Origin of the sequence: Micromonospora sp. NPDC048868 (genome assembly GCF_043198195.1) — a bacterium.
Classification (GTDB): domain Bacteria; phylum Actinomycetota; class Actinomycetes; order Mycobacteriales; family Micromonosporaceae; genus Micromonospora; species Micromonospora reichwaldensis.
Genome location: NZ_JBICUN010000012.1, coordinates 1 through 55,805, shown reverse-complemented (window position 1 = coordinate 55,805; position 55,805 = coordinate 1). Strand labels below are relative to the sequence as shown.

53 protein-coding genes and 2 pseudogenes (1 of these 55 running past the window's edge) are annotated in these 55,805 nt (G+C 72.7%); 37 read left to right on the top strand and 18 right to left on the bottom strand.

Annotated features, from left to right (window positions below; translation table 11 throughout):
* Positions 1-664: the 5' portion of a hypothetical protein gene (locus ACGFNF_RS19645; RefSeq protein WP_357577139.1), read on the bottom strand. The gene continues 50 nt to the left of window position 1, outside the view; 664 of the gene's 714 nt are visible here — the first part of the coding sequence; it begins with the start codon at positions 662-664; its stop codon lies beyond the left edge, outside the window.
* Positions 665-860: 196 nt separating this feature from the next.
* Here ACGFNF_RS19645 and ACGFNF_RS19640 point away from each other — a divergent pair, with 196 nt between their 5' ends.
* The gene (locus ACGFNF_RS19640) at positions 861-1,754 is read left to right on the top strand and encodes an SGNH/GDSL hydrolase family protein (RefSeq protein WP_393169596.1); all 894 of its coding nucleotides are present in this window, start codon (positions 861-863) and stop codon (positions 1,752-1,754) included.
* A gap of 180 nt (positions 1,755-1,934) precedes the next feature.
* Here the strand turns inward: ACGFNF_RS19640 and ACGFNF_RS19635 are convergent, their stop codons facing one another.
* The 3 genes from ACGFNF_RS19635 to ACGFNF_RS19625 form a co-directional block, all read right to left on the bottom strand.
* Complete coding sequence (locus ACGFNF_RS19635; protein ID WP_357577137.1) at positions 1,935-2,393, bottom strand: hypothetical protein; 459 nt, start codon at positions 2,391-2,393, stop codon at positions 1,935-1,937.
* Between the two features lie 3 nt (positions 2,394-2,396).
* Positions 2,397-4,832, bottom strand: coding sequence for a molybdopterin oxidoreductase family protein (locus tag ACGFNF_RS19630; protein WP_393169594.1), 2,436 nt, complete (start codon positions 4,830-4,832; stop codon positions 2,397-2,399).
* A 175-nt stretch (positions 4,833-5,007) separates the two neighbouring features.
* Complete coding sequence (locus tag ACGFNF_RS19625; protein WP_393169592.1) at positions 5,008-6,231, bottom strand: MFS transporter; 1,224 nt, start codon at positions 6,229-6,231, stop codon at positions 5,008-5,010.
* Between the two features lie 156 nt (positions 6,232-6,387).
* Between ACGFNF_RS19625 and ACGFNF_RS19620 the strand changes: the two genes are divergently transcribed.
* The 3 genes from ACGFNF_RS19620 to ACGFNF_RS19610 are packed head-to-tail and all read left to right on the top strand — an operon-like array spanning position 6,388 to position 8,954.
* Positions 6,388-7,104 carry a hypothetical protein gene (locus ACGFNF_RS19620; protein WP_393169590.1) on the top strand — a complete coding sequence of 239 codons (717 nt, stop codon included), beginning with the start codon at positions 6,388-6,390 and terminating at the stop codon, positions 7,102-7,104.
* Positions 7,101-7,901: a Rossmann-like domain-containing protein gene (locus tag ACGFNF_RS19615; RefSeq protein ID WP_393169588.1), complete on the top strand. Its 801-nt coding sequence runs from the start codon at positions 7,101-7,103 to the stop codon at positions 7,899-7,901. Before ACGFNF_RS19620 ends, ACGFNF_RS19615 begins: the two co-directional genes overlap by 4 nt.
* A gap of 18 nt (positions 7,902-7,919) precedes the next feature.
* The gene (locus ACGFNF_RS19610; RefSeq protein ID WP_393169586.1) at positions 7,920-8,954 is read left to right on the top strand and encodes a pyridoxal-phosphate dependent enzyme; all 1,035 of its coding nucleotides are present in this window, start codon (positions 7,920-7,922) and stop codon (positions 8,952-8,954) included.
* Positions 8,955-9,081: 127 nt separating this feature from the next.
* Here the strand turns inward: ACGFNF_RS19610 and ACGFNF_RS19605 are convergent, their stop codons facing one another.
* From ACGFNF_RS19605 to ACGFNF_RS19590, 4 genes are all read right to left on the bottom strand, one after another.
* Positions 9,082-10,086, bottom strand: coding sequence for an ABC transporter substrate-binding protein (locus tag ACGFNF_RS19605; protein ID WP_393169584.1), 1,005 nt, complete (start codon positions 10,084-10,086; stop codon positions 9,082-9,084).
* Positions 10,083-10,877 (bottom strand): ABC transporter ATP-binding protein, encoded by a 795-nt coding sequence (locus tag ACGFNF_RS19600; RefSeq protein WP_393169582.1) that lies wholly within the window; start codon positions 10,875-10,877, stop codon positions 10,083-10,085. The genes ACGFNF_RS19605 and ACGFNF_RS19600 overlap by 4 nt, the downstream gene beginning before the upstream one ends.
* Positions 10,877-11,977, bottom strand: a complete 1,101-nt coding sequence (locus tag ACGFNF_RS19595; RefSeq protein WP_393169580.1) for a FecCD family ABC transporter permease — start codon at positions 11,975-11,977, stop codon at positions 10,877-10,879. The genes ACGFNF_RS19600 and ACGFNF_RS19595 overlap by 1 nt, the downstream gene beginning before the upstream one ends.
* Before the next feature lie 125 nt (positions 11,978-12,102).
* Positions 12,103-13,404: a CobW family GTP-binding protein gene (locus tag ACGFNF_RS19590; RefSeq protein WP_393169578.1), complete on the bottom strand. Its 1,302-nt coding sequence runs from the start codon at positions 13,402-13,404 to the stop codon at positions 12,103-12,105.
* 155 nt (positions 13,405-13,559) lie between these two features.
* On the opposite strand from ACGFNF_RS19590, the gene rpmB reads away from it, so the two are divergent.
* The 4 genes from rpmB to ACGFNF_RS19570 all read left to right on the top strand — a co-directional run bounded on the left by rpmB (position 13,560) and on the right by ACGFNF_RS19570 (position 15,342).
* Positions 13,560-13,796, top strand: coding sequence for a 50S ribosomal protein L28 (rpmB, locus tag ACGFNF_RS19585; protein ID WP_311412304.1), 237 nt, complete (start codon positions 13,560-13,562; stop codon positions 13,794-13,796).
* Complete coding sequence (gene rpmG / locus ACGFNF_RS19580; protein WP_013287204.1) at positions 13,796-13,963, top strand: 50S ribosomal protein L33; 168 nt, start codon at positions 13,796-13,798, stop codon at positions 13,961-13,963. Before rpmB ends, rpmG begins: the two co-directional genes overlap by 1 nt.
* Positions 13,963-14,268, top strand: a complete 306-nt coding sequence (gene rpsN / locus ACGFNF_RS19575; RefSeq protein ID WP_357577131.1) for a 30S ribosomal protein S14 — start codon at positions 13,963-13,965, stop codon at positions 14,266-14,268. The genes rpmG and rpsN overlap by 1 nt, the downstream gene beginning before the upstream one ends.
* Before the next feature lie 150 nt (positions 14,269-14,418).
* Entirely contained in the window at positions 14,419-15,342 is a 924-nt protein-coding gene (locus ACGFNF_RS19570) for a BTAD domain-containing putative transcriptional regulator (protein ID WP_393169575.1), read from the top strand.
* Positions 15,343-15,364: 22 nt separating this feature from the next.
* Here ACGFNF_RS19570 and ACGFNF_RS19565 read toward each other — a convergent pair whose 3' ends face one another.
* The gene (locus ACGFNF_RS19565; RefSeq protein WP_393169573.1) at positions 15,365-16,156 is read right to left on the bottom strand and encodes a TioE family transcriptional regulator; all 792 of its coding nucleotides are present in this window, start codon (positions 16,154-16,156) and stop codon (positions 15,365-15,367) included.
* 58 nt (positions 16,157-16,214) lie between these two features.
* Between ACGFNF_RS19565 and ACGFNF_RS19560 the strand changes: the two genes are divergently transcribed.
* A complete protein-coding gene (locus ACGFNF_RS19560) occupies positions 16,215-17,444 on the top strand; it encodes an erythromycin esterase family protein (RefSeq protein ID WP_393169571.1) in 1,230 nt (409 codons plus the stop codon).
* 83 nt (positions 17,445-17,527) lie between these two features.
* On the opposite strand, the gene ACGFNF_RS19555 is transcribed toward ACGFNF_RS19560, so the two are convergent.
* From ACGFNF_RS19555 to ACGFNF_RS19545, 3 genes are all read right to left on the bottom strand, one after another.
* The gene (locus ACGFNF_RS19555) at positions 17,528-18,856 is read right to left on the bottom strand and encodes a PHB depolymerase family esterase (protein ID WP_393169569.1); all 1,329 of its coding nucleotides are present in this window, start codon (positions 18,854-18,856) and stop codon (positions 17,528-17,530) included.
* A gap of 149 nt (positions 18,857-19,005) precedes the next feature.
* Positions 19,006-19,902 carry a GNAT family N-acetyltransferase gene (locus tag ACGFNF_RS19550; protein ID WP_393169567.1) on the bottom strand — a complete coding sequence of 299 codons (897 nt, stop codon included), beginning with the start codon at positions 19,900-19,902 and terminating at the stop codon, positions 19,006-19,008.
* Between the two features lie 159 nt (positions 19,903-20,061).
* Positions 20,062-21,426, bottom strand: coding sequence for an endo-1,4-beta-xylanase (locus ACGFNF_RS19545; RefSeq protein WP_393169565.1), 1,365 nt, complete (start codon positions 21,424-21,426; stop codon positions 20,062-20,064).
* Positions 21,427-21,981: 555 nt separating this feature from the next.
* On the opposite strand from ACGFNF_RS19545, the gene ACGFNF_RS19540 reads away from it, so the two are divergent.
* The 6 genes from ACGFNF_RS19540 (at position 21,982) to ACGFNF_RS19515 (ending at position 26,261) form a co-directional block, all read left to right on the top strand.
* Entirely contained in the window at positions 21,982-22,188 is a 207-nt protein-coding gene (locus ACGFNF_RS19540) for a hypothetical protein (protein WP_151455249.1), read from the top strand.
* 144 nt (positions 22,189-22,332) lie between these two features.
* Positions 22,333-23,097, top strand: coding sequence for a rod shape-determining protein (locus ACGFNF_RS19535; protein WP_393169800.1), 765 nt, complete (start codon positions 22,333-22,335; stop codon positions 23,095-23,097).
* 110 nt (positions 23,098-23,207) lie between these two features.
* Positions 23,208-23,474, top strand: coding sequence for a potassium transporter TrkA (locus ACGFNF_RS19530; protein ID WP_151454595.1), 267 nt, complete (start codon positions 23,208-23,210; stop codon positions 23,472-23,474).
* 30 nt (positions 23,475-23,504) lie between these two features.
* Complete coding sequence (locus ACGFNF_RS19525) at positions 23,505-24,722, top strand: D-arabinono-1,4-lactone oxidase (protein WP_393169563.1); 1,218 nt, start codon at positions 23,505-23,507, stop codon at positions 24,720-24,722.
* Positions 24,722-25,096, top strand: a complete 375-nt coding sequence (locus ACGFNF_RS19520) for a sensory rhodopsin transducer (protein ID WP_393169561.1) — start codon at positions 24,722-24,724, stop codon at positions 25,094-25,096. Before ACGFNF_RS19525 ends, ACGFNF_RS19520 begins: the two co-directional genes overlap by 1 nt.
* Positions 25,097-25,130: 34 nt before the next feature.
* Entirely contained in the window at positions 25,131-26,261 is a 1,131-nt protein-coding gene (locus tag ACGFNF_RS19515) for an FUSC family protein (RefSeq protein WP_393169559.1), read from the top strand.
* A gap of 3 nt (positions 26,262-26,264) precedes the next feature.
* Here ACGFNF_RS19515 and ACGFNF_RS19510 read toward each other — a convergent pair whose 3' ends face one another.
* The 4 genes from ACGFNF_RS19510 to ACGFNF_RS19495 all read right to left on the bottom strand — a co-directional run bounded on the left by ACGFNF_RS19510 (position 26,265) and on the right by ACGFNF_RS19495 (position 29,881).
* Positions 26,265-26,846: a TetR/AcrR family transcriptional regulator gene (locus ACGFNF_RS19510; RefSeq protein WP_393169557.1), complete on the bottom strand. Its 582-nt coding sequence runs from the start codon at positions 26,844-26,846 to the stop codon at positions 26,265-26,267.
* Between the two features lie 14 nt (positions 26,847-26,860).
* Positions 26,861-27,538, bottom strand: a complete 678-nt coding sequence (locus ACGFNF_RS19505; protein ID WP_327028213.1) for an ABC transporter ATP-binding protein — start codon at positions 27,536-27,538, stop codon at positions 26,861-26,863.
* Positions 27,535-28,662, bottom strand: a complete 1,128-nt coding sequence (locus tag ACGFNF_RS19500) for an FtsX-like permease family protein (RefSeq protein ID WP_393169798.1) — start codon at positions 28,660-28,662, stop codon at positions 27,535-27,537. The genes ACGFNF_RS19505 and ACGFNF_RS19500 overlap by 4 nt, the downstream gene beginning before the upstream one ends.
* 103 nt (positions 28,663-28,765) lie before the next feature.
* Positions 28,766-29,881 carry a DUF4185 domain-containing protein gene (locus tag ACGFNF_RS19495; RefSeq protein ID WP_393169554.1) on the bottom strand — a complete coding sequence of 372 codons (1,116 nt, stop codon included), beginning with the start codon at positions 29,879-29,881 and terminating at the stop codon, positions 28,766-28,768.
* A gap of 319 nt (positions 29,882-30,200) precedes the next feature.
* On the opposite strand from ACGFNF_RS19495, the gene ACGFNF_RS19490 reads away from it, so the two are divergent.
* From ACGFNF_RS19490 to ACGFNF_RS19480, 3 genes are all read left to right on the top strand, one after another.
* Positions 30,201-32,192: a SpoIIE family protein phosphatase gene (locus ACGFNF_RS19490; protein ID WP_393169552.1), complete on the top strand. Its 1,992-nt coding sequence runs from the start codon at positions 30,201-30,203 to the stop codon at positions 32,190-32,192.
* Between the two features lie 124 nt (positions 32,193-32,316).
* Positions 32,317-32,667, top strand: a complete 351-nt coding sequence (locus ACGFNF_RS19485; protein WP_151454603.1) for a YciI family protein — start codon at positions 32,317-32,319, stop codon at positions 32,665-32,667.
* Between the two features lie 5 nt (positions 32,668-32,672).
* The gene (locus ACGFNF_RS19480) at positions 32,673-33,965 is read left to right on the top strand and encodes an RNA polymerase sigma factor (RefSeq protein ID WP_393169550.1); all 1,293 of its coding nucleotides are present in this window, start codon (positions 32,673-32,675) and stop codon (positions 33,963-33,965) included.
* A gap of 71 nt (positions 33,966-34,036) precedes the next feature.
* Here the strand turns inward: ACGFNF_RS19480 and ACGFNF_RS19475 are convergent, their stop codons facing one another.
* Complete coding sequence (locus ACGFNF_RS19475; protein WP_393169548.1) at positions 34,037-34,864, bottom strand: MaoC/PaaZ C-terminal domain-containing protein; 828 nt, start codon at positions 34,862-34,864, stop codon at positions 34,037-34,039.
* Positions 34,865-35,155: 291 nt separating this feature from the next.
* Between ACGFNF_RS19475 and ACGFNF_RS19470 the strand changes: the two genes are divergently transcribed.
* Genes ACGFNF_RS19470 through ACGFNF_RS19435 form a run of 8 tightly spaced genes read left to right on the top strand, consistent with a single transcriptional unit; the run spans position 35,156 to position 45,190 of the window.
* A complete protein-coding gene (locus tag ACGFNF_RS19470; RefSeq protein WP_393169546.1) occupies positions 35,156-36,112 on the top strand; it encodes an ABC transporter substrate-binding protein in 957 nt (318 codons plus the stop codon).
* Complete coding sequence (locus ACGFNF_RS19465; RefSeq protein WP_393169544.1) at positions 36,109-36,993, top strand: ABC transporter ATP-binding protein; 885 nt, start codon at positions 36,109-36,111, stop codon at positions 36,991-36,993. The genes ACGFNF_RS19470 and ACGFNF_RS19465 overlap by 4 nt, the downstream gene beginning before the upstream one ends.
* Positions 36,990-37,817: an ABC transporter permease gene (locus tag ACGFNF_RS19460; protein ID WP_311412339.1), complete on the top strand. Its 828-nt coding sequence runs from the start codon at positions 36,990-36,992 to the stop codon at positions 37,815-37,817. Before ACGFNF_RS19465 ends, ACGFNF_RS19460 begins: the two co-directional genes overlap by 4 nt.
* A gap of 50 nt (positions 37,818-37,867) precedes the next feature.
* Complete coding sequence (locus ACGFNF_RS19455; RefSeq protein WP_393169541.1) at positions 37,868-39,877, top strand: hydantoinase/oxoprolinase family protein; 2,010 nt, start codon at positions 37,868-37,870, stop codon at positions 39,875-39,877.
* Between the two features lie 3 nt (positions 39,878-39,880).
* Entirely contained in the window at positions 39,881-41,458 is a 1,578-nt protein-coding gene (locus tag ACGFNF_RS19450) for a class I adenylate-forming enzyme family protein (protein ID WP_393169539.1), read from the top strand.
* Positions 41,458-42,816, top strand: a complete 1,359-nt coding sequence (gene purB / locus ACGFNF_RS19445) for an adenylosuccinate lyase (protein ID WP_311412342.1) — start codon at positions 41,458-41,460, stop codon at positions 42,814-42,816. The genes ACGFNF_RS19450 and purB overlap by 1 nt, the downstream gene beginning before the upstream one ends.
* Entirely contained in the window at positions 42,813-43,574 is a 762-nt protein-coding gene (locus tag ACGFNF_RS19440; RefSeq protein ID WP_393169537.1) for an enoyl-CoA hydratase/isomerase family protein, read from the top strand. Before purB ends, ACGFNF_RS19440 begins: the two co-directional genes overlap by 4 nt.
* Positions 43,571-45,190: a thiamine pyrophosphate-binding protein gene (locus ACGFNF_RS19435; RefSeq protein WP_393169535.1), complete on the top strand. Its 1,620-nt coding sequence runs from the start codon at positions 43,571-43,573 to the stop codon at positions 45,188-45,190. Before ACGFNF_RS19440 ends, ACGFNF_RS19435 begins: the two co-directional genes overlap by 4 nt.
* 8 nt (positions 45,191-45,198) lie before the next feature.
* Here the strand turns inward: ACGFNF_RS19435 and ACGFNF_RS19430 are convergent, their stop codons facing one another.
* Positions 45,199-46,023: an IclR family transcriptional regulator gene (locus ACGFNF_RS19430; protein ID WP_393169533.1), complete on the bottom strand. Its 825-nt coding sequence runs from the start codon at positions 46,021-46,023 to the stop codon at positions 45,199-45,201.
* A gap of 167 nt (positions 46,024-46,190) precedes the next feature.
* On the opposite strand from ACGFNF_RS19430, the gene ACGFNF_RS19425 reads away from it, so the two are divergent.
* The 11 genes and pseudogenes from ACGFNF_RS19425 to ACGFNF_RS19375 all read left to right on the top strand — a co-directional run.
* Entirely contained in the window at positions 46,191-48,209 is a 2,019-nt protein-coding gene (locus tag ACGFNF_RS19425) for a hydantoinase B/oxoprolinase family protein (protein ID WP_393169531.1), read from the top strand.
* Complete coding sequence (locus ACGFNF_RS19420; protein WP_393169529.1) at positions 48,206-49,189, top strand: tRNA U-34 5-methylaminomethyl-2-thiouridine biosynthesis protein; 984 nt, start codon at positions 48,206-48,208, stop codon at positions 49,187-49,189. Before ACGFNF_RS19425 ends, ACGFNF_RS19420 begins: the two co-directional genes overlap by 4 nt.
* Complete coding sequence (locus ACGFNF_RS19415) at positions 49,182-50,021, top strand: 2-amino-5-chlorophenol 1,6-dioxygenase subunit alpha (RefSeq protein ID WP_151454614.1); 840 nt, start codon at positions 49,182-49,184, stop codon at positions 50,019-50,021. The genes ACGFNF_RS19420 and ACGFNF_RS19415 overlap by 8 nt, the downstream gene beginning before the upstream one ends.
* A 35-nt stretch (positions 50,022-50,056) precedes the next feature.
* Positions 50,057-50,347, top strand: coding sequence for a BMC domain-containing protein (locus ACGFNF_RS19410; protein WP_121398123.1), 291 nt, complete (start codon positions 50,057-50,059; stop codon positions 50,345-50,347).
* 23 nt (positions 50,348-50,370) lie between these two features.
* A complete protein-coding gene (locus tag ACGFNF_RS19405) occupies positions 50,371-50,709 on the top strand; it encodes a BMC domain-containing protein (protein WP_393169526.1) in 339 nt (112 codons plus the stop codon).
* Positions 50,696-50,959 carry a EutN/CcmL family microcompartment protein gene (locus tag ACGFNF_RS19400; protein ID WP_151454616.1) on the top strand — a complete coding sequence of 88 codons (264 nt, stop codon included), beginning with the start codon at positions 50,696-50,698 and terminating at the stop codon, positions 50,957-50,959. Before ACGFNF_RS19405 ends, ACGFNF_RS19400 begins: the two co-directional genes overlap by 14 nt.
* A gap of 20 nt (positions 50,960-50,979) precedes the next feature.
* On the top strand, positions 50,980-52,491 hold the full coding sequence (locus ACGFNF_RS19395; protein WP_393169524.1) for a 2-hydroxymuconic semialdehyde dehydrogenase: 1,512 nt from the start codon (positions 50,980-50,982) through the stop codon (positions 52,489-52,491).
* A 178-nt stretch (positions 52,492-52,669) separates the two neighbouring features.
* Positions 52,670-53,464, top strand: a complete 795-nt coding sequence (locus ACGFNF_RS19390) for a 2-keto-4-pentenoate hydratase (protein ID WP_393169522.1) — start codon at positions 52,670-52,672, stop codon at positions 53,462-53,464.
* Positions 53,465-53,543: 79 nt separating this feature from the next.
* Positions 53,544-54,458 (top strand): annotated as a pseudogene (locus ACGFNF_RS19385) (acetaldehyde dehydrogenase (acetylating)); the annotation flags it as partial.
* Positions 54,459-54,568: 110 nt separating this feature from the next.
* Positions 54,569-55,624 (top strand): 4-hydroxy-2-oxovalerate aldolase, encoded by a 1,056-nt coding sequence (gene dmpG, locus ACGFNF_RS19380; RefSeq protein WP_393169520.1) that lies wholly within the window; start codon positions 54,569-54,571, stop codon positions 55,622-55,624.
* Positions 55,621-55,805 (top strand): annotated as a pseudogene (locus ACGFNF_RS19375) (4-oxalocrotonate decarboxylase); the annotation flags it as partial. The gene dmpG and the pseudogene ACGFNF_RS19375, both read left to right, overlap by 4 nt.

Here is a 55,805-nt window from a genome sequence, read left to right as displayed (position 1 = left end):
CCACCCGAGGGCTGGCCGGATCGTGCACGTCCAGCGTGTTGTTGCGGCGCATGAGCTCACGCACCGGAGGTGGCAGCCGGGGCGGGTCGTCCATGGCCGCGAGGATCTGTCCGGCGCTCGTGATCAGCCTGTCGGCGAGGGCGGCGGCGTCGGTGTCCACCCGCACCCGGCCGTACTCCCAGCCGGCGGTGGTGAGGTCGAGCACCTCGAACACGCGGGTCACGAGAGGATTCGGGTCGGTCACCTGGTCGAGCCGGGCAGCCTGGCCGCCGAGCACCGCGACGGCGGCGGCCACCTGCGCGTACGGGTGGAAGCCGCTCGGTAACGCGAACAGCGGCCAGCGCAGGGCTCGGCCGGCCTCCATCCACAATGGCCGGTAGTTGCGGCGGTGCACCAGGAGCCGGCGGCCCGTTCGTCGGTGGACGTCCTGGGCCTGGGCCTGCAGGTCCACGTAGGCCTCGTCGGCGACCTGGCTCACGATCCGGGCCGCCACCACCACGCCGTCGTCGTCGTTCAGCATCCCGGCGACGGCCTGGACCTGCTCGGGGAACCGGAGCTGCGCGTGGGCGCCGTACCGGTGCTGGACGTCGCGGAGCAGAGCCTGCTGCCGTTCCGGATCGAGCTGGACCCGCCCGCCGCCCAGCAGTCGCTGGAGCCAACGCATTTCGCCTCGTTTCAGCAGAGCCGTCCCGGACTGCGGCAATGCTAGTGCGTCGGACCTTCCCGCGCGCGGAAGGGGTCGCCGAGCCGCCGCCGCGTTCCGCCCGACGGCCTGCGGCAACAATGGCCGTCGATATTGACGTGCGACGACGGCGCGGACAGAATCACGGCACCCACCATGATCCCCGCTGGGAGATGCCATGACCCGTCCCCGCCTGCCGTTCCTCCGGGCCGCCAGCCGGCTGGCCGCGTTCGCCGCGGCCACCGCCGGTGTGCTGCTCACCCTCGCCGTACCGGCCAACGCCGCCGCGCCCACCGGGCGCTACGTCGCGCTGGGTGACTCGTACACCTCCGGCCCGCTGATCCCCACCCAGATCGACCTGAACTGCCTCCGTTCCAGCCGCAACTACCCGTCGCTGGTCGCCGCCTCCGTCGGCTCGTCGACGCTCGCCGACGTGAGCTGCTCCGGCGCCACCACGGAGGACATCCTCGTCGGCGGCAGCGGCGCACTGGGCATCTCGTTGCCCCCGCAGCTCAGCGCGATCACCCCGGACACGACGCTGGTCACCGTGCAGATCGGCGGCAACGACATCGGCTTCTCCGGCATCATCACCGAATGCGCCGAGGCGAGCCTGAGCAGCCCTCTCGGGTCTCCGTGCAAGAACCGGTACACCGCCGGTGGCGTCGACCAGTTGCAGGCCAGGATCGCCGCCACGGCGCCGAAGGTGACCGCCGTGCTGCAGGCCGTCCACCGTGCCGCGCCGGGCGCCCGGGTCGTGGTGCTCGGCTACCCGGCGATCGTGCCGGACAGCGGCTACGGCTGCTGGCCGGTGGTCCCGATCGCCTACCAGGACGTGCCGTACCTGCGCAGCGTCCACAAGTCCCTGAACGGGATGCTCGCCAGCACCGCCGCCGCGAACAACGCCACCTACGCCGACGTCTACGCCCCGTCGGTCGGCCGCGACACGTGCAAGAGCAGCGGCACCCGCTGGGTCGAAGGGCTGGTCCCGCAGAACGCCGCCGCCCCCTTCCACCCCAACGCCAGGGGCGAGCAGGGCATGGCCAACGCGCTGCTGGCCAGGCTGAACAGCTGACCGACGATTCCCACCACCGGCGCGACCTGACCCGACGAGCACCGGCCACCCGCCCCGCCGCCCAACGGCGGCGTCACGGGTGGCCGGTGCCGGGCGAACACCGTCACCTGTTCGTCCATCGCCACCTACTGCCCCGCGACGGCCCCGCCGATCGGGCGCGGGGCCGCGATCTGGAGGCGGTCAGTCGGCGACGACGAGCGCCTGGGGCGCGGCGGCCTTCATCCGGGTGCGTAGCCACTTGAGCTGGATGGCCGTCTCACCCTCGCAGCGTCGTACGAGCGCGAGCAGGTCCTCGTCGCGCGCGCCGTAGGCGGCCTGGCCGACGACGGTCCAGGCGATGTCGCACTCGGCGGCCATCAGGTAGAGGTCCTGGAGGTCACGCAGCAGGCCGATGCCGCCGGTGCGGGTGCCGGTGAACAGCTGCGAGTGCAGCCGGTCGGGTTCGGTCGGGGCGTCCTCGGCGTAGCGGGCGGCGAACGGGCGTAGGCCTTCGGCGTGCGCGTCGCAGCGCTTCGCCTGTCGCTCACACAGGTGGCGGATGTCGGGTTCCTCGGCGTGCGCGTCGGCGACCTGCCGGAACGCGTCGGCGAGGTTGACCTGGGCGCGGTGCAGCAGGCCGAGGTAGTGGGCGAGGTGCACGGTTCACTCCTTCCCGCTGGTGGCCCGCGCCGCCGGTCCACCCGCGGTCGGGGGGATGCCGGCGTCCGGGGGTGGCGCGCTGCCGCCGACCGTCGGCGCCGGTGCGGGTACGCCGCCGCCGTCGGCGAGCTTCTCGACCGCGACGGCGGCCACCTTGAAGAGGGGCTGCTTGGAGACCGGATCCCAGGCGGTGACGGTCAGCTCGTTGGCGGCGCGGGGTGTGCGCTCGTGCGGGTCCTGGTCGAAGTAGCCGTAGTGGAACGGCAGGAACACCACGCCGGGGCGGATGCCGCAGAGGCGGGCGCGGGCCTGGATGCCGCCGCGCGCCGAGGCGACCCCGACCAGGTCGCCCTCGGCGATGCCGAGCCGGGCCGCGTCGGCCGGGTTGAGCTCCACCCACACGTCCGGCGTGGCCTGGTCGAGTTGTGGGGCCCGGCCGGTCTTGGTGCGGGTGTGGAACTGGTAGACGGTGCGGCCGGTGGTCAGCAGCATCGGATGGTCCTCGTCGGGTACCTCGGGGGAGGGCTGGTAGTCGATGGTGTGCAGGAACGCCCGCCCGCCCGGCTCCTTGGCGCGGTACTCCGGCTCGGTGAACTCGGCGCCCGTGGCGAGGTCGTGGCCGTACGTCTCGCAGTGGTCGGGGTCGGTGTGGAAGCGCCCGTCGGTGTAGAGGCGCTCGGTGCCGTCGGGGTGCTCGTCGGTGCAGGGCCACTGGACGCCGGAGCCGCCGCGCAGCTTGGCGTAGGTGATGCCGGTGTAGTCGCAGGGCCGCCCCCGCGAGCACTCCTTCCACGCCTCGAACACCTCCTCCGGCCCGGTCCACCGGATCAGCGGTTGCCCGTCGCGGTCCCGGAAGTCCATCCGCCGGGCGTAGTCGAGGAAGATGTCCAGGTCGGGGCGGGCCTCGCCCGGTGGGTCGACGGCCTTGTCGGAGATGTGCACGGTGCGGTCGACGCTGGTGAACGTGCCGGTCTTCTCGCCCCAGGTGGCACCGGGCAGCACCACGTCGGCCAGTTCGGCGGTCTCGGTCAGGAACAGGTCCTGCACCACCACGAACAGTTCCGGCTTCGCCAGGACGCGCCGGACGCGCGACAGGTCGGGCAGGGACACCGCCGGGTTGGTGGCGCTGATCCACAGCAGCTTGATCGAGCCCTGCTCGGCGTACCGGAAGATCTGCATGGCGTGCGTCGGGGGCGCCCAGTGCGGGATGACGTCGACGTCGACGTTCCAGAGCCGGGCCAGCTCCTCGATGTGCGCGGTGTTCTCCCAGTTGCGCAGGCCCGGCAGGTCCCCGTCGGCGCCGGTCTCCCGGGTGTTCTGCGCGGTGGGCTGGCCGTTCATCTGGTAGATCCCGGCGCCGGGCCGGCCGATCATGCCCCGGATCAGGTGCAGGTTGTTGACGCCGCAGGCGGCGGCGGTGGCCTGGTTGGACTGGTAGAAGCCCTGCAACACCGTCGACAGCAGCCGCTGGGATGCGCCGAGCAGCTCGGCGGCGCGCTCCACGTCGGCGGCCGGCACGTCGCAGATGTCGGCTACCCGCCGGGGCGGGTAGCCGTCGACGATCCGGCGCAGCTCCTCGAAGCCGAGCGTGTGCGCCTCGACGTAGTCCCGGTCGTACCAGCCGCGCCGGATGATCTCCCGGAGCAGGCCGTTCATCAGCGCCACGTTCGTGCCGCTACGCACGGCGAGATGCAGGTCGGCCTCCCGCGCCACCGGGGTGGCGCGCGGGTCGACCGCCAGCATCGCCGGCGGGTTGGGGCCAAGCCGCCGGTCCAGCATCCGCATCCAGAGCACCGTCTGGGTCTCGGCGACGTTGTGCCCCCACAGGGCCACCGCGTCGCAGTGGTCCACGTCGGTGTACGAGCCGGGCTGCCCGTCGGTGCCGAAGCTCGCCTTCAGCGCGGCGGCGGCGGTGGCGGTGCAGAGCCGGGTGTTGCCGTCCATGTGCGGGGTGCCCAGCCCGGCCTTGCCGATCACGCCCAGCGCGTAGTACTCCTCCAGGAACAGCTGGCCGGTGGTGTAGAAGCCGAAGTGTCCCCACCCGCCCGGACCGTCGAGCAGTTCCTTCGACCGGGCCACGATCCGGCCCATCGCGGTGTCCCAGTCCGTCTCGACCAGCCGGCCGCCCTCGCGCACCAGCGGCCGGGTCAGCCGGTCGGGGCTGTGGTTGGCCTGCCAGCCGTACAGGTCCTTGGGGCCGAGCCGGCCCCGGTTGATCCGGTCCACCGCCCGGCCCCGAACCCCGACGATCCGGCCGTCGGCGACCGCGATGTCCAGCGCGTCGCCGTTGGAGTGCAGCACCGACGCCGACTGCACCCACCGGTCCACGTCCGCCTCGGTCAGGTCGCCGTCGAGGAACCGGTCCACCCGCACCGGCCACTCCTGCCCCGGCCCGTACGGGGTCCGTTCACCCCACGGGTCGGCGATCCGGTCCACCACGACGCGCTCCCTCCGAATCCAGGTCGTCACACCTGTCCCCGCCGTCACCGCGGGTCGTCGACTCGACCCTCCCAGCATGTGGCGATACCCCGGACCGCCACGCCGAAGCGGACCGACAGCACCGGTTCGGGTGTCCGTACCGGCCGCCTCGGTCGGTCGTCCCCGCAGTCGGCGCTCATGGCCGCACGGTGAACCGACGCGAGGAAGGAACCAGCGCCGCGGCGGCGGGCGCGGCGAAGCACACCACGGCACACCCGGCGAGGACGCCGGCCGCGCCGAACCGATCGATCGCGGGAGCGATGAGCGCCAGACCGACAGGCGCGAGTCCGTAGGACAGGAGGAAGTCCAGCGACGACACCCGGGCGAGCTTCGTCGGCTCGACCTCGCGCTGCGTGGCGGTGAACCACGGGACGTTGAACAGCTCGATGCCGAGTCCGGCGAGCACGTAGGCGGAGACGACCAGCACAGGATTCACCGGCAGGAGCAGGCTGAGCGGTACGAGCCCGTACAGGGCGAGCCCGGCCAGGGCGGTCCAGCCCTGTGCCGGCGGGCGCCACCGCCCGATCACCACGGCGCCGGCGAGCGCGCCGAGGGTGTACGCGGTCATGGCGGCGGCAAGCACGGCCTCGGTGCCGTAGCGGTCACGGCTGACCAGTGGCAGGACCACCCCGGTGGCCGAGTATCCGGTGGCGATGACCGCGGTCAGCGCGGCCAGGCCCGCGAGGAACCAGGGATGACGGCGTGCCTCGCGCACGCCGTCGGCGAACTCGGCCAGGATTCCGGGACTGGCGACGGGCCTGTCGGGTCGGCCGGTCCCGGCGGGTGGGATCAGGGCGGCGACCAGCCACAGGCCACCGACGCCGAGCAGGAGCATCGGAACGGAGACGACCAGGGCCAGCAGCGCGGTCAGACTCGGGGCGACGAGGGTCGTGACCCGCACGGCGAGGGTGATCGCGGCGTTGGCCTGCTGCCGTTGTGGCTCGGCCACCACCTCGGCGGTCAGCGCCTGGAAGGCGGGCCGGCACGCACCCTGTCCCGCACCCATCACGGTCGCCGCCACGGCCGTCAGGGCGAGCGACCGGCCCATGCCGAACGCCATCACCGGGGCGGCGAGGGCGCCCAGCAGGCCCGACCACAGCACCACCCGCCGACGCGAGTGCCGGTCGGCGAGCACTCCGCCGATCGGGACGGCGACGAGGAAACCCACGGTCCGTACGGCCAGCAGCACCCCCAGTTCGATGGCGGTCAGCGACCGGTCGAGCACCGCCAACCCGAGGATGAACGGCAGGGCCCACGTGGCCATGCCCGAGGCCGTCGTACCCGTCCACAGCCGGACGAAGGACGTGCTCCGCAGCATCGAGTTCGGCTCCGGGCGGGTCTGCACGGTGTCGTCAAGCATGTGCATCGATTCCTCGACCTTGACCTGACAATGATTGTCATTATAGTAACGGTCGCGGTTCGTCTCGTCCCGGCGGTCGACAGCTGCCGCAGCCGACCGACGTTTCTCCAGCACGCCGCACCGACCGCAGCCCGCCCGCTGACCCGAGGGAGGACCATGAACATCAGCCTGGCCGACCTGCCACCGGTACTGCCCGCCGACCACGTCGTCGCCATCAACCAGCCCAGAGCCGACCTGCACACCCACCGCGACTACGCCTGGAACGGCATGGCCTTCGACCTGCCGCCCGGCGTGTTCCACCCCGGCGGGACCAGCCGAATGCTGCACCAGCGGCTCCTCGACGGCGACATCGAGACCCGTGGCCGCGTCTACGCCGCGATGGGCGTCGGCGTCGGCGTCGAGGCCGTAGCCGCCGGGCTACGGGGTGCGCACACCGCCTACGCGCTCGACGTGCACCCCGCCAGCGTGCGGGCCACCGCCCGGCACTACCGCACCCACGTCGGCGAACGACCCGACACCCGCTTCGTCCCGCTGGTGTCCGACCTGTTCGACGCGCTGCCCGACGGCACCCGGCTCGACGTCGTGACCTTCAACCCGCCCGCCGTCAGCCAGCCGGTCAGCGACAACCCCGACGTCGTACGCAACGTCTGCGTCGGCGCGTCCCTGGTCACCAGATTCCTCGACCAGCTCGTCGACCGCGATCTGCTGGCCGAACACGGCGAGGTGTTCCTGATCCTGTCCAACACCGCCGACCTGCACGCCATCATCGGCCATGCCATCCGGGGCGGCTTCGCCACGACGATCCACCACCGCCACGACTGGCACGACGGCGTCGTCACGTTCCTGTTCCGCCTCACCCGCGACCAGCGATGACGGCCCTGACCGGCCTGGTGACGGCGGTCCTCGACGGCCAGCACGGCCCCGACCCCGCATCCCTCGTGGCCACCAGCGTCTTCTGGGTGCACCACGGCACCCGCCTCGCCGGCGGGAACACCACCTACCGCAACCAGTACGTGCTCGCCCGCGTCGGCACCGCCATCGGCGCGTGCGCCTTCGCCGCCGGCGACGTGGACCCGACCGTGTGTCTGGAGTACTCCGGCGCGCCCGTCGCCCACCTGCTCACCGACGCACCGCCCGCGGTGCGGGTGGCGACTCTCGACGCGTACCTGGCTCACGTCCGTCCCCACCGGGACTCCGACGCCGAGCCCGTCGTGCTGCCCGCCGGCACCCCGGAGACGCGGGCGCGGGCGCGCGACGCCGCGGTCGCCGGACTCCTCGACGTCAAGCCCGGCGCGAAGGTCGCGCTGATCGGCGTGGTCAACCCGCTCGTGGCCGCCATCCGTGAACGCGGCGCCGAGTGCCTGCCCTGCGACCTCACCCTGCGGACCACCCAGTGGGGGGACCCCGTCACCCCCGACATGCGCGACGTCCTCCACGTCGCCGACGCCGTCGTCGCCACCGGTATGACCATCGGCAACGGCACCTTCGACGAGATCCTGCGCACCTGTCACGACCGGGACGTCCCGCTGATCGTCTACGCCCAGACCGCCAGCGCGGTGGCCCGACACTTCCTCGGCGCAGGCGTCACCGCCCTGTCGGCGGAGCCGTTCCCGTTCTCACAGTTCAGCGCTGATCGGACCGTGCTGTACCGGTACCACGCCCAGTCCTGACCATTCTGAGGGGAAGACGTGGACGAGCACATCAGCGAGACACTCAGCAGGCCGGCCCTGATCCGCCTGGACGACCGCACCACCTGCGTGCGCTTCGAAACCATGAAGATGGCGTCCGCCCTCGCCGCGGTACGCCATCTGCTGCACCGGGGAGTGATCACACCCGGGGACACCCTCGTCGACAGCTCCAGCGGCATCTACGCCCACGCGCTGGCGTTGGCCTGTCACCGCCACGGCCTGCGATGCCACATCGTCGCATCCACCACCGTTGACATCACGCTGCGCACCCAGCTGGAGATCCTCGGCGCCACCGTGGAACCCATGCCACCGACCGTCAACCTGAAGCTGGACCAGGACCGCCGGGTCGCGCGGGTCCAGGAGATCCTGCGTGCGAAGCCGCGCCACCACTGGATGCGCCAGTACCACGACGACATTCACTACCTGGGCTATCGCCCGATCGCCACACTGATCCGACGGGAACTCGATGAGCAGCCCTTGACGATCGTCGGTGGCGTCGGCACCGGGGCCTCGACCGGTGCCCTGGCCACCTACCTTCGCGATGCCACCCTCGACGTGTCCCTCGTCGGCGTCCAGCCGTTCGACAGCGTCACCTTCGGCAGCGACCACGTTCGCGACCCCGAGATCATCATCGCGGGCATCGGCAGCGCCATCCCCTTCGCCAACGTCCGCCACACTCTCTACGACACCCTGCACTGGATCGGCTTCGACGCCGCACTGGCCGGCAGTATCGCCCTGCTACGCGAACACGCCGTCTTCGCCGGCCTGTCGACGGGCGCTGCCTACCTGGCCGCACGCTTCGAGCGACGTGCGGACTCCCGGCGGCACGTCGTACTACTGGCCCCCGACACCGGCCACCGCTACGTCGACGCCGCCTACATCCGACACGCCCAGGCCCTCACCGCACACGACCTGCAACCCCACCAGATCACCGAACTGGCCGACATGAAGCTGCCGTGGTCGCGCATGGACTGGAACGCCGCCCCGGCGCCCACGGCCGCAGCAACCGACCCGGCCCTTCAATCGGCATCCTGAGGGGCGCACGCCACGGGACGACGATGGTGGCGTCGGGCGGTGGCCCCCGCCTGTCGGCGGGGGCCACCGCCTTTCGCCGGATCGCGAGCCGGCCCGCGTCACGTGCGCTGATCTGCGGGATCCACGGTCAGGACCGCAGGTCCCGCAGGTACGCGGCGAACTTCTCCAGCCCGTCCACGTTGCGAGGGCTGCTGATGCCCTCGTTGTAGTCGAGGATGAAGAAGCGGTCGTTGACCACCGCTGGCAGATTCTTCGTCTTGGGTGAGGTCTTGAGGAACTTGATCTTCTGCGCGGCCGGTTGATCCTGGTAGTCGAGAATGATGATCACCTCCGGTCGGGCCTGGACGACCGCTTCCCAGCCGACCTGCGTCCAACGGCCGTCGAGGTCGGCGAAGATGTTCCGGCCACCCGCGAAGGAGATGATGTCGTTCGGCGGCACCTGCCGGCCGGCCGTGAACGGCTGGTCGGTGCCCGAGTCGTAGAGGAACACCGGGGTCCGGGTGCTCGGTGCCTGAGCCCTGACCGCCTCGACCCGTCGCTTCATGTCGGCCACCACTGTGGCGGCCCGCTGTTGCACACCGAAAATCTGGCCGAGTCGCTCCAGGTCGTTGTAGAGGCCGTCGAACGGGGCGTGCCGCTCGGGGTGGTTCGGATAGTTGAAACAGGACTCGGCGTGCATGAAGCTCTGGATGCCCAGCCCGTCGAGGATCTCCGGAGAGGTGCCGCGCTTGTCGCTGAGCCCGGAGTTCCAGCCGGCGACGACGAAGTCGGCCCTGGCCTCCACCAGGAGTTCCCGGTTGAGTAGGTCATCGCTGAGGAACTTCACCTTGGCGTACTCGGCGGCCCACGGGGACTCGGTCACCGGCGGATTGGCCGGTGGCATCACGTATCCGTGGACGTGCTCGGTGAGGCCGAGGGCGAACATCTTGTCGGCGCTACCGCCCTCGTAGACGACGGTGCGTCGCGGGGTGGTGTATTCCACCGGTTCGCCGCACCGGTTGACGGTGACCTTCTGCACCCCGCTCCCGCTCGGTTCGACCTCGGCGCCACAACCGGCGAGCAGCGCCGTGGCGGTCAACGACGCCAACGTGGTACGGAACGCGGTTCGCCGTCGGGAGACGGTCCCGTTCATCTGCGGATTCCTTTCGAAGATATTGCTGGACTCAGGGAATAGAGCAGTTGTGGATCACCGGTCAGCGGGTGCGTCACGACGCTGACCACGACGCCGAACACCTCGCGGATCAGCTCGGCGGTCAGGACCTCGGCGGGAGTTCCGGTGGCGACGAGCCGGCCTCCGGACAGCACGCCGAGCCGGTCGCAGGCCGCTGCGGCGAGGTTCAGGTCGTGCAGCACGACGAGGACGGTGAGCCCTGAGCCGCGCAACAGGGACAGCAGCTCGATCTGGTGCCGGACGTCCAAGTGGTTGGTCGGCTCGTCGAGCACCAGGACCTGCGGCTCCTGCACGAGGGCGCGGGCGACGAACACCCGTTGCCGCTCACCGCCCGACAGCGCGAGCATCCCCCGGTCGGCCAGGTGCAGCACGTCGAGCTGTGCCATGGCCCATCGACACAGGCCCCGCTCCCGCTCGCTGAGCGGCTGGTTGCCGCGCAGGTGCGGGGCACGACCGAGAGCCACCGTCTCGGCGACGGTGAAGTCGAGGTCCGTGCCGCCGTCCTGGGTGAGCGCGGCGACCGACCGCGCGCTGCGGCGCAGCTTCAGGGTGGACAGGTCGTCGGAGCCGAGCCACACCACGCCGCGGCTTGGCCGCAGCGCCCGGTAGACGCAGCGCAACGCGGTCGACTTGCCGGATCCGTTCGGTCCGATCAGTCCGACGATCCGACCGTCCGGCACGTCGAGCGACAGGTCCCGGACGATGACGTTCCCGTCGATCTCCACCGTGACGCCGCCGAGTCGAAGATCCATCACCGGCCGCCGAACAGGTAGCCACGGCGGCGCATCAGCGCGAGGAACACCGGTACGCCGATCAGAGCGGTGATCACGCCCAGTGGCAGCTCCCGGGGAGCCACCAGGGTGCGGGAGACCAGGTCGACCCAGACCATGAACACGGCACCGGCCAGCGGCGCGACGACCAGCACCCGGTGGTGCGAGGCGCCGACCACGATCCGGACCAGGTGCGGCAACACCAGGCCGACGAACGCGACCGCTCCGCTGACCGCCACCATCGCACCGGTGACCAGTGAGGTGATGACGAACAGTCGCCGACGTGCCCGGGTCGTGTCGACGCCCAGGCTGAGGGACGCCTCGTCGCCGAAGGTCAGCACGTCGAGGGTGCGGCTGTGCCGGTGCAGGACGACCCCTCCGACGAGGACGGTGGCCGCGGCGACCGGCAGGCCGCCCCAGGTAGCTGCGCCGAAGCTGCCCATGGACCAGAACAGCATGGTGGCGGTCGCCTCGCTGTCCGGTGTGAAATAGATGATCACCGCCATCAGTGCCTGGAAGCCGAACGACATGACCACACCGGTCAGCACGAGGCGCAGAGGCGTGATGCCGGTGCGGCTGTACGCGGCCAGGTAGACCAGCGCCGCGGCGGCCATCGCGCCGAGGAAGGCGCCGGCGGAGACCGCGTAGATGCCGAGCGCGCCGAGTCCGCCGGCGACCGTGACCGAGACGGCGCCGACCGAGGCGCCGGAGGAGACCCCGAGCACATACGGATCGGCCAGGGCGTTGCGCACCAGGGACTGGATCGCCACACCGACCGCGGACAGGCCCGCCCCGACGATCGCCGCGAGCAACACCCGTGGCGTGCGGATCTGCCAGATGATCTGGTACGTGGTCACCTCGTCGGCATGGATACGGCCGCCGGTGAGCGCGGCCCAGAGGTACCGGGCCGTCTCGCCGGGCGGGATGGCGACCGGTCCGAGGCCGATCACCACCACGAGCGAGACGGCCAGCAGGACCAGCAGGGTGGCCACGGTGCCACCCGTTCGCAGTGACGGACGAGGGGCGCTCGCGGCAGGGGCGTCCGGGTCGACCACGAGGTCGACGGCCGTGGAGGGCGTCACGTCGAATCACTCTCCTGGTAACGAAATCCATTGTCAAATGCGTATCGTGGCACGTGACCTGGGCGATGAAGCCGTACCGCCGGGTCGTGCCTCGACGGGTCGGTACCGGGGGTGGATTCCGGGCTTCATGCGGGTCGTGCTCCTCCGGTGTCGGTGTCGGTGTCGGTCGGCTCCGCCACGCCGAGGGGGAAGCAGCCGGCGAACGGGTCGTGGTAGGTCCGCCAGACCTCCTCGCCGTCGGCGAGTTCGGCGTCGGTCAGCAGGCAGTCGGCGAGGGTGCGGTGCAGCTCGACGGGATCGACGTCGAGGCCGATGAAGACCAGGTGCTGGTGCCGGTCGCCGTAGTAGGGGTCCCACTCCAGGGCGGCGGCGAGCCGGCGCTGATCGCAGACGTGCTCCCAGCCGGGTTCGGGCAGGCTCACCAGCCAGTGCCCGAGGGATCCCATCGCCAGGCCGCCGCCGGCGAACTCCCAGGCCACGACGGTGTCGGGTTGGCTGGCGAGCCAGAGGTGGCCCCGGGAGCGGATCACCTCGGCGTTGACGTCCTCCAGGACGTCGTGCAGTCGCCGCGGGTGGAACGGGCGGCGGGCGCGGAAGACGGCGGAGACGACCCCGCAGTCGGCCTCCGGCTCGTGCGTGCCCAGCGCGAAGCCCTGTAGGCCCCGGGCGAGGACGCCGGGGGTCTCCGGCCGGTGCCGGTGGGTGTGGCGCAGTTGGCGGGTGAGCGCGTCGGCGTCGACGAGATCGCCGTCGACCCGGAAGTGTGCCGCCCACGGCGCCATCCGCTGGAGCAGGACCGCGATCCTGCCGGTGTCGAACTCTCCCTCCCGGGACCGCCCCCAGAGCACCAGGGTGTCGGCGTACTCGATCTGCCGGACCACGACGTCGGCGAGACCGCGGTGGTCGTCCTCGGCGGCCTGGATGCCGAGCGTGGCGAGGTCGTCGGTGCTGGCCAGGCCGTCGAGCAGGTGCTCGGCGTCGAGGACGGTGACGTAGGAGTCGACCTGGATGAGGTCGGTGACCGGTGTGCCGTCGACGAGGTGGTGGGCGCAGGCGGCGGCGACCGCCTCGGGTTCCACCACCTCGGGCAGCAACAGCACCAGGTCCTGGCCGGGGTTGTCCCGGGTGAGCCGGACGAGGGTGGGCAGCACGTCCTCCCGCAGCGTGCAGGAGGCGCAGCCGTGCGCCAGGGCGATCCGCTCGTCCTCGACGATGCCGGTGCCGGTGCGGACCACCCGGCGAACGACGCCGTCGCGGATGCCGGCGAGGTCGTGTCGCACCAGTAGCAGCGACGGGTCGGCGGCGAGCAGCGTACGGGCGACGGCGAAGGTCGCCGCCGGCCAGAACCCGGACAGCACGGTCAGCGACGGGCGGATGCCGGCGTCGGCTGTCTCGACGCGGATCGGGGCCTGCGGGGACGACGTCATCATGTTCCTCTCGGCTTAATGAAAACGATTGTCATTCTAAGCAGGTGGCGGCTGCTGGCGCGAGTCGCGACCCGGCGTGGATCCGCCCGGACGGATGATGTAGAAATGAAAACCGTTGTCATTGCGATGCATCACCTGAGCAAGGAGCGATCACTGTGTCCAGACGTTGTGACGTCACCGGCGCGCGGCCGAGTTTCGGCAACGCCGTGTCCCACTCCCACCGACGCACCCGCCGCCGTTGGAACCCGAACCTGCAGAACCACCGCTACTGGCTGCCGTCGGAGCGACGGTGGGTCGGCCTGACCCTGACGGCCAAGGCACTGAAGACCGTCGACCGCAAGGGCATCGAGCGCGTGGTCGCCGAACTGCGCGGCCGGGGAGTGCGGCTCTGATGGCCCGGCAGACCGACGTACGCCCGATCGTCCGGCTGCGCAGCACCGCCGGCACCGGCTACACGTACGTGACCCGCAAGAACCGCCGCAACGACCCGGACCGGCTGGTGCTGCGCAAGTACGACCCGGTCGTACGCCGGCACGTCGAGTTCCGCGAGGCGCGCTGATGGCCCGCAAGAGCCTCGGCCGTCGGCAGGCGCGCCGCGAGACCCTCGTCGCCCGGCACGCCGAGGCGCGGGACGAGCTGAAGCGGGCGGTCAGCCACCCGGACACCGACCCGGACGTACGAGCCGACGCGGCACGCCGACTCAACCGCCTGCCCCGGGACTCCAGCCCCGTACGACTGCGCTCCCGCGACCAGATCGACGGCCGCCCGCGCGGTGTGCTGTCCCGGTTCGGACTGTCCCGGGTGCGGTTCCGCGAGCTGGCCCTGCGCGGTGAGCTGCCCGGGGTGCGCAAGGCGTCGTGGTGACGTCACCGCACCCCGCCCGCGACGGGGGAGGCGCGGTGGCGCTCGGTCGCATCAGCCTGCGGGCGCAGCGCCGGTCTTCACTACTGGCCGATCCTGCGGGAAGCTTGACCGGCGCGCCAGGATTGCGCCAGACACGAGGCGGAGGTGCGCGTGCGGTTCGAGGTACTGGGCCCGGTGCGGGTGTGCACGCCGGACGGCGAGGCGGCCCTGGCGCCGAAACCACGGGCACTGCTCGCCGTGCTGCTCGCCGCAGGCGGCCGGTCGGTCACGAGCGAGCGACTGCTGGCCGAGCTGTGGCCGGCGGGCGTCCCGTCGACGGCCATGGCGACGTTGCAGATGCACGCCTCGGCGCTTCGCAAGGTGGTGGGCGACCGGTTGCGCACCACCTCCGGCGGCTATCGGCTCGACCTGACCGACGCCACCCTCGACGCCGCCGAGTTCGAGCAGACGGGGGCGCTCGGGCTGTGGCGTGGCGACGCGTACGACGGGGTGCGGGCCGGACACTCCGTGGCAGCGGCGGCCGCCCGGCTCGCCGAGCTGCGGCTCTCGGCCCGGCTCGACTGGGCGCGGCGGGCACTGGCGGAAGGCCGGCACCTCGCGGCGGCCACCGAGCTGGCCGGTTGGGTCGCCGAACAGCCCACCGCCGAGGGGCTCGTCCGACGGGACTCACCCGGGGTGGCCGCCGGGGGCATGCTCGCGCCCCCGGGCGACGACGTCCTCGTCTTCGCCCAGACGGTCGAGGTGGGCGGGCGGGACCGGACCGTCGAGTTCTCCGTCCTCGCCGCCGGCGACGGGATCGAGGTCGCCACGGACATCGACTGCACCGCGTTGCTGCGGGGACGGGCCGAGGAGGTGGCCGTCGTCCGCGCCGTGGACGGCCTGGTGCTCGAGCACGCCGCACAGGCTGTCCGGATCCACGAGCTGCTGCTGCACAGGTGGTACGAGGTCAGTTCGGCGTCCCACCGGGCGTCGCTCGAAGCGCTCCAGCGATGGCTGACGACTCAGGACCCAGCGGGCGACTACTGGCAACTGCTCGTACGGCCAGGTGAGCGGGCAGCGGGTGAGTCTGCCTGAGTGGCGGTGAGGCCGGCGACGATCAACGGGAGCCACCCGGCGGCCGGACCGGAAACGTGGCCGGTACGGCGGTGCCGGGGACGCCCGGCCCGTCGCCGGGCGGGACCGGTCGGCAGGTGAGGTAGGCGTCCAGGGCGGCGGCGCCGGTCAGCATGGCGCGACTGCGGGCAGCGAGGCGGGCGCGCCAGTCGCGCAGCATCGACCCGAGCGGCGCGACGCCCCCGGCGGAGCGGACCTGGGCGATCAGCGGAGCGATCTGCGCCAGCAGGTAGCCACCCCGCCTGAGCTGGTGGGCCAGCCGGGCGTCGCGCACGTCGGCGGCACTGTAGACCCGGTAGCCCGTCTGCGGGTCGCGGCACGGCTGGAGCACGCCCGCGCGTTCCCACTTCCGGAGGGTGGCCGGGCGGATGCCGAGCCTTCTCGACAGGGGACCGACGAACGTGTTGCTCCGTCCCTGCGGCACCGGATCGAGGTCGCCGACAGCGGCTTCGGCGGCCTGGAGGGTGCGGCGGTCGTCGAGGAGCTGTGCGTGACTCTCGTCGACGAGCCGGAGGGCGTCCTCGGTCGCGCCCCGGTTGACCGCCTGCATGATCGACGTGGCCGTCGCATGCCCGTGTCCGGGCACGAGGGCGAGGAACGCGCGCAGTGCCTGCGCGTGCAGCGCGGTGTAGGTGCGGTAGCCGTGCGGGGTGCGGTGCGCGGCCGGGAGGATGCCGGCCGCCTCGTAGTTCCTGACCGCCTGCGTCGACAGGCCGTGCGCGCGCGCCAGGTCGACCGGCCTGAGCCTGCCACTGCTTTGAGGGTTTGGCGTCATCACTCTGCTGACATCGGGGAGAAGTTTGCACCGTCGGTTCAACGATACCGTTGAGGGTATGACCGCTGGTATCGCAGACGCCGCCCGTGCCGTCGACCCCGCTGCCGTCCTGGGGTTGCTCCCGGGCAGGCCGCGGCTGCTCGCACTGGGCGAGCCCACCCACGGCGAGGACGCCCTGCTCGACCTGCGGAACGAGCTCTTCCGGCAACTCGTCGAGCGGGAGCACTACCGGACGATCGCGATCGAGAGCGACTGCGTGATGGGGCTGGTCGTGGACGACCACGTCACCTCGGGCACCGGCCTCCTCGACGACGTAATGGAGCGCGGGTTCAGCCACGGGTGGGGCGCCTTCGCCGCCAACCGTGAGCTGGTGCGCTGGATGCGCGCGTACAACGACGGGCGGCCCCCGGCGGAGCAGGTGCGGTTCGCCGGGTTCGACGGCCCGCTGGAGATCACCGGCGCCGCGAGCCCCCGGCAGGCCCTCACCGCACTCCACGCCTACCTCACCGCCCGGGTCGACGCCGACCTGCTTCCCTGCGCGGCGGAGACGCTCGACCGACTGCTCGGCGCCGACGACCGGTGGACCAGTCCCGCCGCGATGATGGACCCCTCCCGGTCCGTGGGGCGCACGCCCGACGCCGGCCGGCTGCGGCTGCTCGCCGACGACCTGGTGGCCCTGCTCGACACGCAGACGCCACAGCTGATCGAGGCGTCCACAACGGAGGAGTGGCACCGGGCTCGCCTGTACGGGCGTACCGCCGTCGGCCTGCTGCGTTACCACCACGCGATGGCCGACCCGTCGCCGAGCCGCATGGCGCGGTTGCTCGGCGTGCGGGATTCGATGATGGCCGCCAACCTGCTCGCCATCGCCGGACGCGGGCCGGCACTGGTGAACGCCCACAACGGCCACCTCCAGCGCAACAAGAGCAGCATGCGGATGGGCGGACTGCCGGTGCAGTGGTGGAGCGCCGGCGCGATCGTCGGCGCCCACCTGGGCGAGGAGTACGCCTTCCTCGCCACGGCCGTCGGCACGATCCGCCACCAGGGAGTCGACGCCCCGCCGCCGGACACCGTGGAAGGGCTGCTGTACGCGCTGCCGGCGGAGCGTCACCTCGTCGACGCCCGCCGACTGGCCAGCGCCCTCGCCGGCATGACGCCCGCCGCCCGGGTGTCGCCCTGGTTCGGCTACGCCCCGCTCGACCCGGCCCACGTGGCCGACACCGACGGGATCCTGTTCGTCAGGGACGCCGGGCGGGGCCAGGCTCCGCAAGCGTCCAGCAACGACTGACCGGGCACTGGTCCGGGCCTGCCGCCGGGGCGGCGCCTGAACCGGCCGGAGCGGCGCCGGGGGACGGCGCCGCCCCTGCCGGTTCAGGCGATCGCGCAGGTGGCGCCGTTGAGGGTGAACGAGGCGGGCCGTCCCGTGTCGCCGGTGTGGGTGGCCTGGAAGCCGACGCTGACCGACGTGCCGGGCGCGATGGTGGCGTTGTAGGAGACGTTGCGGGCGGTGACCGCGCCGCTGGTCGGGGCGTACGTCGCGTTCCAGCCGTTGGTGATGCTCTGGCCGGCGGGCAGCGTGAAGGCCAGCGACCAGCCGTTCACCGTCGTGGTGCCGGTGTTGGTGACGGTGACCGAGGCGGTCAGGCCGGCGTTCCAGGCGTTGACGGTGTAGCCCACCCGGCAGGCGCCCGGCGAGGGCGGGGGAGTGCTGGGCGGCGGGCTCGTCGGCGGCGGGGTGGTGGGCGGCGGCGTGGTCGGCGGCGGCGTGGTGGGCGGCGCGGCGGTGTCGAGGCCGAAGAAGCGGATCGCCTGCGCGGCGTCGACCGGCAGGTTGTGCGACACCCCCTGCATGCTGATCGCCTCGACCGGCGCCCGGTCGCCGCTGCCGCCGTAGCGGGTGCGGGTGTAGCCGGCCTGCGGGCTATCGGTGTACGTCGGCGTCTGGCTCAGCCCGTGCACGTCGGTCCACTGCTTGATCTGCTCGCCGAAGTTCGGGTAGCGCAGCACCTCGTCGTTCGTCCCGTGCCACGTCTGCATCCGGGGCCGGCGCCCGGTGTATCCCGGGTAGGCGTTGCGGACCAGGTCTCCCCACTGCTGTGGGGTACGGACGACCTGGCCGTTGGCGCACTCGCTGTTCCACTCGGAGCCGTTGGTCGTGGCGAAGCAGCCGAAGGGGACCCCGGAGAACGCCGCCCCGGCGCTGAACACGTCGGGGTAGAGCCCGAGCAGGACGTTCGTCATCATCGCGCCGGACGAGATACCGGTGGCGAAGATCCGGTCGGGGTCGACGGCGTAGCGCTGCCGGACGTGGTCGACCATCGACTTGATGCCCACCGGGTCGCTGCCGCCGTCGCGGCGCAGCGCCTGCGGGGAGGAGACGTCGAAGCACTGGCTGCTGCGGGTCACCGACGGGTAGACGACGATGTAGCCGTACCGGTCGGCGAGCGCCGCGTACTGGGTGTTGGCGTACATGGCGGGGCCGGTGCCGGTGCAGTAGTGCACCGCGACCAGCAGCCCCGGCCGGGGCGCGACGGAGTCCGGCACGTACAGGTACATGCGCAGGTTGCTCGGGTTGGGGCCGAAGCTCGTCACCTCGGTCAGGGTCGCGGCGGATGCCGGCGGGGCGACTGCCACCGCCGCCAGGGCGGTCAGCGTGGCGGCGGCCAGGGCGGCGCCGAGCACTCGGAGTCTGGTCCTCATGGATGGTTCCTCTTCCACAGACGGTGGACAGGGCGGGGTTCCGATCGAGGGCTGCCCGGCTGCCCGATCACGTCCGGCTCAGGAACATCGACGAGTATCTATTAATAAGAAGGGTCCCGCAAGTGCCGGCCGCCCCGCCCCTCGCGCCGTCACCTGGTCAGGCGCTTCTCGAACCAGTGGTGGGCGTACGGCTCGGCGTTGTACGCCTCGATCTCGCGGTAGCCGGCCGCCCGGTACATCGCGATCGCCTCGGTGAGGTTGCGGTTCGTGTCCAGCCGGACGGCGCTCCAGCCCCGCTCGGCGGCGTGGCGTTCCAACTCGCTCAGCATCCGCCGCCCGAGCCCGAGCCCGCGTACGGCGTCCGCCACCCAGACCCGCTTGATCTCGGCGGGCGCGTCCCGGTGGAGCTTCACCGCGCCGCAGCCGACCGGCTCGGCGTTGAGGGTGGCGAGCAGGAACACTCCGGCCGGGGGAACGAGTTCCTCGTCGTGGACCGGGTTGCTCCGGGCCGGGTCGAACCCGCCGTCGAAGCGCCGCGCCACCTCCCGGGCGTAGGCCCGTACGCAGGCGCGGGCCCGCGGGTCGCCGGGCGGGCAGGGCGCGATCAGCACCATCGACGCGACGAGCAGCCGTTCCACCTCGGCCATCGCCGCGACGAGCCGCTCGCGGCGTCGCCCGGTCAGCGGGGCGAGGATCGACCGGGCGAAGTCGTCGGAGCGCTCGTCGAGCTCGGTCCACTCGGCACGGCCGGCGGCGGTGAGCGTGGCGACCCGGACCCGTCTGTCCCCGCCCACCTGGTCGGACGGCCCGACGGTGACGAGCCCGTCGCCCTCCAGGGCGCGCAGGAGGCGGCTGAGGTGCCCCGAGTCCAGCCCGAGCCGGGACCGCAGCGCCGCGACCTCGGCGCCGCCGGGGCCGATCTCCCACAGCAGGCGGGCCTGGGCGAGGGGGCGGGCGCGCGCCATGTACTCGTCGTCGAGCGCCCCCACCCGCTGGGTCACCGTCCGGTTGAACCGCCGCACGGCGGCGATCGACTCCGCTTCCATGAAACCTGACCTTAGTCAGCGATGCCTGGTCCGCGCCAGCGCCGCCCCGGCGGGCGGGTGCGGTCGCGTCCGCCGTACCGCCGCCGCCCGGGGCCGTCGCCCGGCGGCCCCGGGCGGCGCGGTGGGCGCCGTCCCCGGGGCCGTCCGGTCACCCGACGGTCAGGAGGCGGTGCAGGAGCGCACCTGGGGGCGCGTCCAGGTGCCGTTGGCCATCGTGGTGAACCCGAAGACATTGCCGCTGCCGTTGGAGCGCATCGTCATGACGTTCCCGCTGCCGTCCCAGCTCGGGGTGCCGTTCCAGGTGGCGGAGACCTTCTGCGGGGGCGTCACCTCGACGACCACGGTCCAGTTGGTGGCGCCGCTGACCGTGACGTCGCTGTTGAACCGGTCGCCCCACCGGGTGCCGTCGCGCAGGGTGGCGGTGCAGCTGCCGCCAGGCGGCGGGGTGGTCGGGCCGGTCGTCGGCGGCGGCGAGGTCGGCGGGGGCGTGCCGTTGTTGAGGGCGGCGAGGACCGCGTCGTACGCGGGCTTGCGGTTGCCGTTGTTGTCGAACAGCAGCGGCGTGTCGGAGGCCCGCCAGGAGTCGCTGTCCCGGATGCCCCACACGGTGATGCCGGTGCACCGGGAGACCGCGAGGCAGTCGTTGACCACGTTGCGGTACGTGGTGGGCGAGGCCCCAGCGATGTCCAGCTCGGTGATCTGCACGTCGACGCCGAGCGCCGCGAAGCTGGACAGCGTGGTGCGGTAGTTGCCCGGGTAGGGCGAGCCGCTGTTGAAGTGCGACTGGAGGCCCACGCAGTCGATGGGCACGCCACGCTGCTTGAAGTCGCGGACCATCGCGTAGACGGCCTGGGTCTTCGCGTGGCTCCAGTCGTCGGTGTTGTAGTCGTTGTAGCAGAGCTTGGCGCCGGGGTCGGCGGCCCGGGCGGCCCGGAACGCCGCCTCGATCCAGTCGTTGCCGGTGCGCTGGAGGTTCGAGTCGCGCCGGGCCCCGCTGCTGCCGTCGGCGAACGCCTCGTTGACCACGTCCCAGGCCACGACCTGACCCCGGAAGTGGGTGGCCACCTGGGTGACGTGGTTGAGCATCGCCTGGCGCAGCGCGCTGCCGCTCATGTTCTGCATCCAGCCGGGTTGCTGCGAGTGCCAGGCCAGGGTGTGGCCCCGCACGCTCATGCCCCGGCTGCGGGCGTGGCTGACGATCCGGTCCGCGTTGCCGAAGGTGAACTGCCCCTGCTGCGGCTCGGTGGCGTCGATCTTCATCTCGTTCTCGGGCGTCACCGAGTTGAACTCGCGGTTCAGGATCGTGACGTAGGTGTTGTCGCTGAGCTTGTTGGCGGCGACGGCGGCGCCGAAGTAGCGACCGCGCTCCGCCGCCGACGCGCCCAGCGTGGTCCCGGCGCTCGCCGCGCCGGGCAGGACCGTGGCGCCGGTCGCCGCGAGCAGTCCCACGGCGGCGACGACGATGGCCGCGCGCGCCCGCGAACGCGATCTCGACCGGGTGTCCCGGGGGTGCCTCTCGGTCATTCCTGCTCCTTCCGGGGCCGGTCCGCACCGTCGGGGGGACGGACCGGTGTGGTGGGGGTGTGCCGGATCAGGGCCGCCCGGCGGGCTGCGGCGCACGGGCCGCGGACCCGCCGTCATCGACCCTGATGGATGTGGAGTATGGCAGCGCGGCGCGCGGCCGAGCAAGAATTTCCGGAAAAGTTTCGGTAGTCTCCGAACCTGTCGCGTCGGTCGATTGGTGGCACACGGCAGGTCAGCGGTCGGCCGGGAAGGGAGGCGGGCGCTTCTGTTGATCTCCATGCTGCCGGGATGGGTGTCCGCCGGTCGGATTTTCCGGTACACCTCCGTAACGCGTCAGAGGTCGCGCCTGGCCAGGCCGCCCATCTGCACCGGCGTGCACCCGCCGCGGCCGGCGCGACGTCGGCGAACCGCATCAGACCGATCGCGTACGACCCCGCACGCCGTACGCCCAGCCCGTCATCAGCGGCGGGACGAGGTTGCCGAGCCCGTGGGCGGCGCCGACCACCGCGCGCAGGCGGCCACCCGGTCCGCACGGCGCCCGGCTATGGTGGGGACATGCAGGATCGGCACGGCCTCCGCCGCGCCGGCAAGCGGGTCTCGCTGCCGGCGCTGCTGATGCTGACCGTGCTGCTCATGGTGCTCTCCGCGGCCCGGTCCGTCGGGCTGTGCATCGTCTTCCGGAGCGCGCGGCGGGCCATTCCCGGCTGCGTGCCCGCCTGGTCGGCCGACCGCGCTCCGCCCGGGCTGACGTTCGCCGTCTGAAGCCCGTCCGCCTCCCCGCGTCCCGTGACGCGGGCCCGTGGCTTGGAGCACCATGCCGACCCCGCATCACGATCGATCCACCCTGCCCCGGTCCGTCGGCGACGGACCCCGGGTCACGCCCGCCCCACGACAGGGGCGGTGAGCATGCTGGCCCCCGGCGCATACGCCCGCCTCGGTCTGCGGCATCCCGTCGCCCTCGACCTGGGCACCTCCACGGTGCGACTGTGGACGCCGGTCTCCGGCACGGTGGTCACCGAGCCCGCCGTCGTCGCGTGCACGTCGTCCGGCGCCCAGGCCGTCGGACGTGCCGCCATCGCCCTGCGGGACACCGGTGACACGAAGCTGCTGTGGCCGGTACGCCACGGCGTGGTGGCCGACTTCTTCGGCTGCGTACACCTGTTGCGGGTGCTGGCCGCGGCGAGCGGACGGCCGGGTGACGACGTCTCCCCGGTCGTGGTCGGCGTGCCGGCCACCGCCACCCTGCGGCAGAAGGACCTCCTGGTCGCGGCGGTCCGCCACGCGTTCGGCGGGCGGGTCGCCACGGTGGAGGAGCCGCTGGCCGCCGCCCTGGCCTGCCGGGCCGACCTCGACCGCGACGACGTGGTCGCCGTCGACATCGGACACGGCCGGACCGAGATCGCGCACATCGCCGATCGCGCGGTCGAGGCGGTCGAGCGCGTCGACGCGCCCGACCCTCTCGACCGGGTGTCGCTGATCGCCGCCGCGGTCCGACGCGTGGGTGCCCGGCCGGCGTTCCCGGGGCGACGCCGGCTGCTGATCACCGGCGGCGGGGCGGTACACCCCGAACTCGGGGCCCGGCTGGCCGCGCTGACCGGCCGGGTCGTCACGATGCCCGCCGATCCGCACCTGGCCACGCTCGCCGGCCTGCGCCTGCTGCTCACCGGCTGACCACAGGCGGTGCCGCACGGCGTCGTGACGACGGTGCCGTGCGGCCGTCCGCCGCGCACCGGCCGCCCACCGGGCCGGGACCGACCTTCCCCGCACACCTGGAGCCTTCGATGGACGTCGAGCTGACCCCCCTGCCCGGTATCGGGCTGCGCCGCATGTTCACCACCGACGCGGGAGTGCGCGTCGGGGTGGTGACCCATCACGTCGGCGGCCGGCGTGAGCTGGTCTACCCCGACGGCGACGACCCCGACGCCACCCGCAGCATCACCCTCACCCACGACGAGGCCGTCGTGCTCGCCGGACTGCTGGGCCTGCTCGACGTCCTCGACGTCACCGGGCCCGGCGCGCTCACGACTACCCCACCCGGCGGCGGGTAAGCCGCCTGATCGGACGCGGGGGGAGGGGACGTGGGACGAGAGTTCGTGAACTGGTCCGGCAGCCTGTCGTTCACCCCCGCCGAGTACGCCGAGCCCGCCGACGAGGACGAGGTGCGGGCGCTGGTGCGGCGGGCCCGCGAGGCCGGCACGACGCTGCGGCCGGTGGGCTCCGGGCACTCGTCCAGCCCGCTGGTGCGCACCGACGGGATCCTCGCCAGCCTCGACCGGCTCGCCGGGGTGATCGCCGACGACGGCGGGCTCGCCACGGTCCGCGCCGGCACGAAGCTCAAGGCCCTCGGGGAGGGCCTGTACGACGCGGGGCTGGCGATGGACAACCTCGGGGACGTGGACTACCAGTCGATCGCCGGCGCGACCGCCACCGGCACCCACGGCACCGGCCTCGGCTTCGGCAACCTCTCCACGCAGGTCGCCGGCGTCCGGCTGGTCACCGGAACCGGCGACACGGTGGACGTCAGCGCGGACCACAACCCGGAGCTCCTGCCGGCGGCCCGGCTCTCCCTGGGCGCCCTCGGCGTCCTCACCCGGGTCACGCTGGCCGTGCAACCCCGCTACCAGCTGCACCGCCGGTCCTGGTGCGCGCCCGTCGCCTGGACCCTGGACCACCTGGCCGAGTTGCAGCACACCAACCGCAACATGGACTTCTACTGGTATCCCCGCAACGACCTGACCCAGGTCCGGGTCATGAACCGCGTCGACCGCACGCCGGACGAGCGGGTGTGGCACGCGCCGCGGGTACCGGGCTCGGCGGCCCTGGACGAGCCCCACGAGGACCGTGTGGCCCCCACCCACCGGGCCATCCCCCGCCACCGGGAGCTGCGGTTCGAGGAGATCGAGTACATGCTTCCGGTGGAGGCGTTCCCGGCCTGCTTCGCGGAGGTGCGGCGGCGCATCAGGCAGCGGCACCGCCGGGTCGCCGGCTGGCGGGTGCTGGTGCGCAGCATCGCCGCCGACGACATCTGGCTCAGCAACGCCTACGGCCGGCCGACCGCGACCATCGCCTGCCTGCAGAACACCTCCCTGCCGTACGAGGAGTACTTCCGGGACATGGAGGCGGTCTTCCGGCAGTACGGCGGCCGGCCGCACTGGGGAAAGAAGCACTGGCTGACCGCGCGCGAGCTGCGCCCGCTCTATCCCCGCTGGGACGACTTCCAGGCGTTGCGTCGCCGACTGGACCCGGACGGGGTGTTCCTCACCCCGGACCTGGCCCGGCTGCTCGAGGAGGCGTGATGGCACAGCTCGGTGCCCGTACGTGGGTCGTCCCGGGCGGGCACGTGCCGTTTCCCGGTCACGGTCCCGAACCGGAGTTCACCAGCTTCGACCAGCTGTGCGTGCTCAACGCCACCGACCAGGAGACCGAGGTCAGCCTGGACGTCTACTACGAGGACGCCGAGCCCGTCGGGCCGTACCGGATCATGGTCGGGGCGCGACGGATCCGGCACGTGCGGATCAACGACCTGATCGACCCGGAGGCGGTCCGACTCGACCGTCCCTACGGTTGCCTGCTGCGCTCGCCGGTGCCGGTGGTGGTGCAGTTCCTGCGCCAGGACACCCGGCTGCCCGGCGTCGTCGCGCTGACCGGCGTCATGGCCCATCCCGCCTGACGTTCGGCGGCCGGCGAACCGGGTATCCGCGCCCATGGCGCTCTCACAGTGCAAGCCGGCGGCGACCAAGGCGGATTCCCGACTGCGCCAGCAATGCCAGGAGATCTACCGCCGGTTGCAGACATACTTCATCCTCGCGGTACAGGCCGGCCTTGCCGCCGCGCTGGCATGGCTGACGGCCAGGACGTTGCTCGGCAACCACGACCCGACCTTCGCCCCCGCCGCCGCGGTCGGTGTGATCGTCGCCGCCATCGGCAACCACGCCCGACGTGCCGTCGAACTCGTCGCCGGGGTGGTGCTCGGCATCGCCGTGGGTGACGTGCTGATCGGCCTGCTGGGCACCGGAGCATGGCAGACCGGCGCCATCGTCTTCGTGGCGATCGCCATAGCAGCGGCGGTACGTGGCACCGGCGCCTTGATGGCCCAGGCCGGTGGTACGGGCGTGCTGGTCGCCACCGTCACCCCGACCAACCCCGACCTGGAACTGCCCCGAACGCTCAACGCGCTGGTCGGGGGAGCGATCGGGCTGCTGGTCGTGCTCGTGATCGTACCGCTCAACCCGTTGCGTACGCTGCGGCGCGTCGCCGACCCCGCGCTCGACACCTTCGCCAAACAGATGACCGCCTCGGCGCGGGCGCTGGCCGACGGTGAGGCCTGCGCCGCCGAGGAACTGCTCGATGAGATGCGCGCCGCGGAGCCGGAACTCGACCGGCTCGACGAGGTCATCATCGCCGCCGACGAGGTGGCCCGGCACTCGCCGCTGCGCTGGCGCCGCCGCCGGGTGCTGGCGGCTTACAGCCAGGGCGTCGAGCACATGGAACGGGCGTTTCGCAACAGTCGCGCCCTGGTGCGCCGGGTCGGCACCGTCCTGCGAGACGAGGAACCGGTGCCGCCCGGCCTGCCCGCCGCCATCGAACTGTACGGCGAGGCGGTCCGCATGCTGCACCGCGAATACCTGGCCGTCGAGGAGCCTGTGGGTGCCCGAGAGCGGGTGCTGGCGGCGGTGCGGGAAGCCGGTAAGGCATGTCGCCAGGACATCGGCTTCTCCGGCACCATCGTCGTATCCCAACTACGGACCATCGCCAACGACCTACTGCGCGCCACCGGCGTCCCCCGCGACGAGGCGCGCCGGATGGTCCGCCGGGCCGCCGCCGGACATCCGTGACGCTCAGCCCTGCTGTCGCAGGTAGGGGCCCAGGAGATCCCGGGTGAGGGCGAGCACGGCGGCTTCCGAGGTGCCGTTCTCGATCATCTGTGAGGACGCGTAGACCACCGCCTGGATCAGCTCCGCCGCGGCGGCCGGGTCGCTCGCGCCGTGCTCGGCCAGGGCCGCCACCAGCGGCGTACGCAACTGGTCGTGCAGGACGCGGCTCTCCTCGGCGAGGACGGCGCCCGGCACGCTGGCGGCGAGCCCACGCATGACCGCGTGCTCCCCCTGGGCGACGAGGCGCAGGTTGGCCTCGACGTAGGCCAGCACCCGCCCGCCGGGGTCGGTGGCCCGGTCCATCTGCTGCGTGACGTATGCCGACCACTCCGGGAACATGTCGGCGATGACGGCGTTGAGCAGGTCCTCCCGCGACTTGAAGTACTGGTAGACGCTGGGGCGCGCCAGGCCTGTCCGCTTGCCCACCTCGGCCAGGCTCGGCGCCTGCGCCCCGCTCTCCGCGAGGATCTCCCGGGCCGCCGCCAGGATCGCCCGCCGCTGCCGGGCCCGGTGCTCGGCCACCGTGGGCGCCTGGATCTTCGGCACGGGAACCCCCATCGTCACGGCACGGGCATCAGTCGCCCGTCGATCATCTCGTACACCGTCGTGCAGTGGCGCAGCACGTCGTGGTCGTGGGTGACCATGACGGTGGCGACGTCGTTCTCCTTGGTCTCGCGGGCGAGCAGCTCCACCACCTCGTGACTGCGGGCACGGTCGAGGGCGGCGGTCGGCTCGTCCACCAAGAGTAGTCGCGGCCGGTTGACCAGGGCACGGGCGATGCCGACACGTTGCCGTTCGCCACCCGAGAGCTGGTGCGGTCGGCGGTTCGCCTTGTGGGCCATCCCGACCTCGTCGAGCAGGGCCGTCGCCTCGCGCGCCCGGGAGCCGTGACCGCCGAAGCGGGCCGGCAGCCGCAGCTGGTCCACGGCGGTCAACGCGGGAATGAGGTTGCCGGACTGGAACACGAAGCCGACGAACTCCCGGCGCAGCGCGGCCCGCGCCCGTGCGCTCGGCACGGTCATGTCCCGCCCGCCGAGGGTGACCGAACCCGACGTCGGGACGGTCAGCCCGCCGGCCACCGCGAGCAGGCTGGACTTGCCGGCGCCCGAGGGGCCGACGACCGCGACGAACTGCCCGGGGGCAACGGTCAGGTCGACGCCGTCCAAGGCCGGTACGGTGTCGTCGCCATCGCCGAAGCGCAGGGTCACACCGCGCATGACCAGGCCGGTGTCGGTCATCGGTTCGCTCCCAGTGCGGTCAGCGGATCCACTGCGGCGATCCGGACGATGGCCACGGCCGCTCCGAGCAGGCCGAGGACGAGCAGGAGGAGGGCGGCCACCGCGATCGCCGGCGCGCTGAGCGCGAACGGGATGCCGCTGCCGACCAGGCTGCCGGCCGCCGTGCCGACCGCGACGCCCGCGCCGACGGCGAGCAGCAACAACGCGAGGGCCTGGGCCAGCCCGTCGCGCAGCAGGTACGCCGTCGGAGCGCCCATGGCCCGCAGCACGGCGATCTCCGCACGGCGCTGGATGGTCCACACCGTGAAGAAGGCGCCGACCACCAGCGCCGAGATGGCGTAGAGGAACCACTCGATCAGCCGCAGGGTCGACGTCTCGGCGGTGTAGCCGGGCGAGGCGCCGTACGACTGGGTGCGGGACAGGCTCTCGGTGCCGGCGGCCCGGTCACCAGCCGCCAGGTCGACCTCGGCACCGTTGGCGGCCCGCACCGCCACGGCGGTGATCTCCTCGTAGGTGCCGCCCGGTACGGGTTCGCCGGGGCGGACGCCGGCCTTGATCTCCTGCCAGATCCGCAGCGGTAGGTAGGCCACGTCGACGTGACCGAACGTGTGCTGCTCGGCCATGGCGCCCACCACCGTGAGCCGGGTGCCGATCCGGTCGACGGTGACCGTGTCGCCCACCCGCAGCCCGGCCTCGATGGCGGTCCGGCTCACCACGATGCCGTTCGCGGCGTCCAACCGGGCGCCCTCGGCCACGGGCGGGGCGAGGAACGAGTCGGTGGGCACGCCGAACAACGCGAGGTCGATCTCCACGCCCGAGTCGCTGCGGGCGTTGACCAGCGCGTTGCCGAAGGGCGCCGCGTCGGCGACGCGTGGTTGCGCCCGCCACGTGTCCACCGCGGAGACGTCGATGACGCTGCGGGAGAACGCCGAATCGTGCTGCACCCCGTCGGCGAAGGCGAAGGAGGTCGCCGGAATGCGCTGGAGCCCCGACACGCCGTCGTTCACCAGGCCCGTGGAGAGCCCGGACAGCAGCACCACCAGCACCGCGATGAGCGCGACGACGGCCCCCATCAGGCCGAACCGGGCCTTGGCGAACCGCAGTTCGCGTACCGCTAGGAACATGCCCACCACCGGGGGCGCAATTTTACCGACTGCATGTTGGCATCGTACCAACACGCTGTCGGTATCCTTCCCGGCGCCGTCGGTCGGTCGGGGCGGCGTCTGGCTACGCCGATCCGACGAACTGGCTGACGTGGTAGGCGGTGCTGCGGTTGTCGGGCGTCCTGGTCCACTTCGAGACCATGAGGTGCAGGTCGTTGGCGCGTCGGCTGGACCACGGGTGGATGAAGCCGCCGTAGAGGCCCGGTTCCTGCCAGGAGGTGACCTGGATCCGCTCGGCCGTCCAGACCCGGTCCGGCCCGTCCGCCGTGCGCGTGACGATGCACCCGGTGGCGCAGTTCAGGTACGACATCACCCAGGTGCCGTCGGCCAGCCGCCGCACCGAGGGCTCGCCGAAGCGGCCGGTGAGGATGGGCGTGCACGGGCGGCCCCAGCCCCAGTTGCTGCCGTTCCAACCCCAGCCCTCGTACGACTCGGGGGAGAACAGCCGGTCCCAGCGGACCCGGCGCAGCATCATCGGCCCGTGCTGGCGCCCGGCGCGCACCGAGAAGACGTACACCCAGTCCCCGTCGCGCTGCATCGTCCACATCTGGAACGGGTCGGTGTTGGTGCCGTCGTTCCACCACTTCAGCGGCGTACGGATGAAGTCGTTGCCGTTGTCGGTGTAGGCCAGCCCGGCGTAGCGCGAGCGCCAGTGCGGCCCGGCCGGGCCGGCGGAGTTCCAGTTCTCGATGCTCATGTACGACACGAGCTGCCGGCCGGTCTCCGGGAAGGCGATGCCGTCGTTGGGGATGACGGTCACCTCCCACAGCCCGTCGATGCCGACGCCGTGGTGGCCGTTGTGCATCAGCTCCGGGGCCCGGCCGTTGCCCGCCACCCGGGCGGCGCTGTCGAAGACGATCCCGCCGGCGGCGCCCGGGTGCACGGCGGAGCGCAGCAGCACCGGCGAGCGCCAGTCGTTCGGCACCGGCGGACCCTCGGGCCACGGGGTGTCGAACGTGTCGCCGAACAGGTAGCCGATCGAGCCGTTCTCCAGCACGTACGGTATGCCCAGGTCCGTGCCCGCGACGCGCCACCGGTGGTTGGTGTCCAGGTCGGCGCCGGTCAGGCGCTTCTTCCAGGCGGCGGCCCGGGCCGTGCCGGGGGCGAGGACCGGCGCGACGGCCGTGGCCAGGCCGGCCGCGGCGACCGTGCCGAGCAGCGAGCGGCGGGTGATCGTCATGACCGTCCTTGTCGCGAGGGGGGGGCGGAGTGTTGCGGACGTGGGGGAACGGACCGGGCGCGCCGGCCACATCGAACTACCGATGTCGATGTAGGGCTGGAACCTACGGCCAACCGGCCGGCGTGGTCAAGGACCGCCGGTGCGCGCCCCGAGGCCACCTCGCGGACCGCCGACGGGGCCCGGTACCCGGCTCGCCGACGCGCTCACCGCGGCGGGCCGCCCCCGGATCCTCGACGGCGGAAACGCACGTGGCGGATTGGACGGGTGGGCGCGGGCATGACAGGGTGCTGCTGGTGGGCACGGGTGAGGGTGGGCGTCGGTGACCGCTCCGCATACACGCTGGTCCTCAGGTGACCCGCAGGCGGTGCTCGACGGGTTCGAACAGCTGCCCGGATTCGTGTGGATCTTCGAGGGGCCAGAGCTGCGGGTGGTGGCCGCGAACCCGGCGGTGCGCGCCGCCGTCGGCAACCGCAGCGGCCTGATCGGTGAGCCCTTCCGTCGGGCGGTGCCGGAACTCGCCGGCCAGCACATCTTCGAACTGCTCGACCAGGCCCTGCACGGCATCCGCTCGCACGGCTACGAGCAGCGCGTCCTGACCGACCGCAACGGCGACGGCACCCTGACGGAGGCCTTCTACACGTTCGACATGGCGCCGTGGCGCAACCCGGACGGCTCGGTGCGCGGGGTGATCGTGCAGGCCGTCGACGCCACCCCCGTGGTGACCGCCCGGCAGGCCGCCGAGACCGCCGCCGCCACCGCCGAACGGCGCTACCGGCAGGCCGCCGGTCTGGTCCTGGAGCTGCAACGCAGCCTCCTGCCCGACATGCTGCCCGTCCTGCCGCACGTCCAGGTCGCCGCCCACTACCTGGTCGCGAGCAGCGACCTCGTCGCCGGCGGGGACTGGTTCGACGTGGTTCCCCTGCCCGACGGGCGGCTCGCGCTGACCGTCGGCGACGTCGTCGGGCACGGCGCCACGGCCGCGGCGGCCATGGGTCAGCTCCGTACGGTCGCCCGGCAGGCATTGCAGTCGGGCGGCGGCCTGCCGCAGGTGCTGGCGGTCCTGGACGACTTCGCGGCCCGCGCCCTCGCGACCCGGGCGGCCACCACCTGCCTCGCGGTGCTCGACCCGCGCGACGGGGCGCTCGAAGCGGCCAGCCACGGGCACCTGGCGCCGCTGGTGGTCGGCGCCGCCGGCGACAGCCGGTACCTGCCGCTGACGCCGGCGGGGCCACTGGGCACCGGAGCGGGCCCCGCCCCGGTGCACACCTGCCGGCTGCGGGCCGACGACGTCCTGCTGCTCTACACCGACGGCCTGATCGAGCGACCCCGGCAGAGCCTGCACGACGGCGCCCGTACCCTGGCCGACGCCGCCGCGGCAGCCCGGCGGGCGATACTGGACGCGGCCACGACCGTCCCGCAGCGGCTGCCCGACCGGATCTGCACCCTGGTCACGGAACGTCTCGCCCTGGCCGGCGGTGGCTTCGGCGACGACACCACGCTCCTCGCCGTCCACCTCCTGCCGGAGCCCGTCGCACCCCTGCACCTGACGTTGACCGCCGACACGACGGCGCTGCGGCCGATGCGTCAGGTCATGGGCGACTGGCTCGCCCGGATCGGGGCCAGCGGCCCGGACGCGAGCGACCTCGTCCACGCCGCGGGGGAGGCCGTGACCAATGCCGTCGACCACGCCTACCCGGACGGCACGTCGGGGACGTTCACCGTGCACGGCGCCCTGGACGACCAGGGCGTCGTGCACGTCACCTGCACCGACCAGGGACGGTGGCGGCCACCGGCCCGCGACCCGGGCGGTCGCGGCCGTGGGCTGACGATGATCCGTGGCCTCGTCGACCGGGCGGAGGTCAGCCACACCGACGCGGGCACCACCGTCAACATGCACCACCACATCGGCCAGGCCGCCAACGTCACCACCGCCGCCGCCGCCCAGGCGGCCGGCCCCCACAAGCAGGCCACCGTCGCCGAGGAGTTCGCGGCCGCCGTCATCGAGGCACCGGCGGGCCGGACACTGCGGGTGCAGGGGCCGGTGGACCTGGTCACCGGCCCTCGGCTGCGCGCCGCGATCATGCAGGCCAGCCGCGGCGGCAGCCTGCCGCTGACCATCGACCTCACCCCGGTCACCCACCTGAGCAGCACCGGCGTACGGGTGCTGCACGAGGTCGCCCGGATCGTCGCGCACCTGCGCGTCACCGCCACCCCGCAGAGCCCTGCCCACGCCGTGCTGGAACTGACCGGGCTGGGTCACCTCCTGCCGGAGGCCCCCGCGAACGGCAGCGACGACGGGTTCCACCGGTAGCCGGAGCCGAATCGGGAAAGAATCTTCGGGCGGGCTGTCCAATCGGCCGTCCCCCGTCCGTAGTGATGTCGTACGGCGTCGCCCGGTACGGCAGCGGCGACGCGACACTGAGGGGAGTCGGATCATGAAGTACATGTTGCTCATCAACGCGAGTGCGGTCGACGAGGACGGCGGGGCCGCCGGCTGCGACGTCAGCGACTGGATGGCGTACGACAAGCAGGTGCGCGAGGCGGGGATCCTGGTCTCCGGCGAGTCGCTGGCGGACCTGGTCACCGCCACCACCGTGCGGGTCGGCGAGGACGGCAGGCGGACCGTCACGGACGGGCCGTTCGCCGAGACCCGCGAGATCCTCGGCGGCTTCTACGTGATCGACGTGCCGGACCTCGACGTCGCGCTCGACTGGGCGGCGCGCTGCCCCGGCGCGCGCGGGAACGGCGCCGTCGTGGTCCGGCCGGTCGCCGAGTTCGGGGGCTGAGCGCGGTGGGCGGAGCGCCCGCCGACACCGGGGGGACGGACGAGGCGCCGGCGGCGGTCGTGGAGGCCGTGTTCCGTGAGGAACGCGGCCGGCTGCTGGCGGCCCTCGTCCGCCGCTTCGGCGACCTGGACCTGGCCGAGGAGGTCACCTCCGAGGCCGTCGAGGCGGCGCTGACCCGGTGGCCGGTCGACGGCGTTCCGCCCAGGCCCGGCGCCTGGCTGATGACCACCGCGCGCCGCCGGGCGGTCGACCGGCTGCGCCGGGACCAGGCCCTCGCCGCGCGGCTGGCCATCCTCCAGGCGGAGGCGGACCGGGCGGAGCCCGCCCCCGCCCCGATGCCGGGCGGTGAGCTGCCGGACGAGCGGCTGCAGCTCTTCTTCACCTGCGCGCACCCGGCGCTCGCGGCCGAGGACCACGGGGCGCTGACCCTGCGCTACCTGGCGGGCCTGACCACGCCCGAGGTGGCCCGCGCCTTCCTGGTGCCGACGGCGACGATGGCCAAGCGGATCACCCGGGCGAAGAAGAAGATCCACGAGGCCCGGATCCCGTTCCGCGTGCCCGGGGCGCAGGAGTTGCCGCAGCGGCTGCCGGGCGTGCTCCAGGCGGTGTATTCGATCTTCACGGAGGGGTACGCGGCCAGCGAGGGCCCGCGCCTGCAGCGGCTCGACCTCGCCGAGGAGGCCATCCGGCTGGCCCGGATCCTGCGCCGGCTGCTGCCCGCCGGCCGGGAGGTCGCCGGGCTGCTCGCGCTCATGCTGCTGATCCACGCCCGCCGTGACGCCCGCACGGGCCCGGACGACGAGCTGGTGCTGCTCGACGAGCAGGATCGTGGGCGCTGGGACCGCCGCATGATCGCCGAGGGCCTCGACCTGGTGCCCGTCGCGCTGGCCGGCGGCCCGCCCGGCCCGTACGGCGTACAGGCCGCGATCGCCGCCCTGCACGTCGAGGCGGCGGACCTCGCCACCACCGACTGGCCGCAGATCGTCGCGCTCTACGACGTCCTGCTCGCCCTCGCGCCGTCCCCGGTGGTCGCGCTGAACCGGGCGGCGGCGGTGGCGATGCGCGACGGCCCGGAGGCGGGCCTGGCGCTGCTGGACGAGCTGGCCGACGAGCCGCTGCTGCGGGGCCACCACCCCTACCCGGCGGCCCGGGCCGACCTGCTGCACCGCCTGGGCCGGCACGCCGACGCGGCCGAGGCGTACCGGGAGGCGCTCGGCCTGGCCGGCACCGAACCCGAACGGGCCCTGCTGCGCCGCAGGCTGGACGCGGTCGAGCGGCTCCGCGCGCCGGGCACGTGACGGCGTGACCGCCGACAGCGGGGCGGGCGCGTAGTCCCCGCCGCGCTACCGGAGGACGGACAGGCGGGTGGTCACCGGGCGGAGACCGCCAGCACGCCCCGGTCCAGGACGACCTGTCCGGTCCCGTCGGTGGCGCGGAAGACCACGCCGTACGGGCGCCGCCAGGCGTGCACCGTCAGGGTGTCGCCCGGGTGCAGCGGGGCGGCGAAGCGGACGCGGACGTGCCGGACGCGGGTCGGGTCGTCGCCGACGAGGGGCAGCAGGAGCCGCCCGGCGAAGCCGAAGGTGCACAGGCCGTGCAGGATCGGGCGGGGCAGCCCGGCCCGGCCGGCGACGGCCGGATCGGAGTGCAGCGGGTTGCGGTCCCCGCTGAGCCGGTAGAGCAGCGCCTGGTCCGGGCGGACGGTGGCGACGAGCCGGTGCTCGGGCGGGTCGGCCGGCGGCTGCCAGCGGGCGGGCCGGGCGCGACGCCCGCCGAATCCGCCGGCGCCGATGACGAACATGGCCCGGCGTACGGTGCCGACGAGCGTGCCCGCCGGGTCGTGGAGCCGGGAGACGTGCTCGACCAGGGCGCCGCTGCCCTGGTCGTGCAGGGCGGTCACGGCGGCGGTGGCGTGCACCTGCCCGGCCGGTGACAGCGGGCGGAACAGGGTCAGCGCCTCCTCCGCGTGCCGGATCGCGGTGACTTCGCCCAGGGGCGGTGGGTCGGCGGCGAGCACGCTGGCGAAGGTCGGCAGCACCCGCTGCGGGTGTCCGGTGGAGTTCTCGGTGGTGAGGCGGAGTTCCGCCGCCGGGTCGCGTTGTCCCGCGCCGACCCCGAGGGCGTAGAGGATCGTCTCGGTCGGGGTCCACGCCCGCTGCCGCGAGGTGCGCAGTCCGACGAGCGCCGGCGCGACCACCCGACCGCCTCCGGCGGATCCGTGACTACGCAGAGTGGTCGACCCGGTCGCTTCGGCGGTGGGCGGCTGCTGTGTCCGGGCGGCATGGGCCCGTTTGTCCTGCGTGTTCATCGGGCTCCCGGTTTGTGGTCGCGGATTCGACCCGTCAGCTGGCGATGATCGACGGCTACTGTCTGTTGCAGGAAGGTGAGGTCGAATCTCTTGACTGCGCCCACCGTCCGGCAGTAGCGTCCCATATTAAGCAACGGTAACCATAATATGAGCCGCTAGGTATCTGGGGTAGCCATGAGAATGCGAGCATTGCGAGCTGCGGTAGCAGCCCTGCTGGTGACCGCCGCCGTTGCGGCATGCGCGGAGAACCAGACCCCGACCGAGTCCGGTGGCGGCGAGGCGACCCCGTCGGCGGCGGTCAACTTCGGCGTCGGCGTCGACCCGGCGTACTCCCCGATCTACCTCGCCGACCAGGAGAAGCTGTTCCAGGCCAACGGCCTGAACGTCACCGTCACCCAGTTCCAGGAGGGCACCGGTGGCCTCGACGCGATCCTGGCCAAGCAGGGCCAGTTCACGGCCAGCACCGAGTCGAGCCTGCTGAACCGGGCCACCCGGGGTGACATCAAGGGCCTGGCCGTCTTCTCCCAGTCGCCCAGCTTCATCAAGCTCGTGGCGCGCTCCGGCATCGCCGACGTGTCCGGCATCAAGAAGTACGGCGTCGTCCCCGGCACCGTCAACGAGTACGCCACCAACAAGGTCCTCGCGGCGCGCGGCATCAGCCGGGAGTCCGTCGAGTTCGTCAACGCCTCGCCCGCCGAGATGCCGGCCCTGCTGCAGCGCGGCGACGTGGACGGCTACATCATGTGGGAGCCGTGGCCGTCGCGCGGCGTCGCCAACGGCGGCAAGGTCCTGCTGACCAGCGGCGACATCGGCTACGTCTACAACCTGGTGATCGGGGTCGACGGCGCCTGGTACGAGGCCAACAAGGCGACCGCCAAGAAGGTCGTCCAGACCATCGGCCAGGCGTGCGAGCAGCTCACGAAGGACCCGGCCAAGGCGGGCACGGTCACCGAGAAGGCCATCAAGGTGCCGGCGAAGGAGGCCCAGACGCTGCTGGAGGGCGTCCAGTGCCAGGTCCGCGACTTCACCGACGACGACCTCAAGCGCTACGGCGAGATCGCCCAGTTCCAGCAGGACAGCAAGATCGTCAAGCAGAAGGCGGACCCGGCGACCGTCATGGTCAAGGGGGTGGCGTGACAGTCGACGGCACCGCACCCGCCACGACCTTCGCCGGCCGACCCGCCAGCCGCGCCGGCTCCCCGATCCGCATCAGCGACGTCGACATCCGCTTCGGCGAGTTCGTCGCCGTCAGCGGCGCGAGCCTCGACATCGCCGCCGGTGAGCTCGTCTGCCTGCTCGGCCCGAGTGGCTGCGGCAAGTCCACGCTGCTCAACGCGGTCGCCGGCTTCGTCCGGCCGGCGGCCGGCGAGGTGACCTGCGGCGGCGAGCCGGTGACCGGCCCCGACGTGTCGCGGGGCGTGGTCTTCCAGAGCGCCGAGGCGCTGTTCCCCTGGCTGACCGTACGCCAGAACGTCGCCTTCGGGCCGCAGATGCGCGGCGTGCCGAAGGCCCAGCGCGACGCGGTCGTCGAGCGGTACCTGGCGATGGTCGGCCTCGCGCACAGCGCCGAGCGGTTCCCCGAGCAGCTCTCCGGCGGCATGCGCCAGCGGGCCCAGCTCGCCCGGGTCCTGGCCAACGACCCCTCGGTCGTGCTGATGGACGAGCCGTTCGGGGCGCTGGACGCCCAGACCCGGCTCGTGATGCAGGTCGAACTCGACCGGATCTGGCGCGAGACCGGCGCCACGATCATCTTCGTCACCCACGACATCGGCGAGGCGATCCTGCTCGGCGACCGGATCGTCACGATGACCGCGGGACCGTCGGCGGCCATCAAGAAGGACTACCGCTGCGACCTGCCCCGCCCCCGCGACCTGACCGACCCGGCCTGCGCGGCGCTCTTCCGGGAGCTGCGTGAGGACATCGGCGCCGAGGTGGCCCGGACGCTGCGCGCCCAGGGGCTCGACGACGGCCACGACGGGCGGCCCGGCGCGGCCGACGACCGGACGGAGGGGCGATGACAGTCGAGGCACCCACCGTCCCCGACCGCACCAGGGCGTCGGCGACGACCGGCCCCCGTCGCAACCGCTGGCCCCGGCTGACCCGCATCGGGCTGTCGGTCCTGTCGGTGCTGCTCGGCGTGCTGATCTGGGACCTGGTCAGCCGTAACTACACGGCCTTCTTCCTGCCCTCGCCGCGGCTCACGCTGGACGGCGCGGTCGAACTCGTCCGCGACGGGACCCTGTGGGACTCGGTCAGCGCGTCCTCGACCCGCATCCTCACCGGCTGGCTGCTCGGTGTGCTCGTCGGCGTGCCGATGGGTCTGCTGATGGGCTGCATCCCCTGGCTGCGGCTGATGCTCGACCCGTACATCCAGTTCTTCCGCTTCGTGCCGCCGATCGCCTTCGTCACCCTGGCCATCATCTGGCTCGGCCCGGGGGAGGCGTCGAAGGTGGCGCTGATCTTCTACACCACCGTCTTCATCGTCGCCCTCAACACCCTGGCCGGGGTGCTGTCGGTCAACGAGATCCGGATGCGGGCGGCCCGCGCGCTCGGCGCCGGCCCCGTACGCAGCCTCGTCTCGGTCGTGCTGCCGTCGACGGTGCCGCACGTGGTCACCGGGGCCCGGCTGGCGATGGGCAACTCGTTCCTGACGATCGTCTCCGCCGAGATCGTCGCCGCCCAGAGCGGCCTGGGATCGCTGATCTGGACGGCGCGGAACTACGCCAAGACGGAGTGGGTCTTCGTGGGCATCATCGCCCTGGGCCTGCTCGGCTACCTCTTCGACTGGATCCTGCGTCTGGTCACGGGACGGACCCTGCGCCGCTACGGCGTCAACTTCTAGCGGCCCGACCCGTCGCCGACGCCATCCACCCCCTATCCGAAAGGCTCGCCATGCTCTGCATCGGCGTCGACATCGGTGGCACCTTCACCGACGTCATCGTCTACGAGCCGGCCACCGCCCGGCTCGCCGAGGCCAAGACCCTCTCCACCCCGCACGATCCGGCGGCGGCGATCTTCGAGGGCCTCGCCAAGCTCGGTGTCAGCCTGGACACGGTCGACCGCTTCGTGCACGGCACCACCCGGGTGACAAACGCGCTGCTCGAAGGCTCCGGCGAGCCGGTGTCGGTGCTGGCCACCGAGGGCTTCCGGGACGTGCTGGAGATGGGCCTCGGGCACCGGCCCCGCCTCTACAGCGTCAAGGAGAGCGGCCGGCCGCCGCTCGTCGCGCGCCGGCACCGGCACGTGCTGCGCGAACGCATCGGCGCCGACGGCAGCGTGGTCCGGCCGCTGGACACCGAGGAGCTGGACGAGGCCCTCGACCGGGTGGCCGCCGCCGGTCCCCGGGCGGTGGCGGTCTGCCTGCTGCACTCGTACCGCAATCCCGCCCACGAGCGGGCCGCGGCGCGGCGGCTGGCGGAGCGGTACCCCGACCTGGTCTGCACCGTCTCCTCCGACGTGGTGCCGGAGCAGGGCGAGTACGAACGGTTCGCCACCACCGTGCTCAACGCCAGCGTGCGGGCGACCGTCGCCGACTACCTGCGCGGACTCGGCGGCGCCCTCGCCGACGGCGGCTACGCCCACCCGCTGTCGATCATGACGAGCAGCGGCGGTGTCGTCTCCACCGAGGAGGCCGGGCGGCTGCCGATCAACCTCGCCCTCTCGGGGCCCGCCGGCGGGGTCGCCGCCACGGTGCACCTCGCCTCGCTCGCCGGCTATCCCAACGTCATCACCTGCGACATCGGCGGCACCAGCACGGACGTCTGCCTGATCAAGAACGGCGCGCCGTTGATGACCAACGACGGGAAGATCGCCGGCTACCCGAACCGCACCTTCCAGGTCGAGATCAACACGATCGGCGCCGGCGGCGGCTCGATCGCCTGGCGCGACCGGGGCGGGGAACTGCGCGTCGGGCCGCGCAGCGCCGGCTCGACCCCCGGCCCGGCCGCGTACGGTCGGGGCGGCACCGAGCCGACCACGACCGACGCGCACCTGCTCGTCGGCCACCTCGACCCGCAGGAGAGCCTGGGCGGGGAGGTGCCGCTCGACCCCGACGCGGCCCGCACCGCCCTGGCCGGGCTGGCCGGCACGTTCGGTCTCGACGAGCTGGACCTGGCGCACGGCATCCTCACCCTCGCCACGGTCAAGATGACAAGCGCGATCAAGGAGATCTCCGTCGCCTGCGGGCACGACCCGCGCGACTTCGTGCTGATGCCCTTCGGCGGCGCCGGCCCGATGCACGCCACCGACCTCGCCGACGAACTGGGCATCCGTCGGGTCCTGGTTCCGCCGGTGCCGGGCAACTTCTCCGCGCTCGGCTTCGTCACCGCCCAGGCCCGCCACGACTACGTCCGTACCGTGCTGGTGCCGGCCGACGACGACGGCCTGGCGGCCGTCCGGGCGGCCCTGGCCGACCTGCGCGACGACGCCCTGGCCCAGCTCAAGGCCGAGGACGACGTGGAGCCCGACCAGGTCAGCTTCGGCCTGTCGGTCGGCATGCGGTTCCGGGGCCAGAGCTTCGACCTCGCCGTCGCCCTGCCCGAGCTGCCGGCCACCGCCGACGAGCTGGTGGCGGCCTTCCACGCCGCCTACGCCGAGCGGTACGCCTACACCCGCTCCGACCACCCCGCCGAGATCGTCAACTGCCGGCTCACCGCGTTCGGGCCCCGCCCGGCCGTCCGCTTCGCCGCCCCGACCGGCGGCCCGGCGCAGCCCGGCAGGACCCGTCTCTACCGCCCGGGCGGCTGGGTCGAGGCGACCGTGTGGCGGCGCGCCGACCTGGGGCCGGGCTGTGCCGTGGTTGGTCCCGCCGTCGTACGCGAGAACGGCAGCACCACCGTCGTCGGCGGCGGATGGGCCGCCACGGTCGACGACCACGGAAACCTGCTGCTGACCAAGGAGTGATCCGTGATCCCGCCAGCCCTCGACCTCACCGTGCTGGAGCGCGCCGCGCGGCAGCCGGACCGCGCCCTGTACGTCTTCGACGATCCGGCCCGGCCGGTGACCACGGGGGAGTTCGCCGACCTCGCCGGCCGGGCCGCCGCCGTCCTGGCGGCCCAGGGCGTCGGCCGCGGCGACCGGATCGCGGTCTGGGCCGAGAACGGGCTGGCCTGGCTGGTGCTGCTGGCCGCCGCAGCCTGGCGGGGCGCCGCCCTGACCACCCTGCACCCCGGCCTCACCGGGCCCGAGCTGACCTCGGCGCTGGCCCGCAGCCGGCCCCGGCGCCTCTACGCCGCCGAGCGGGTCCGCGACCGGCACGGCCCGTCCACCGTCACGCGGGTCCTGGCGGCGCTGCCGCCCGGCGAGCGCCCGGACGGCTGGCACGTCCTCGACGCGGACCTGGGATCCGGGGCTCTGTCGGGGCTGCCCGGCTGGGACGGCCCGGTTCCCGCACCCGTGGGTGATCCCGACGCCGCCTGCAACATCCAGTTCACCTCGGGCTCCACCGGCCCCGCCAAGATGGTGTCGCTGAGCGCCGGCAACCTGCTGGCCAACGCGGCCTGGACGGCCGAGGCGGCCCGGCTGCGCGCCGACGACCGGATCGCCTCACCGCTGCCCCTGGCCCACGCGGCGGGGCTCGGCAGCGGGGCGATGCTGGCGCTGGTGACGGGCGCGCTGTGGGTCTCCGCCCGCCGGTTCCGCACCGAGCCGGTCCTCGACCAGATCCAGCGGCACGCGTGCACGGTGGTGCAGGCCGTGCCCACCATGGCGTCGATGCTCGCCGACCGCGTCGAGCGGGACCCCGGACGCTGGGACCTGTCGTCGCTGCGGGTCGGCTTCCTCGGCGGCGCCACGTGCACCCCGGCGCTGCTCACCCGCACCCGCCGGGTGCTCGGCCTGGACCGGGTGGCGGTCGTCTACGGCCAGACCGAGGCCGGTCCGACGATCAGCCTGGACCCCGGCGACGGGACCTGCGGCGCGCCCGGTGACACCGTCGGCCGCGTCCTGCCGGCCCTTCAGGCCACCGTGGTCGACCCCGTCACCCGCGCCCCGCTGCCCGCCGGGCAGGTCGGGGAGCTGCTGGTACGCGGCAGCTCGGTCACCCGCGGCTACGCCGACGACCCGTTCACCACCGCCGCCACGATCACCAGCGACGGCTGGCTGCGCACCGGCGACCTGGGCGCGCTCACCGAAGAACGGGTCCTCACCCTGGCCGGTCGGATCAAGGAACTGATCATCCGCGGCGGCGAGAACGTCCACCCCGCCGAGGTCGAGGCGGTGCTCGCCGACGACCCGGCCGTGGCCCGGGTGTGCGTCCTCGGCGTGCCGTCGGCCCGCTGGGGGGAGGAGGTCGCGGCCCTGGTCGTGACCGTCCCCGGTGGGCACTGCGACGTCGACCGGCTCACCCGCACCGCCACCGAACGGCTGGCCCGGCACAAGGTGCCGACCCTGATCCGTACCGTCGCCGACCTGCCGCTGCTGCCGTCCGGGAAGGTCGACCGGCGGGCCGCCCGGGAACTGCTCGTCGCGGAGGGGAAACGCTGATGCAGCTCGGATCGTGCTTCCTGGACTCGCTGACCGTCACCAGCTTCTTCGGCAACGCCGAGATGCGCGGGGTCTTCAACGACCGGCAGCTCATGCAGTCCTGGCTCGACGTGGAGGCCGCCCTCGCCCGGGGCCAGGCGAAGCTGGGCATCATCCCGTCCGCCGCCGCGCAGGCGATCACCGAGGCGGCCCGCGTCGAGCGGCTCGACACGGCGGTGCTCGCCGCCGACGCCGCCGACACCGTGCACCCGCTGGTGCCGCTGGTGCGCGCGCTCACCGCCGCCTGCCCCGGCGACGCGGGTCGCTACGTCCACCTCGGCGCCACCACCCAGGACGTGATGGACACCGGCTTCGTCCTGCGGGCCCGCGACGGCCTGGACATCGTGCAGCGGCAGGTCGACGAGCTGGTCCGCGCGCTGCGGCGGCTCGCGCTGCGCCACCGCGCCACCCCGATGGCCGCCCGCACCCACGGGCAGCAGGCGTTGCCGACGACGTTCGGCCTGCGCTGCGCGGTGTGGCAGGACGAGCTGCAACGCCACCGCGTCCGGCTGCGGCAACTGCGCCAGCGGCTGCTGGTGACCAGCATGGGCGGCGCGGCCGGCACGATGGCCGGCTACGGCGCGCAGGCGTTCGCGCTGGAGCAGGCGGTCGCCGCCGACCTGGGGCTCGGCGTCGCCGACACCCCCTGGCACGCCACCCAGGACCGCTTCGCCGAGTGCCTGATGGTCTTCGGTCTCGTCGCGGCCAGCGCCGAGAAGCTGGCCCGGGAGGTCTACTTCCTCGGCCGCACCGAGGTCGGCGAGGCGTACGAGTCGCAGCGCGCCACGCAGGTCGGCAGCAGCACGATGCCCCACAAGCGCAACCCGATCCGCTGCGAGGCGGTGATCGCCGCCGCCGGCACCCTGCGGGCCCAGGTGCCCCTGGCGTTGCAGACCATGGTCGCCCAGGACGACCGGGACATGGGCGTCGGGATGACGCTGTGGAAGCTGCTGCCGGAGTGCTTCATCCTGCTCGGCGGCGCGATGCAGCGCCTGGTCGACGTCTTCGGTGACCTCGGCGTCAACCCCGACCGGATGCGCGCCAACCTCGACCTCACCGGCGGGCTCGTGCTCTCCGAGGCGGTGATGCTGCGCCTGGCCGGTCCGCTCGGCCGGGAGCAGGCCCACCACCTGGTCATGCGGATCGTCCGCGACAGCCTCGATGCGGGCCGCCCGTTCGCGGAGACGCTGCGCGCCGACCCGCAGGTGACCGCCGCCCTGCCCGCGGCGGAACTCGCCGGCCTGCTGGACCCGCTGTCGTACGTCGGCCACGCCGCCGCGCTGGTCGACCGCGCCCTACTGAACTCGGAGTCGCCATGACCGCCGCACACCGTGCCGACGAGTCCGTGCTGCTGCACCGCGACGGCCGGCTGGCCCGGGTGACGCTGAACCGGCCCGCCCGGCGCAACAGCTTCGACCTGGCGATGCTCGCCCGCTTCGAGGACGTGCTGCACGAGCTGTCCCGCGACGAGGGGACCGAGGTGGTCGTGCTCACCGGCGCCGGCACCGCGTTCTGCGCCGGCACCGACCTGCACGAGCTGGCCACCCTCGACGCCCGGGCCACGATGTCCGTCCAGCGCCGCACCGCCGAGCTGGTCGAACGCTGGTACCGGCTGGAGCAGACCACCGTCGCGGCGTTCAACGGCCCGGCCATCGGCTCCGGCGCGGTGCTCGGCCTCGCCAGCGACCTGCGGGTGGCCGCCGACACCTGCTTCGCGACCTTCCCCGAGGTGGGCTTCGGCATCCCGCTGACCTGGAGCGGCATGGCGATCCTCGCCGACCTCGTCGGTGCCGACCTGGCCAAGCGCTGGCTGCTGCTCGGCGACCGGATCCCCGCCGACGAGCTGCGCGACCTGCGCCTGGTGACCGAGGTGGTGCAGCCGGAGCGGCTCGCCGACGCCGCGACCGGGATCGCCGAGCGGCTGCTCGCCACCTCCGCGGTCGGCCGGTCGATGACCAAGCGGGCCGCCCGCCTGGCCGGGCCCCGCTTCGAGGCAGCCGCCAACGACTCCTACCTCGGCGCGCTGAGCGTGGCGCTGCGGCCCGCCGGCGACTACCTCGCCCGGGACCCCCGGTGAGGGCCGGCGAGGCGATCGCCGACGCCATCGTGGCGCACGGGGTCGACACGATCTTCGGGCTGCTCGGCGACGCCAACATGTTCCTGGTCGCGGACCTGGTGCAGCGCCACGGCGTCCGGTTCGTGGCCGCCCGCAACGAGAACGCCGCGGTGATGATGGCCGACGGCTGGGCCCGCGCCACCGGGCGGTGCGGGGTCGTCACCGTGACCCAGGGCCCCGGCCTGGCGGTCGCCGGCGCCGCGCTGACCATCGCCCGGCAGGCCGGCACGCCGCTGGTCCTGATCGCCGGCGACACCCCGCCCGGCGACCCGCTGCACGTGCAGAGCTTCCCGCAGCAGCCGTTCGCGCTGGCCACCGCAGGAGCGTTCGTGCCCGTGACGGCGCCGGCCACCGCCGCCCGCGACGTCGGCCTGGCGTTCCGGGCCGCCGCCGAAGGCCCCGGCCCGGTGGTCCTCGACGTGCCCATCGACCTCCAGGACGAGCCGGTGCCGGCCGGTGCCGCGCCCGCGCCGGCCGTCGCCGCGCACCGGGCCGCCGCGCCGGCACCGACCGACGAGGCCGTCGCCGAACTGGTCGGCCGGCTGGCCGCCGCCCACCGCCCGGTGCTGCTGGCCGGGCGGGGCGCCGAGGCGGCGGCCGACGACGTACGCCGGCTCGCCGACCGCTGCGGCGCGGTGCTCGCCACCACCGTGCTGGCCGCCGGGCTCTTCGCCGGTCACCCGTACCACCTGGGGGTGGCCGGGGGACTGGCCCGCCCGCTGACCCGGCGGGTGCTGGCCGACGCGGACCTGGTGGTCACCTTCGGCGCCGGACTCAACCGGTGGACGGCCGACCACGGCGCGCTCTTCCCCGCGGCGCGGGTGGTTGCCGTCGACGCCGACGCGCGGGCGCTGGGGGCGCGCTGGCCCGTCGACCTGGGGATCGTCGGGGACGCGGCGGTCACCGCGCGGGCCGTGACGGCCCGGCTCGACCCGCGCGAGCGCCCGGAGTGGCGCAGCCCCGCCCTGGCCGCGCAGATCGCCGCGGCCGACCCGTTCGACGGCATCGAGTTCGTCGAGGGGGCGGCGGGCATCGACCCCCGGGCGTTCATCCGGATCTGCGCCCGCCGGCTCCCGGCCCGGCGCACCACCGTGGTCGGGGTGGGGCAGTTCGGCGGCTGGCCGAACCTGCTGCTCGACTCGTCGGCCATGGACCGCGCGTTCATCGCGCCCTGGGAGTTCGGCAGCATCGGCGTCGGCCTGCCGTACGCCGTCGGTGCCGGGGTGGGCCGCCCGGACCGGCCGGTGGTCGCCTTCGAGGGCGACGGCAGCCTGCTCACCGGCCTCGGGGAGCTGGACACGCTGGCCCGGGTCGGTGCGCCCGTGCTGCTGGTGGTCCTCGACGACGGCGGCTACGGCGCGGAGGTGCGCAAGTTCGGCCCGCGCGGCGTCGACCCGGCGTTGGCCCGGTTCCCGGCCCGGGACCTGGCCGCCGTGGCGCGGTCCCTGGGCGTACCGGCCTGGACGGTCACCGACCAGGCCGGCGCGGAGGCGGCGTTCGACGAGGTGCTGCCGGTGACCGGGCCCAGGGTGCTGCACGTGCGGGTCCTGCCCGAGGTCACCCAGGAGCGGTTCTGACGGTGCGGTCAGTCGCCCCACCGGTCGCCGAAGCCGTGGCCGAGCTGCCGGGACAGCTCGGCGGCGGTACGGCAGGCGGCGTCGGCCAGCTCCCGGGTTCGGGTGTCGTCCAGGCGGAAGATCGGCCCGGAGATGCTGATCGCGGCGGTGACCCGGTCGTGCCGGTCGCGTACGGGGGCGGCCACCACCCGCAGCCCGTGCTCGCTCTCCTGGTCGTTCAGGGCCCAGCCCTGCTGTCGCACGGTGGCCATGTGCGCCACGAAGGTGTCCAGGTCGGTGATGGTGTTGCTGGTCAGCGCCCTGAGCGGCACGGTGGCGAGCAGGGCGCGCAGGGCGTCGTCGTCGTGGTCGACGAGCAGCGCCTTGCCGGCCGCGCTGCACCACAGCGGGATGCGCCGGCCGAGGCGGCTGACGAGCTGCACGTTGCGGGTGCCCTGCACGACGTAGAGCGAGAGGGCGTCGGAGCCCTCCAGGACGGCGAGGTTGACGCTCTCGCCCTCGTGCTCGGCGAGCTGGTGCAGCAGGGGCCGGGCCAGCGCGTGCAGGTCGATGCCGGCGAGGAAGCGGGCGCCCAGCTCGAAGACGGCGACGCCGAGGCGGTAGGTGCCGTTCTCCTCGTTGCGTTGCAGGAAGCCGGCGTCGGCCAGCGCGCGGAACAGCCGGCTGGCCGTGGACTTGTGCAGGCCCAGTTCGCGGCTGACGTCGCTGACCTTGCGCTCGACGGCGTCGCCCCGGAAGGCCAGCAGGACGCCCAGGGCGCGGTCCAGCGCCTGGGTGCCCGACTCGCGTGGGGCGGCGCCCTCGTCGGGCGTCGGGTCAGTGGCGTACGACATCTTGCTTCCCTGCCTTTCCGGCTGCTAGGTTTCATAATATAACTCTAGGACCACATGATGGTCCACTCTACGGTGGTTCAACCCACGGTGGTCCACTCGCCCTGACCAGTCCAGGTCCACTCCGGCGGCAGATACGGACCGACACCGGAAATCAGTGAGGCATCCGCATGACTGTGAATCCGATCGACCTGGAAGTCGTCACCGAAAGTCTCATCTCGATCGTCCGCGAGATGCGACAGACGATCTTCCGTACCGCGCACTCGCCGGTGATCGCCGACGCCCAGGACTTCTCCTGCGCCCTCTTCGACCCCTCGGGGCAGATGGTCGCCCAGGGCCGGGACATGCCGGGACACGTCATCGCCATGCCCGCCTCGGTGGCCGAGATCTTCGCCGACTTCGCCGCCGAGATGCGCCCCGGGGACCTCTACATCGTCAACGACCCGTACCGGGGCGGCAGCCACCTCAACGACGTCACCCTGATCAGCCCGGTCTTCGTCGACGGGCAGCTGTTCCTCTTCCCCTGCGTCCGGATGCACTGGGCCGACATCGGCGGCATGACCCCCGGCAGCGTCTCCGGCCAGGCCACCGAGATCCTCCAGGAAGGGCTGCGGATCCCGCCGATCAAGCTGATCGAGGCCGGCCGCCCCAACCGGGCCGCCTTCGACATCCTCTTTGCCAACGTCCGGATGGCCGAGGAACGCCGCGGCGACCTCGAATCCAGCATCGCCGCCTGCCACACCGCGCAGCGACGGCTGAAGGAACTCGTCGACCGCTGGGGCACCGGACTGATCCTCGACTGCGTCGCGGCCAACATGGACCGCACCGAGCAGCGGCTGCGCGACATGATCCGGTCGCTGCCCGACGGCACCTACCGCTACGAGGACTACCTCGACCTCTACACCGACGGCGACTACGACGCCGCGATCGTCCGCTGCCGGCTGACCGTCGACGGCGACGAGATCGAAGCCGACTTCCGGGGCTCCTCCACCCAGGTCGCCGCCGTGGTCAACTCGTCGCGGGCGATGACCGTCGCCGGGGTGTTCATCGCCGTCAAGTCCGCCCTCGACCCCGGCGGGCTGGTCAACCACGGCGCGTTCCGGCCCCTGCGGGTGCGCACCGAGCCCGGCACGGTGGTCCACGTCAGCTACCCCGCCCCGGCCAACGCCCACAGCGAGGTCCGCAAGCGGGTCATCTCCGCGGTGATGGCCGCGTTGAGCCAGGTGGCACCCGACCTCATCGCCGCCGACCAGTTCGGCACCACCTTCCAGAACCTCATCGGCGGCGTGGACGAGCACACCGGCCAGCCCTACCTCTACTACGACTACCCGGCCGGCGGCAACGGCGGATTCCTCGAATCAGACGGCCCCAGCGCGATGAACCCGGTCGACCTCGGCGACATCTCCACCATCCAGTCCGTCGAGCGGCTGGAGACCGAGATCCCGATCCTGGTCGAGGCCTGCGAGCTGCGCGCCGGCTCCTGCGGAGACGGTACGCACCGCGGCGGCCTGGGCAGCCGGCGGGAGACCCGGCTGCTGGCCAGCGGCGGGGCGTACTCGGTGCAGACCGACCGCACCACCGTCCCCCCGTACGGGCTGCGGCACGGCGGCCCGGGCGCGCCGACGGTCACCCACCTGCGCCGCGCCGACGGCCGACGGGTCGACTTCGACACCCCCGGCAAGATCGCCGGCTTCCCCATGCGGGCCGGGGACGTGCTGGTCATGGAGTCCGCCGGCGGCGGCGGCTGGGGCGACCCGCTGGACCGCGCGCCCGACGCCGTCGCCGAGGACGTCCGGCAGGACTACCTGACCGGCGAGGAGGCCCGCCAGCGCTACGGCGTCGTCCTCGACGGCGCCGGCGAGGCCGACCGCGCGGCCACCGCCGAGGAGCGGCAGCGGCTGCGCGACGAGCGGAGCTGGCTGCGCCTCACCACCACCGACCGGCCCGCCTACACCGGCCGACGCGGCCAGCGCCGGCTGGCCTACGTCGCGCCCGGAAGCGGCCTCGCCGAGGAGAGCCTCGTCGAACTGCACGGCGTACACCCGGCACCACTGCGGGCCTGGCTGCGGCACGACGCCGCGCTCGCCGCCGACGAGATAGCCCTCGACGACGACGGGATGCAGATCCTCGGCGGCACCACCGAGCACCGCGCGTACGTGCGCGTCCTCACCGGGGAGGGGCGGCCATGAGCAGGGTCTTCCGGGTGCCGGTGGCGACCACCAGGCCCCGCACCGGTGGCGGCGCCGGCAACGCCCCGGCCCCGCAGGCCGCCCCGGCCCGCGCCGGCATCGTCGCCGGCTGCCTCAGCCCACACCCGCCCCACCTGATCTACGCGGAGAACCCGCCGCAGAACGAGCCCCGCTCCACCGGCGGCTGGGAGACGCTGCGCTGGGCCTACGAGCGGCTGCGCAAGCGCATCCAGGAGGTGCACCGGCCCGACGTGCTGATCGTGCACGCCCCGCACTGGATCACGATGGTCGGCCACCACGTCAACTGCGCGCCCAACCCGCGCGGCATCTCCGTCGAGCCGATCTTCCCGCACCTCTTCCGCTACCGGTACGACTTCCACACCGACGTCGAACTCGGCGAGGCCATCGTCGAGGAGGCCAGCGGCCTCGGCCTGGTCACCCGCGCGATGCGCGACCCACGGGTACGCGTCGACTACGCCACCATCGGCGCCCTGCACCTGGCCAACCCCGCCTGGGACATCCCCGTGGTCTCCCTGTCGGCGAACAACAACCCGTACTTCTACTCCGACGCGGCGCTGGAGGAGATGGAGGTGCTCGGCGAGGCCACCCGCCGCGCCGTCGAGGCCACCGGCCGCCGCGCCGTGCTGCTCGCCTCCAACTCCCTGTCGCACCTGCACTGGCACGAGGAGCCGGCACTGCCGGAGGACATGGAACGCGAACACCCGTACAACAACCACCAGTACCGGTGGGACATGAAGCTGCTCGAAGCGATCCGCCGGGGACCGACCGCCCCGCTGCGGGAACTCATCACCGAACACATCGAGGCGACCGCGTCGGAGACGAAGGCCGGCAGCCTCACCTGGCTGCTCGCCGCGATGGGCTGGCCCAAGGTCGCCGGAGACGTGCTCGGCTACGGCACGATCATCGGCACCGGAAACGCCGTCGTCGAGTGGCTGCCCGAGGGGAGCCCCCATGGCTGACCGGACCGGAATCGTCGCCGGAGCGCTCGTGCCCGGCATGCCCCACCTGCTCGCGAAGGAACCCGCACCGAGCTGGGCGGCACTGGCCTCGGCCGCCCGCGACGTGGGCGAACGCCTGCGCCGGCTGGAGCCCGACGTCGTCCTGCTGCTGTCCACCCAGTGGTTCACCGTCCTCGGCCACCAGTTCCAGTGCGACCCCAACCCGCGCGGCGAACACGTCGACGAGAACTGGTACGCCTACGACTACGGCCTGCTCCGCTACGACCTGCGCTTCGACGTGGAGTTCAGCGAGCGGTGGGCCGACCGGGTGCAGGCCGACGGCAAGCAGGCGCGCCGCACCCGCTACGAGGGCTTCCCGATCGACGCCGGGACCATCGTCACCTCCGCGCTGCTCGACCCGGAGCGCAAGCTGCGCTGGGCGCAGGTCTCCTGCAACCTGTACGCCGACGCCGACACCCTCGCCGACGTCGGCCGGGCCGGTGCCGCCGCCGCCCGCGACGCCGGAGTACGCGCCGCCGTCGTCGTGGTGAGCGGCCTGTCCTCCGGACTCATCCAGCAGTGGATCGAGCCGGGTCAGGACCACATCGGCACACCCGCGCACGACCAGTGGAACACCCGCGTACTCGACCTGCTCACCGCCGGCAAGGTCGACGAGGCGCTCGCGATCCGCGAGGACTACGCCCGGCAGGCCCAGGCGGACAGCCAGTTCCGGGCCCTCGCCTTCGCCGCCGGAACCGGCGCCGCCAGCGGCCCGGCACAGCTGCACTCGTACGGCCCGATCTGGGGCACCGGCGCCGCCGTCCTGTCCTGGAACCTGCCCGAGCGTCCCTGACCGAAGCCGACCCGCAACCAGAGCAAGGAGCAGACATGCGAAACGTGGCCGTGGGCTTCGTCGAAGCCGAGGGTTTCACCCCCATCTTCGACGCCGTCGACGCGATGGTGAAGGCCACCGAGGTCGAGGTGACGAAGGTCGTACGCCTCGGCGGCGGCATCGTCGCGGTCGCCGTGCGCGGCGACCTCGCCACCGTCGAGGAGGCGGTGGACATCGGCGAGGAGACCGCCCGGGCGCGCAGCCGCTCGGTGCGCTCGATCGTCTTCGCCAGCCCCTGCGACGCGGTGAGCGCGTTGGCCGCCGAGCCTGACCTCGTCGGCAACTGACAACCGGGTAAGGAGAATCAGCCATGTCCTCCGACATCGCGATCGGAATCGTCGAGACACGCGGCCTGGTGGCCCTCTCGGCGGGAATCGAAGCCATGATCAAGACCGCCGACGTCCGGTGCGCGGCCGTGGAACGGGTCACCAGCGGCTACCTCGCGGTCGCCGTCCGGGGCACCCTCGCCGCCGTACGCCAGGCAGTCTCCGCCGGCGAGGCCGCCATCCGCGCCCACGGCGAGCTGCGCAGCTCCCAGGTCTACCCGAAGCCCCACCCGACCACGGCGGCCCTGCTGGACGCGCCCGAACCGGCCCGCATCCGCGAGGTCATCGCCGGCCTACGGGGAGAAACCGATGGTGCTCGGTGACGTCGTCGGCAAGGTGTGGGCCGACCGCATCCTGCCGGCGTTGCAGGGCAGGCGGCTCGTCCTGGTCCGCCCGCACGGCGACGGGCCCGACCTCGTCGCCGTCGACCCCCTGAACGTCGGCGTCGGCACCACCGTCCTGGTAGTCACCGACGAGGCCGCGGCCGCCGTGACCGGCCAACCCACCGTGGACGCCGCCGTGGTCGCGCTCGTCGCCGACCTCGGCAGCGAGCGGACCGAACCCAGCACCTGAACCGGAAGGGACACCTGACGATGGCCGAGTCATCCTGGCCGGTGAGTCTGCGCGACGGCCACCCGGGCGCCGACCCGCCGACCCTGCGTAACTTCGTGGGCGGTGAGTTCGTCGAGGGCGGGCGGCGGTTCGTCAAGCGCAGTCCGGTGACGGGTGAGCCGGTGTTCGAGGTGGTTGAGGCGGACCGGGCGTGTGTGGACGATGCGGTCGCCGCCGCGCGGGGGGCGTTGCGGGGGCCGTGGGGTCGGATGGGGGAGCGGGAGCGCGCGGAGGTGTTGCGTCGGGTCGCCGTCGAGTTGGAGCGTCGTTTCGACGACCTGGTGACCGCCGAGGTCGCCGACACCGGCAAGTCGATTTCGCAGGCGCGCACGTTGGACATTCCGCGTGGTGCGGCGAATTTCCGTGCGTTCGCGGAGATCGTGGCGACGGCGCCGACGGAGTCCTTCACCACGGTCACCCCGACCGGTGGCCGGGCGTTGAATTATGCGGTCCGCAAGCCGGTGGGTGTGGTGGCGGTGATCGTGCCGTGGAACCTGCCGCTGCTGCTGCTCACCTGGAAGGTCGCTCCGGCGCTTGCCTGCGGTAATGCGGTGATCGTGAAGCCGAGTGAGGAGACGCCGGCGTCGGCGACGTTGTTGGCGGAGGTGATGGCGGCGGCGGGTGTGCCGGAGGGTGTGTTCAATCTGGTGCATGGCTTCGGTCCGGATTCGGCGGGTGAGTTCCTGACCCGTCATCCGGACGTCGATGCGATCACGTTCACCGGCGAGTCGTCGACCGGCAGCGCCATCATGCGGGCGGCGGCCGAAGGTGTTAAGGCGGTCTCCTTCGAGTTGGGTGGCAAGAACGCCGGTCTGGTCTTCGCCGACGCCGACCTGGACGCGGCGGTGGCCGGTTCGGTGCGGTCGAGTTTCACCAATGGTGGTCAGGTGTGTCTGTGCACGGAGCGGGTCTATGTGCAGCGGCCGGTGTTCGAGGAGTTCACGGCCCGGCTCGCGCAGCGGGCTGGTGAGCTGTCGTTCGGATGGCCCGCCGACGAGGCCACGGTGAACATGCCGCTGATCTCGCATCAGCACCGCGACAAGGTGTTGGGCTATTACGACCTGGCTCGTGGTGAGGGTGCGCAGGTGCTGACCGGGGGCGGCGTGCCGGCCTTCGGTGATGCGCGTGATGGTGGTGCGTATGTGCAGCCGACGGTGTTGACGGGATTGGGCCCGCGGGCGCGGACCAATCGCGAGGAGATCTTCGGGCCGGTGGTGCATGTGGCGCCGTTCGACGATGAGGATGAGGCGTTCGCGTTGGCGAACGGCACGGAGTACGGGCTGGCGGCGGCGGTGTGGACGCGGGACGTGGGTCGGGCGCACCGGGCCGGTATGCGGTTGGACGCGGGGATCGTGTGGGTGAACACGTGGTTCCTGCGGGATCTGCGGACGCCGTTCGGTGGGGTGAAGGCGTCCGGGATCGGGCGCGAGGGTGGCGTGCACTCCCTCGATTTCTACTCCGAGTTGACCAACGTCTGCGTGGACCTGACATGACCGGACGCGGCGAGTGCATCGGTGACGCGGGTGCGGTGAACGCGGCGAGCACATCGTGTGTCGGGCGCACCGGGCCGGTATGCGCTTGGACGCCGGCCTCAGTGTCGCGGGGTGTCCGTCCGGCTTCCGGTCGACCCGCGGCTGTCGGTAGCGGCTCCGAGTGGAGTGGGGAGCTGACATGAGCGTTGATTACGAGGCGGCGGCGCGGGAGCTGGTCGACGCGCGGGACGACGGTAAGCCGTGTGCGCCGCTGCGGGGGCGGTTGCTGCCGGAGGGCGACGTTACGTCGGCGTACCTCGTGCAGCAGCTTCAGGTGCGGCAGTGGTTGCAGCGCGGCCACCGGCGGGTCGGGGCGAAGGTCGGGTTGACGTCGCGGGCGGTGCAGGAGTCCTTCGGTGTGTTCCAGCCGGACTTCGGGGTGCTGACCGACGACATGGCGGTGGCCGACGGGGCCGAGGTGCCCATGGGCCGGCTGTTGCAGCCCCGGGTGGAGGCGGAGGTCGCGTTCGTGCTGGGCGCGGACCTGCCCGACGAGCGGATCACCGGCGCGGATGTGATCCGGGCGGTGGATCACGTGTTGCCGGCGATCGAGATCGTGGATTCGCGGGTGGCGGGGTGGGACATTTCGATCGTGGACACGGTGGCGGACAACGCCTCCAGCGGCCTGTTCGTGCTGGGCACGACGCCGCGCCGGCTGGCGGATGTGGATCTGCGGCTGTGCGGCATGGTCCTCGAGCAGGCGGGTGAGCAGGTGTCTGTCGGCGCAGGGGCGGCGTGTCTGGGTAATCCGTTGCATGCGGTGCAGTGGTTGGCGCAGACCCTCGCACGCTCCGGTGATCCGCTGCGTGCCGGGGATGTGGTGCTGTCCGGGGCGCTCGGTCCGATGGTGCCGGTGACGGCGGGTGCGGCGTACGAGGCGCGCATCTCGGGGCTGGGTTCGGTGCGTACCTGTTTCTCGGGGGAGGCGTCGTGAGCGCGATGGCGGTCTTCGCGGTGGTGCGTGCGCGCAATGGCCTGGCGACCGTCGCGGTCTTCGGTGAGGGGGAGGCGTCGTGAGCGTTGGTGTGGCGGTGATCGGGTCGGGCAACATCGGCACCGATCTGATGATCAAGGTGTTGCGGTTGTCGGAGTCGCTGCGGATGGTGGCGATGGTGGGCATCGACCCCGGCTCCGATGGTCTGGCGCGGGCGCGGCGGTTGGGTGTGGCGACCACTGCCGAGGGTGTCGATGGCCTGGTGGCGATGCCGGAGTTCGCGGATGTGGAGTTGGTGTTCGATGCGACGTCGGCGGGTGCGCACCGTTACAACGATGCGGTGTTGGCGGCGCATGGTCGGCTGGTGGTGGATCTGACGCCGGCGGCGGTGGGTCCGTATGTGGTGCCGCCGGTGAATCTGGACGAGCACCTGGGTGAGCGCAACGTGAACATGGTGACGTGTGGTGGGCAGGCGACCGTGCCGATCGTCGCCGCCGTGGGTCGGGTGACGCCGGTGGCGTACGGCGAGATCGTCGCGTCGATCGCGTCGAGGTCGGCGGGGCCGGGGACGCGGGCGAACATCGATGAGTTCACGGAGACGACGGCGCGGGCGATCGAGGTGGTCGGTGGCGCGCAGCGTGGTAAGGCGATCATCGTGTTGAATCCGGCGGATCCGCCGTTGTTGATGCGTGACACGGTGTACTGCCTGTGCGAGGACGCCGACGCCGATCGGGTGGCGATCGCCGCGTCGGTGGGGCGGATGGTGGCGGCGGTGCAGGAGTACGTGCCGGGGTACCGGTTGAAGCAGGACGTGCAGTTCGATCGGGTCGATGCGTACGTGCCGTCGTTGGGTCGGCACCTGAGCGGGTTGCAGGTGTCGGTGTTCCTGGAGGTCTCCGGCGCGGGGCACTATCTGCCGGCGTACGCGGGGAACCTGGACATCATGACGTCGGCGGCGCTGCGTACGGCGGAGCGGCTGGTTGGGCTGCGATCGGCAGCGACCGGCCATGACAGCGCGGGCCGCGACGGCGCTGGTGGCGATGGCGCGGGCGATGGCGGCGCTGGTGTCGATGGCGTGGGTCGGGACGTCGTGGAGGTGACCCGGTGACTGATCTGTACATCCAGGACGTGACGTTGCGCGACGGCATGCACGCCGTCGCCCACCGCTACACGGTCGAGCAGGTTCGCACGATCGCCGCGGCGTTGGACGCCGCCGGTGTAGCGGCGATCGAGGTGGCACACGGCGACGGCCTCGCGGGGTCGAGTGTCAACTACGGCCATGGTGCGGCCAGTGACGCCGACTGGATTGCTGCGGCGGCGGAGGTGATGACGAACGCGAAGCTGACGACGCTGCTGCTGCCGGGGATCGGCACGATCGCGGATTTGAAGGCGGCGAAGGCGCTCGGGGTGACGAGTGTGCGGATCGCGACGCATTGCACGGAGGCCGACATTTCGGCGCAGCACATCGCGTGGGCGCGGGAGAACGGCATGGACGTGTCCGGGTTCCTGATGATGTCGCACATGAACGACCCGGCCGGCCTGGCGGGGCAGGCGAAGTTGATGGAGTCGTACGGGGCGCACTGCGTCTACGTCACCGATTCCGGCGGCCGACTCCTCATGTCCGACGTCGCCGAGCGGGTGGACGCGTACCGGCAGGTGTTGGAGCCGAGCACGCAGATCGGTATCCACGCCCACCACAACCTCTCCCTCGGCGTCGCCAACAGCGTCATCGCCGTCGAGCACGGGCGGATCCTCGGTGACGGGCCGCTGGGTTCGGCGCACGGTCGGACGGTGCGGGTCGACGCGTCCCTGGCGGGGCAGGGTGCCGGGGCGGGTAACGCGCCGTTGGAGGTGTTCGTGGCCGTCGCGGAGTTGCACGGGTGGGAGCACGGTTGTGACGTGTTCGCGCTGATGGATGCCGCTGACGACATTGTGCGTCCGTTGCAGGACCGGCCGGTGCAGGTCGACCGGGAAACCCTCTCCCTCGGGTACGCGGGGGTGTATTCGAGTTTCCTGCGGCACGCGGAGCGGGCCTCGGACAAGTACGGGGTGGACGTGCGCTCGATCCTGGTCGAGTTGGGCCGCCGCCGCATGGTCGGCGGGCAGGAAGACATGATCGTGGACGTGGCACTGGACCTCGCCGGCAAGGAGACCTCATGATCGGGCCGGACACCGCCGGTATCGCCGAGCGCCTCGGCGAGGCGGCCGACACCGCCACCGCCATCCCGCAGCTTGCTGCCGAGACCGGTCTGGATGTGGATGCGGCGTACGGGGTGCAGACCGCGTTGATCCAGCGTCGCCTCGACCGCGGTGAGCGGCTGGTCGGGTTGAAGATGGGCCT

Coding starts and splice junctions, on each gene's coding strand:
- ACGFNF_RS19640 (WP_393169596.1), top strand. CDS start 861: ATGACCCGTCCCCGCCTGCCGTTCCTCCGGGCCGCCAGCCGGCTGGCC.
- ACGFNF_RS19625 (WP_393169592.1), bottom strand. CDS start 6,231: ATGCTTGACGACACCGTGCAGACCCGCCCGGAGCCGAACTCGATGCTG.
- ACGFNF_RS19620 (WP_393169590.1), top strand. CDS start 6,388: ATGAACATCAGCCTGGCCGACCTGCCACCGGTACTGCCCGCCGACCAC.
- ACGFNF_RS19615 (WP_393169588.1), top strand. CDS start 7,101: ATGACGGCCCTGACCGGCCTGGTGACGGCGGTCCTCGACGGCCAGCAC.
- ACGFNF_RS19605 (WP_393169584.1), bottom strand. CDS start 10,086: ATGAACGGGACCGTCTCCCGACGGCGAACCGCGTTCCGTACCACGTTG.
- ACGFNF_RS19600 (WP_393169582.1), bottom strand. CDS start 10,877: ATGGATCTTCGACTCGGCGGCGTCACGGTGGAGATCGACGGGAACGTC.
- ACGFNF_RS19590 (WP_393169578.1), bottom strand. CDS start 13,404: ATGACGTCGTCCCCGCAGGCCCCGATCCGCGTCGAGACAGCCGACGCC.
- rpmG (WP_013287204.1), top strand. CDS start 13,796: ATGGCCCGGCAGACCGACGTACGCCCGATCGTCCGGCTGCGCAGCACC.
- rpsN (WP_357577131.1), top strand. CDS start 13,963: ATGGCCCGCAAGAGCCTCGGCCGTCGGCAGGCGCGCCGCGAGACCCTC.
- ACGFNF_RS19565 (WP_393169573.1), bottom strand. CDS start 16,156: ATGACGCCAAACCCTCAAAGCAGTGGCAGGCTCAGGCCGGTCGACCTG.
- ACGFNF_RS19560 (WP_393169571.1), top strand. CDS start 16,215: ATGACCGCTGGTATCGCAGACGCCGCCCGTGCCGTCGACCCCGCTGCC.
- ACGFNF_RS19555 (WP_393169569.1), bottom strand. CDS start 18,856: ATGAGGACCAGACTCCGAGTGCTCGGCGCCGCCCTGGCCGCCGCCACG.
- ACGFNF_RS19550 (WP_393169567.1), bottom strand. CDS start 19,902: ATGGAAGCGGAGTCGATCGCCGCCGTGCGGCGGTTCAACCGGACGGTG.
- ACGFNF_RS19545 (WP_393169565.1), bottom strand. CDS start 21,426: ATGACCGAGAGGCACCCCCGGGACACCCGGTCGAGATCGCGTTCGCGG.
- ACGFNF_RS19540 (WP_151455249.1), top strand. CDS start 21,982: ATGCAGGATCGGCACGGCCTCCGCCGCGCCGGCAAGCGGGTCTCGCTG.
- ACGFNF_RS19535 (WP_393169800.1), top strand. CDS start 22,333: ATGCTGGCCCCCGGCGCATACGCCCGCCTCGGTCTGCGGCATCCCGTC.
- ACGFNF_RS19530 (WP_151454595.1), top strand. CDS start 23,208: ATGGACGTCGAGCTGACCCCCCTGCCCGGTATCGGGCTGCGCCGCATG.
- ACGFNF_RS19520 (WP_393169561.1), top strand. CDS start 24,722: ATGGCACAGCTCGGTGCCCGTACGTGGGTCGTCCCGGGCGGGCACGTG.
- ACGFNF_RS19515 (WP_393169559.1), top strand. CDS start 25,131: ATGGCGCTCTCACAGTGCAAGCCGGCGGCGACCAAGGCGGATTCCCGA.
- ACGFNF_RS19505 (WP_327028213.1), bottom strand. CDS start 27,538: ATGACCGACACCGGCCTGGTCATGCGCGGTGTGACCCTGCGCTTCGGC.
- ACGFNF_RS19500 (WP_393169798.1), bottom strand. CDS start 28,662: ATGTTCCTAGCGGTACGCGAACTGCGGTTCGCCAAGGCCCGGTTCGGC.
- ACGFNF_RS19495 (WP_393169554.1), bottom strand. CDS start 29,881: ATGACGATCACCCGCCGCTCGCTGCTCGGCACGGTCGCCGCGGCCGGC.
- ACGFNF_RS19485 (WP_151454603.1), top strand. CDS start 32,317: ATGAAGTACATGTTGCTCATCAACGCGAGTGCGGTCGACGAGGACGGC.
- ACGFNF_RS19470 (WP_393169546.1), top strand. CDS start 35,156: ATGCGAGCATTGCGAGCTGCGGTAGCAGCCCTGCTGGTGACCGCCGCC.
- ACGFNF_RS19460 (WP_311412339.1), top strand. CDS start 36,990: ATGACAGTCGAGGCACCCACCGTCCCCGACCGCACCAGGGCGTCGGCG.
- ACGFNF_RS19455 (WP_393169541.1), top strand. CDS start 37,868: ATGCTCTGCATCGGCGTCGACATCGGTGGCACCTTCACCGACGTCATC.
- purB (WP_311412342.1), top strand. CDS start 41,458: ATGCAGCTCGGATCGTGCTTCCTGGACTCGCTGACCGTCACCAGCTTC.
- ACGFNF_RS19440 (WP_393169537.1), top strand. CDS start 42,813: ATGACCGCCGCACACCGTGCCGACGAGTCCGTGCTGCTGCACCGCGAC.
- ACGFNF_RS19430 (WP_393169533.1), bottom strand. CDS start 46,023: ATGTCGTACGCCACTGACCCGACGCCCGACGAGGGCGCCGCCCCACGC.
- ACGFNF_RS19425 (WP_393169531.1), top strand. CDS start 46,191: ATGACTGTGAATCCGATCGACCTGGAAGTCGTCACCGAAAGTCTCATC.
- ACGFNF_RS19420 (WP_393169529.1), top strand. CDS start 48,206: ATGAGCAGGGTCTTCCGGGTGCCGGTGGCGACCACCAGGCCCCGCACC.
- ACGFNF_RS19415 (WP_151454614.1), top strand. CDS start 49,182: ATGGCTGACCGGACCGGAATCGTCGCCGGAGCGCTCGTGCCCGGCATG.
- ACGFNF_RS19410 (WP_121398123.1), top strand. CDS start 50,057: ATGCGAAACGTGGCCGTGGGCTTCGTCGAAGCCGAGGGTTTCACCCCC.
- ACGFNF_RS19405 (WP_393169526.1), top strand. CDS start 50,371: ATGTCCTCCGACATCGCGATCGGAATCGTCGAGACACGCGGCCTGGTG.
- ACGFNF_RS19400 (WP_151454616.1), top strand. CDS start 50,696: ATGGTGCTCGGTGACGTCGTCGGCAAGGTGTGGGCCGACCGCATCCTG.
- ACGFNF_RS19395 (WP_393169524.1), top strand. CDS start 50,980: ATGGCCGAGTCATCCTGGCCGGTGAGTCTGCGCGACGGCCACCCGGGC.
- ACGFNF_RS19390 (WP_393169522.1), top strand. CDS start 52,670: ATGAGCGTTGATTACGAGGCGGCGGCGCGGGAGCTGGTCGACGCGCGG.